General features: G+C 65.0%; 60 protein-coding genes and 1 tRNA gene (2 of these 61 cut by a window edge). 33 read left to right on the top strand and 28 right to left on the bottom strand.

The annotated features are described in order from the left end of the window. The 6 genes in view from G6N42_RS17500 to G6N42_RS17475 are tightly spaced (at most 28 nt apart) and all read left to right on the top strand, a layout consistent with a single transcriptional unit that may run on beyond the window. Nucleotides 1-460: the final stretch of an MBL fold metallo-hydrolase gene (locus G6N42_RS17500; RefSeq protein ID WP_163730736.1), read on the top strand. It extends 650 nt beyond the left edge of the window; 460 of the gene's 1,110 nt are visible here — the last part of the coding sequence; the start codon falls outside the window, past its left edge; the stop codon is at nt 458-460. 26 nt (nt 461-486) lie between these two features. Next, a complete protein-coding gene (locus G6N42_RS17495; RefSeq protein WP_163730735.1) occupies nt 487-2,073 on the top strand; it encodes a serine hydrolase in 1,587 nt (528 codons plus the stop codon). Between the two features lie 28 nt (nt 2,074-2,101). Beyond that, the gene (locus tag G6N42_RS17490) at nt 2,102-4,489 is read left to right on the top strand and encodes a cation-translocating P-type ATPase (RefSeq protein WP_163730734.1); all 2,388 of its coding nucleotides are present in this window, start codon (nt 2,102-2,104) and stop codon (nt 4,487-4,489) included. A 10-nt stretch (nt 4,490-4,499) separates the two neighbouring features. Next, nucleotides 4,500-4,781, top strand: coding sequence for an antitoxin (locus tag G6N42_RS17485; RefSeq protein WP_163730733.1), 282 nt, complete (start codon nt 4,500-4,502; stop codon nt 4,779-4,781). Between the two features lie 5 nt (nt 4,782-4,786). Continuing rightward, nucleotides 4,787-5,233 (top strand): type II toxin-antitoxin system Rv0910 family toxin, encoded by a 447-nt coding sequence (locus G6N42_RS17480; RefSeq protein ID WP_163730732.1) that lies wholly within the window; start codon nt 4,787-4,789, stop codon nt 5,231-5,233. A gap of 4 nt (nt 5,234-5,237) precedes the next feature. After that, nucleotides 5,238-5,600, top strand: coding sequence for a glyoxalase superfamily protein (locus G6N42_RS17475; protein ID WP_163730731.1), 363 nt, complete (start codon nt 5,238-5,240; stop codon nt 5,598-5,600). A 76-nt stretch (nt 5,601-5,676) separates the two neighbouring features. Here the strand turns inward: G6N42_RS17475 and G6N42_RS17470 are convergent, their stop codons facing one another. From G6N42_RS17470 to G6N42_RS17410, 14 genes are all read right to left on the bottom strand, one after another. After that, nucleotides 5,677-6,243, bottom strand: a complete 567-nt coding sequence (locus G6N42_RS17470) for an isomerase (RefSeq protein ID WP_163730730.1) — start codon at nt 6,241-6,243, stop codon at nt 5,677-5,679. Beyond that, entirely contained in the window at nt 6,243-7,448 is a 1,206-nt protein-coding gene (locus G6N42_RS17465; protein ID WP_232076177.1) for a cytochrome P450, read from the bottom strand. The genes G6N42_RS17470 and G6N42_RS17465 overlap by 1 nt, the downstream gene beginning before the upstream one ends. Further along, entirely contained in the window at nt 7,445-7,858 is a 414-nt protein-coding gene (locus tag G6N42_RS17460; RefSeq protein WP_163730729.1) for a hypothetical protein, read from the bottom strand. The genes G6N42_RS17465 and G6N42_RS17460 overlap by 4 nt, the downstream gene beginning before the upstream one ends. Beyond that, nucleotides 7,855-8,913: an NAD(P)H-dependent amine dehydrogenase family protein gene (locus G6N42_RS17455; protein ID WP_163730728.1), complete on the bottom strand. Its 1,059-nt coding sequence runs from the start codon at nt 8,911-8,913 to the stop codon at nt 7,855-7,857. The genes G6N42_RS17460 and G6N42_RS17455 overlap by 4 nt, the downstream gene beginning before the upstream one ends. Continuing rightward, a complete protein-coding gene (locus G6N42_RS17450; protein ID WP_163730727.1) occupies nt 8,906-9,955 on the bottom strand; it encodes an NAD(P)H-dependent amine dehydrogenase family protein in 1,050 nt (349 codons plus the stop codon). The genes G6N42_RS17455 and G6N42_RS17450 overlap by 8 nt, the downstream gene beginning before the upstream one ends. Then, complete coding sequence (locus G6N42_RS17445; protein ID WP_163730726.1) at nt 9,952-11,169, bottom strand: cytochrome P450; 1,218 nt, start codon at nt 11,167-11,169, stop codon at nt 9,952-9,954. Before G6N42_RS17445 ends, G6N42_RS17450 begins: the two co-directional genes overlap by 4 nt. Further along, nucleotides 11,166-11,600, bottom strand: coding sequence for a hypothetical protein (locus G6N42_RS17440; RefSeq protein ID WP_163730725.1), 435 nt, complete (start codon nt 11,598-11,600; stop codon nt 11,166-11,168). The genes G6N42_RS17445 and G6N42_RS17440 overlap by 4 nt, the downstream gene beginning before the upstream one ends. A gap of 23 nt (nt 11,601-11,623) precedes the next feature. Next, the gene (locus G6N42_RS17435; RefSeq protein ID WP_163730724.1) at nt 11,624-12,319 is read right to left on the bottom strand and encodes a hypothetical protein; all 696 of its coding nucleotides are present in this window, start codon (nt 12,317-12,319) and stop codon (nt 11,624-11,626) included. After that, nucleotides 12,316-12,444 (bottom strand): hypothetical protein, encoded by a 129-nt coding sequence (locus G6N42_RS31500; protein ID WP_286201645.1) that lies wholly within the window; start codon nt 12,442-12,444, stop codon nt 12,316-12,318. Before G6N42_RS31500 ends, G6N42_RS17435 begins: the two co-directional genes overlap by 4 nt. A gap of 1 nt (nt 12,445) precedes the next feature. Further along, nucleotides 12,446-13,231: a CbbQ/NirQ/NorQ/GpvN family protein gene (locus tag G6N42_RS17430; RefSeq protein ID WP_163737709.1), complete on the bottom strand. Its 786-nt coding sequence runs from the start codon at nt 13,229-13,231 to the stop codon at nt 12,446-12,448. 26 nt (nt 13,232-13,257) lie between these two features. Further along, entirely contained in the window at nt 13,258-14,790 is a 1,533-nt protein-coding gene (locus G6N42_RS17425) for a nitric oxide reductase activation protein NorD (protein WP_163730723.1), read from the bottom strand. Nucleotides 14,791-14,925: 135 nt separating this feature from the next. Then, on the bottom strand, nt 14,926-15,528 hold the full coding sequence (locus G6N42_RS17420) for a TetR/AcrR family transcriptional regulator (protein ID WP_163730722.1): 603 nt from the start codon (nt 15,526-15,528) through the stop codon (nt 14,926-14,928). 57 nt (nt 15,529-15,585) lie between these two features. Beyond that, on the bottom strand, nt 15,586-16,317 hold the full coding sequence (locus G6N42_RS17415) for a hypothetical protein (protein WP_163730721.1): 732 nt from the start codon (nt 16,315-16,317) through the stop codon (nt 15,586-15,588). Between the two features lie 40 nt (nt 16,318-16,357). Beyond that, nucleotides 16,358-16,957 carry a TetR family transcriptional regulator gene (locus G6N42_RS17410; RefSeq protein ID WP_163730720.1) on the bottom strand — a complete coding sequence of 200 codons (600 nt, stop codon included), beginning with the start codon at nt 16,955-16,957 and terminating at the stop codon, nt 16,358-16,360. A 100-nt stretch (nt 16,958-17,057) separates the two neighbouring features. Between G6N42_RS17410 and G6N42_RS17405 the strand changes: the two genes are divergently transcribed. The 3 genes from G6N42_RS17405 to G6N42_RS17395 are packed head-to-tail and all read left to right on the top strand — an operon-like array spanning nt 17,058 to nt 21,190. Next, nucleotides 17,058-17,846: an SDR family NAD(P)-dependent oxidoreductase gene (locus G6N42_RS17405; RefSeq protein WP_163730719.1), complete on the top strand. Its 789-nt coding sequence runs from the start codon at nt 17,058-17,060 to the stop codon at nt 17,844-17,846. A gap of 13 nt (nt 17,847-17,859) precedes the next feature. After that, nucleotides 17,860-18,933: an NAD(P)H-dependent amine dehydrogenase family protein gene (locus tag G6N42_RS17400; RefSeq protein WP_163730718.1), complete on the top strand. Its 1,074-nt coding sequence runs from the start codon at nt 17,860-17,862 to the stop codon at nt 18,931-18,933. A 52-nt stretch (nt 18,934-18,985) separates the two neighbouring features. Continuing rightward, on the top strand, nt 18,986-21,190 hold the full coding sequence (locus G6N42_RS17395; protein WP_163730717.1) for a molybdopterin-containing oxidoreductase family protein: 2,205 nt from the start codon (nt 18,986-18,988) through the stop codon (nt 21,188-21,190). On the opposite strand, the gene G6N42_RS17390 is transcribed toward G6N42_RS17395, so the two are convergent. The 6 genes from G6N42_RS17390 to G6N42_RS17365 form a co-directional block, all read right to left on the bottom strand. Next, nucleotides 21,174-21,833, bottom strand: a complete 660-nt coding sequence (locus G6N42_RS17390) for an SDR family oxidoreductase (protein WP_163730716.1) — start codon at nt 21,831-21,833, stop codon at nt 21,174-21,176. The two genes, G6N42_RS17395 and G6N42_RS17390, sit on opposite strands and share 17 nt — an antisense overlap. Nucleotides 21,834-21,936: 103 nt before the next feature. Then, nucleotides 21,937-23,400 (bottom strand): acyl-CoA synthetase, encoded by a 1,464-nt coding sequence (locus G6N42_RS17385; RefSeq protein ID WP_163730715.1) that lies wholly within the window; start codon nt 23,398-23,400, stop codon nt 21,937-21,939. After that, a complete protein-coding gene (locus G6N42_RS17380; RefSeq protein ID WP_163730714.1) occupies nt 23,397-24,167 on the bottom strand; it encodes an SDR family NAD(P)-dependent oxidoreductase in 771 nt (256 codons plus the stop codon). Before G6N42_RS17380 ends, G6N42_RS17385 begins: the two co-directional genes overlap by 4 nt. Nucleotide 24,168: 1 nt before the next feature. Beyond that, a complete protein-coding gene (locus G6N42_RS17375; RefSeq protein WP_163730713.1) occupies nt 24,169-25,716 on the bottom strand; it encodes an AMP-binding protein in 1,548 nt (515 codons plus the stop codon). Continuing rightward, nucleotides 25,713-26,459, bottom strand: coding sequence for a GntR family transcriptional regulator (locus G6N42_RS17370; RefSeq protein ID WP_163730712.1), 747 nt, complete (start codon nt 26,457-26,459; stop codon nt 25,713-25,715). Before G6N42_RS17370 ends, G6N42_RS17375 begins: the two co-directional genes overlap by 4 nt. Next, nucleotides 26,456-28,060 (bottom strand): SMP-30/gluconolactonase/LRE family protein, encoded by a 1,605-nt coding sequence (locus tag G6N42_RS17365; RefSeq protein ID WP_163730711.1) that lies wholly within the window; start codon nt 28,058-28,060, stop codon nt 26,456-26,458. The genes G6N42_RS17370 and G6N42_RS17365 overlap by 4 nt, the downstream gene beginning before the upstream one ends. Before the next feature lie 138 nt (nt 28,061-28,198). Here G6N42_RS17365 and G6N42_RS17360 point away from each other — a divergent pair, with 138 nt between their 5' ends. The 12 genes from G6N42_RS17360 (at nt 28,199) to G6N42_RS17305 (ending at nt 42,812) form a co-directional block, all read left to right on the top strand. Then, nucleotides 28,199-29,044 carry an SDR family NAD(P)-dependent oxidoreductase gene (locus tag G6N42_RS17360; RefSeq protein WP_163730710.1) on the top strand — a complete coding sequence of 282 codons (846 nt, stop codon included), beginning with the start codon at nt 28,199-28,201 and terminating at the stop codon, nt 29,042-29,044. Nucleotides 29,045-29,056: 12 nt separating this feature from the next. Then, complete coding sequence (locus G6N42_RS17355) at nt 29,057-30,481, top strand: aromatic ring-hydroxylating oxygenase subunit alpha (RefSeq protein WP_163730709.1); 1,425 nt, start codon at nt 29,057-29,059, stop codon at nt 30,479-30,481. A gap of 67 nt (nt 30,482-30,548) precedes the next feature. Next, nucleotides 30,549-32,408 carry a flavin-containing monooxygenase gene (locus G6N42_RS17350; protein ID WP_163730708.1) on the top strand — a complete coding sequence of 620 codons (1,860 nt, stop codon included), beginning with the start codon at nt 30,549-30,551 and terminating at the stop codon, nt 32,406-32,408. After that, nucleotides 32,401-33,315, top strand: coding sequence for an SDR family NAD(P)-dependent oxidoreductase (locus G6N42_RS17345; RefSeq protein ID WP_163730707.1), 915 nt, complete (start codon nt 32,401-32,403; stop codon nt 33,313-33,315). Before G6N42_RS17350 ends, G6N42_RS17345 begins: the two co-directional genes overlap by 8 nt. After that, nucleotides 33,308-34,468 carry a CaiB/BaiF CoA transferase family protein gene (locus G6N42_RS17340; protein WP_163730706.1) on the top strand — a complete coding sequence of 387 codons (1,161 nt, stop codon included), beginning with the start codon at nt 33,308-33,310 and terminating at the stop codon, nt 34,466-34,468. Before G6N42_RS17345 ends, G6N42_RS17340 begins: the two co-directional genes overlap by 8 nt. A gap of 3 nt (nt 34,469-34,471) precedes the next feature. Further along, nucleotides 34,472-35,638, top strand: a complete 1,167-nt coding sequence (locus G6N42_RS17335) for an acyl-CoA dehydrogenase family protein (RefSeq protein ID WP_163730705.1) — start codon at nt 34,472-34,474, stop codon at nt 35,636-35,638. Next, the gene (locus G6N42_RS17330; RefSeq protein ID WP_163730704.1) at nt 35,635-36,552 is read left to right on the top strand and encodes an acyl-CoA dehydrogenase family protein; all 918 of its coding nucleotides are present in this window, start codon (nt 35,635-35,637) and stop codon (nt 36,550-36,552) included. Before G6N42_RS17335 ends, G6N42_RS17330 begins: the two co-directional genes overlap by 4 nt. Beyond that, the gene (locus G6N42_RS17325) at nt 36,549-37,469 is read left to right on the top strand and encodes a Gfo/Idh/MocA family protein (RefSeq protein ID WP_163730703.1); all 921 of its coding nucleotides are present in this window, start codon (nt 36,549-36,551) and stop codon (nt 37,467-37,469) included. Before G6N42_RS17330 ends, G6N42_RS17325 begins: the two co-directional genes overlap by 4 nt. Then, nucleotides 37,466-38,680, top strand: a complete 1,215-nt coding sequence (locus G6N42_RS17320; RefSeq protein ID WP_163730702.1) for an acyl-CoA dehydrogenase family protein — start codon at nt 37,466-37,468, stop codon at nt 38,678-38,680. Before G6N42_RS17325 ends, G6N42_RS17320 begins: the two co-directional genes overlap by 4 nt. Continuing rightward, on the top strand, nt 38,680-39,627 hold the full coding sequence (locus G6N42_RS17315; RefSeq protein ID WP_163730701.1) for an acyl-CoA dehydrogenase family protein: 948 nt from the start codon (nt 38,680-38,682) through the stop codon (nt 39,625-39,627). The genes G6N42_RS17320 and G6N42_RS17315 overlap by 1 nt, the downstream gene beginning before the upstream one ends. Nucleotides 39,628-39,646: 19 nt before the next feature. Further along, complete coding sequence (locus G6N42_RS17310; RefSeq protein ID WP_163730700.1) at nt 39,647-41,359, top strand: thiamine pyrophosphate-binding protein; 1,713 nt, start codon at nt 39,647-39,649, stop codon at nt 41,357-41,359. Nucleotides 41,360-41,387: 28 nt separating this feature from the next. Further along, a complete protein-coding gene (locus G6N42_RS17305; protein WP_163730699.1) occupies nt 41,388-42,812 on the top strand; it encodes an aldehyde dehydrogenase family protein in 1,425 nt (474 codons plus the stop codon). A gap of 4 nt (nt 42,813-42,816) precedes the next feature. On the opposite strand, the gene G6N42_RS17300 is transcribed toward G6N42_RS17305, so the two are convergent. After that, a complete protein-coding gene (locus G6N42_RS17300) occupies nt 42,817-43,137 on the bottom strand; it encodes a DUF1330 domain-containing protein (protein WP_163730698.1) in 321 nt (106 codons plus the stop codon). A gap of 4 nt (nt 43,138-43,141) precedes the next feature. Between G6N42_RS17300 and G6N42_RS17295 the strand changes: the two genes are divergently transcribed. Together G6N42_RS17295 and G6N42_RS17290 are read left to right on the top strand one after the other, a co-directional pair. Continuing rightward, a complete protein-coding gene (locus G6N42_RS17295) occupies nt 43,142-44,041 on the top strand; it encodes an amidohydrolase family protein (RefSeq protein WP_163730697.1) in 900 nt (299 codons plus the stop codon). A 90-nt stretch (nt 44,042-44,131) separates the two neighbouring features. Continuing rightward, nucleotides 44,132-44,896: a VOC family protein gene (locus G6N42_RS17290; RefSeq protein ID WP_163730696.1), complete on the top strand. Its 765-nt coding sequence runs from the start codon at nt 44,132-44,134 to the stop codon at nt 44,894-44,896. Here G6N42_RS17290 and G6N42_RS17285 read toward each other — a convergent pair. Then, the gene (locus G6N42_RS17285) at nt 44,893-45,549 is read right to left on the bottom strand and encodes an SDR family oxidoreductase (protein ID WP_163730695.1); all 657 of its coding nucleotides are present in this window, start codon (nt 45,547-45,549) and stop codon (nt 44,893-44,895) included. The two genes, G6N42_RS17290 and G6N42_RS17285, sit on opposite strands and share 4 nt — an antisense overlap. Before the next feature lie 161 nt (nt 45,550-45,710). Between G6N42_RS17285 and G6N42_RS17280 the strand changes: the two genes are divergently transcribed. Further along, nucleotides 45,711-46,088, top strand: coding sequence for an RNA-binding S4 domain-containing protein (locus G6N42_RS17280; protein ID WP_163730694.1), 378 nt, complete (start codon nt 45,711-45,713; stop codon nt 46,086-46,088). A 36-nt stretch (nt 46,089-46,124) separates the two neighbouring features. After that, nucleotides 46,125-46,898: a 3-keto-5-aminohexanoate cleavage protein gene (locus tag G6N42_RS17275; protein ID WP_163730693.1), complete on the top strand. Its 774-nt coding sequence runs from the start codon at nt 46,125-46,127 to the stop codon at nt 46,896-46,898. Here the strand turns inward: G6N42_RS17275 and G6N42_RS17270 are convergent. Next, nucleotides 46,834-47,280, bottom strand: coding sequence for a cupin domain-containing protein (locus tag G6N42_RS17270; RefSeq protein WP_163730692.1), 447 nt, complete (start codon nt 47,278-47,280; stop codon nt 46,834-46,836). The two genes, G6N42_RS17275 and G6N42_RS17270, sit on opposite strands and share 65 nt — an antisense overlap. A 22-nt stretch (nt 47,281-47,302) precedes the next feature. Between G6N42_RS17270 and G6N42_RS17265 the strand changes: the two genes are divergently transcribed. Both G6N42_RS17265 and G6N42_RS17260 read left to right on the top strand, forming a co-directional pair. Continuing rightward, a complete protein-coding gene (locus G6N42_RS17265; protein WP_163730691.1) occupies nt 47,303-47,740 on the top strand; it encodes a hypothetical protein in 438 nt (145 codons plus the stop codon). After that, nucleotides 47,737-48,333, top strand: coding sequence for a GNAT family N-acetyltransferase (locus G6N42_RS17260; protein WP_163730690.1), 597 nt, complete (start codon nt 47,737-47,739; stop codon nt 48,331-48,333). The genes G6N42_RS17265 and G6N42_RS17260 overlap by 4 nt, the downstream gene beginning before the upstream one ends. 85 nt (nt 48,334-48,418) lie before the next feature. Here G6N42_RS17260 and G6N42_RS17255 read toward each other — a convergent pair whose 3' ends face one another. The 4 genes from G6N42_RS17255 to G6N42_RS17240 form a co-directional block, all read right to left on the bottom strand. Next, nucleotides 48,419-48,868, bottom strand: a complete 450-nt coding sequence (locus G6N42_RS17255) for an Hsp20/alpha crystallin family protein (protein ID WP_163730689.1) — start codon at nt 48,866-48,868, stop codon at nt 48,419-48,421. A 117-nt stretch (nt 48,869-48,985) separates the two neighbouring features. Beyond that, nucleotides 48,986-49,834 carry a winged helix-turn-helix transcriptional regulator gene (locus tag G6N42_RS17250; protein ID WP_163737706.1) on the bottom strand — a complete coding sequence of 283 codons (849 nt, stop codon included), beginning with the start codon at nt 49,832-49,834 and terminating at the stop codon, nt 48,986-48,988. 33 nt (nt 49,835-49,867) lie between these two features. Further along, the gene (locus G6N42_RS17245) at nt 49,868-51,385 is read right to left on the bottom strand and encodes a carotenoid oxygenase family protein (RefSeq protein WP_174262266.1); all 1,518 of its coding nucleotides are present in this window, start codon (nt 51,383-51,385) and stop codon (nt 49,868-49,870) included. Between the two features lie 7 nt (nt 51,386-51,392). Continuing rightward, on the bottom strand, nt 51,393-52,607 hold the full coding sequence (locus G6N42_RS17240) for an acetyl-CoA acetyltransferase (RefSeq protein WP_163730687.1): 1,215 nt from the start codon (nt 52,605-52,607) through the stop codon (nt 51,393-51,395). A 187-nt stretch (nt 52,608-52,794) separates the two neighbouring features. Here G6N42_RS17240 and G6N42_RS17235 point away from each other — a divergent pair, with 187 nt between their 5' ends. The 3 genes from G6N42_RS17235 (at nt 52,795) to G6N42_RS17225 (ending at nt 54,835) form a co-directional block, all read left to right on the top strand. Next, the gene (locus G6N42_RS17235; RefSeq protein ID WP_163730686.1) at nt 52,795-53,502 is read left to right on the top strand and encodes a GAF and ANTAR domain-containing protein; all 708 of its coding nucleotides are present in this window, start codon (nt 52,795-52,797) and stop codon (nt 53,500-53,502) included. Nucleotides 53,503-53,526: 24 nt separating this feature from the next. Next, on the top strand, nt 53,527-54,231 hold the full coding sequence (locus tag G6N42_RS17230; RefSeq protein ID WP_163730685.1) for a Type 1 glutamine amidotransferase-like domain-containing protein: 705 nt from the start codon (nt 53,527-53,529) through the stop codon (nt 54,229-54,231). A 73-nt stretch (nt 54,232-54,304) separates the two neighbouring features. Next, nucleotides 54,305-54,835 (top strand): hypothetical protein, encoded by a 531-nt coding sequence (locus G6N42_RS17225; RefSeq protein ID WP_163730684.1) that lies wholly within the window; start codon nt 54,305-54,307, stop codon nt 54,833-54,835. Nucleotides 54,836-54,920: 85 nt separating this feature from the next. Here G6N42_RS17225 and G6N42_RS17220 read toward each other — a convergent pair. Beyond that, a tRNA-Arg gene (locus G6N42_RS17220) sits at nt 54,921-54,993 on the bottom strand. Between the two features lie 163 nt (nt 54,994-55,156). Between G6N42_RS17220 and G6N42_RS17215 the strand changes: the two genes are divergently transcribed. The 3 genes in view from G6N42_RS17215 to G6N42_RS17205 are tightly spaced (each overlapping or abutting the next) and all read left to right on the top strand, a layout consistent with a single transcriptional unit that may run on beyond the window. Continuing rightward, entirely contained in the window at nt 55,157-55,828 is a 672-nt protein-coding gene (locus G6N42_RS17215; protein WP_163730683.1) for a hypothetical protein, read from the top strand. After that, a complete protein-coding gene (locus tag G6N42_RS17210; RefSeq protein WP_163730682.1) occupies nt 55,825-56,415 on the top strand; it encodes a cytochrome c oxidase subunit 3 in 591 nt (196 codons plus the stop codon). The genes G6N42_RS17215 and G6N42_RS17210 overlap by 4 nt, the downstream gene beginning before the upstream one ends. Continuing rightward, on the top strand, nt 56,415-56,553 hold the 5' end (the start) of the coding sequence (locus G6N42_RS17205; RefSeq protein ID WP_163730681.1) for a cytochrome C oxidase subunit IV family protein. The gene runs 140 nt beyond the window's last position; only the first 139 of its 279 coding nucleotides appear in the window; it begins with the start codon at nt 56,415-56,417; the stop codon falls past the right edge of the window. Before G6N42_RS17210 ends, G6N42_RS17205 begins: the two co-directional genes overlap by 1 nt.

Here is a 56,553-nt window from a genome sequence, read left to right as displayed (position 1 = left end):
CGACGACCTGACCCTGGTGTGCACCCCTGCGCGGCATTTCTCCGGCCGGTTCCTCACTCGCAACACGACGCTGTGGTCGTCATGGGCGTTGATCGGGCCCAGCCACCGCGCGTTCTTCGGCGGTGACACCGGATATTCGAAGAGTTTCGGCGACATCGGCGTCGAGCACGGACCGTTCGACCTGACCCTGATGCCGGTGGGCGCCTATCACCCTGGCTGGCCAGATATCCACATGAACCCCGAGGAAGCGGTTCGCGCGCACCGCGACGTCACCGACGCGGGGTTGCTGGTCCCGATCCACTGGGCGACGTTTCGGCTCGCGCCGCATCCGTGGTCTGAGCCGGTGCAGCGACTGGTCAAGGCGGCCGAAGCCGACAACGCCCTGATCGCGGTGCCGAAGCCGGGGCAGCGGGTCCAGCCCGACGCGGCCTTGGCGAACGACCCGTGGTGGCTCCTCTAGCCATTTCGACGGGATACGGTGCACGCATGAACGCACTGGCCAGGCTGGCCGTCGTGGGGTTGATCGCCCTGCTACCGGGCTGTACCGCGGACAAGCCTGCCGAACCGGCGCCGCCGTCCACGCCGACCCAGGCGGACATACCGCCGCCGCTGGTGCCCGCGATGCCCTTGCCCGAGAACGCCGTCGACAAGGCCATCGCCAAACTCGACGGCATCGCCGAGGAACTGATGCGTAAATCCGGGATTCCCGGCATGGCCGTCGCCGTCGTGTACCGGGGGGAAACCGTGTACGCGAAAGGTTTCGGCGTCAAAGACGTCCGAGCCGGCGATGACGAGAAGAACCGCGTCGACACCGACACGGTGTTTCAACTGGCGTCGCTGTCAAAGCCGCTGTCCTCGACGGTGGTCGCCCACCAGGTCGGTGTGAACGCGATCGGCTGGGACACCCCCGTCGTGTCGAAGCTGCCGTGGTTCGCCCTGTCGGACCCGGTCGTCACGCAGATGGTCACCGTGGGCGACATGCTCTCGCACCGCTCCGGACTGCCCGACCATGCCGGCGACATGCTCGAGGACATCGGCTACGACCGCCGCTACATCATGGACCGGCTGCGCGACCAACCGCTCGATCCGTTCCGAATCTCCTACGCCTACACGAACTACGGCTACACCACGGGCGCCGAGGCGGTCGCGGCGAGTGCCGGCAAGCCGTGGGATGTGCTGGCCGACGACGTGCTGTTCGACCCACTCGGTATGCCGTCGACGAGCTACCGGTTCGCCGACTACGAGTCCCGCGCCGACCGCGCCCTCGGACATATCCACGTCGACGGCCAGTACCAGCCGCTCTATGTCCGTGACGCGGATCCACAGGCGCCCGCGGGCGGTGCGAGTTCCTCCGTCAACGACATGACCCGGTGGCTCGCGATGGTGCTCGCGAACGGAAAGCACGGCGACAAGCAGATCGTCGAGGCCGACGCGCTGTTGCCCGCGCTCACCCCTCAGATCGTGTCGAGCCCCGCGTCGGAACCCGCGATGCGGTCCGGCTTCTATGGATTCGGATTCAATGTGGGGACGACGTCGGCATCGCGGACCGAACTGAGCCACTCGGGTGCGTTCGAACTCGGCGCCGGAACGAATTTCGCGATCCTGCCGTCGGCCGATGTGGCGATCGTCGCGCTGACCAACGCCACGCCCTCGGGCGTACCCGAAACGCTGACAGCCCAATTCGCCGATCTCGTTCAGTTCGGCGAGGTGCGTGAGGACTGGTACGGCCTCTACAGCGGGGTCTTCGCCCAGATGGAGGAACCCGTGGGGTTGCTCGTCGGCAAGCCGCGGCCGTCAAGTCCGGCGCCGGCCGCGCCGCTGGCCACCTACGTTGGCACCTACGCCAACGACTACTGGGGTCCGGCGCGGGTCACCGAGCAGGACGGCCAACTGATGCTGGCGCTCGGCACGAAGCTGAACGTGCCACTGCAACATTGGGACGGCAACGTCTTCACGTTCACGTTCGTCACCGAAAATGCGCCGCCGGGAACAATTTCCAAGGCGACATTCGACGGCGACAAGCTGATGCTGGAGTACTACGACGAGCTCGGCAAGGGGACGTTCGTACGATGAGCGCTCGTGCGAAGGGAATCGAGTACGGATGACCACCGTTCCCATCACAGCCAGCGGGCTCACCGACGCCGAAGTCGCACAGCGTGTTTCCGAAGGCAAGACCAACGACGTGCCGACCCGCGCGGCCCGCAGTGTCTCCGAGATCGTGCGGGCCAATGTGTTCACCCGTATCAACGCGATTCTCGGCGTGCTGCTTGTCATCGTGCTCTCCACCGGTTCGGTGATCAATGGCGCGTTTGGGCTGCTCATCATCGCCAACAGCGCGATCGGGATCATCCAGGAACTGCGGGCCAAGCAGACGCTGGACAAGCTGGCCATCGTCGGCCAGGCAAAACCCTTGGTGCGCAGGCAAACCGGAACGAAAGCGGTACTTCCCGCCGAGGTCGTGCTCGATGACATCATCGAGCTCGGCCCGGGCGACCAGATCGTCGTCGACGGTGAGATCGTCGAGGAGTCCAACCTCGAGGTCGACGAGTCTCTGCTCACCGGTGAGGCCGACCCGATCGCCAAGGACGCCGGCGACCACGTGATGTCGGGCAGCTTCGTCGTCGCGGGCAGCGGCGCATACCGGGCCACCAAGGTCGGGAAGGAAGCCTACGCGGCTAAACTCGCCGAGGAGGCGAGCAAGTTCACGTTGGTGAATTCCGAACTTCGCAGCGGTATCAACAAGATCCTGCAGTTCATCACCTACCTGTTGATCCCCGCGGGCGTGCTGATCATCTACACCCAGCTGTTCACCACCGAGTCGGGTTGGCGGGAGTCGGTGTTGCGGATGGTGGGCGCATTGGTGCCGATGGTGCCCGAGGGTTTGGTGCTGATGACGTCGATCGCGTTCGCCGTCGGCGTCGTCCGACTCGGCCGCAGGCAGTGCCTGGTCAACGAATTGCCCGCAATCGAGGGGTTGGCCCGCGTCGACGTCGTATGTGCCGACAAGACCGGCACTCTGACCGAAAACGGTATGCGGGTCTCGGATCTCAAGGTACTCGACGAATGCGCGGTCGCCGACATCCTGGCGCAGCTCGCCGCCGACGACGCGCGGCCGAACGCCAGCATGGCGGCGATCGCCGAGGCCTACAAGATGCCGCCCGGGTGGCAGGCGTCGGCGACCGCACCGTTCAAGTCCGCCACCAAGTGGAGTGGGGCGTCGTACACCGACCACGGCAACTGGGTGATCGGCGCACCCGACGTGCTGCTCGAACCGGGTTCTGACATCGCCCAGGAAGCCGAGCAGATCGGCGCCAAGGGGTTACGGGTGTTGCTGTTGGGCTCCTGCGAGATGGCCGTCGATGACGCGGAGGCGCCGGGCCGCGTCACGCCGGCCGCGCTGGTGGTCCTCGAACAGCGTGTGCGGCCCGATGCCCGCGAAACCCTGGATTACTTTGCGGAGCAAAAGGTTTCGATCAAGGTCATCTCGGGTGACAACGCGGTGTCGGTCGGGGCGGTCGCCGGCTCGCTTGGCCTCGAAGGCGAGACCATGGACGCCCGCCAGCTGCCCGACGAGCCCGATCAGCTGGCCGACACCCTGGAGGAATACACCACGTTCGGCCGGGTGCGACCCGATCAGAAGCGCGCCATGGTGCACGCGCTGCAGTCCCGCGGGCACACGGTGGCGATGACCGGCGACGGTGTGAACGACGTGCTGGCCCTCAAGGACGCCGACATCGGTGTGGCGATGGGATCGGGTAGCTCGGCCTCACGCGCGGTGGCTCAGATCGTGTTGCTGGACAACAAGTTCGCGACGCTGCCGTACGTGGTCGGCGAGGGCCGCCGGGTGATCGGCAACATCGAACGGGTCTCGAACCTGTTTCTGACCAAAACCGTGTACTCGGTGCTGCTGGCGATACTCGTCGGCCTCGCCGGGTTGTCATCCAAGATCTTCGGTACCGATCCGTTGTTGTTTCCCTTCCAGCCGATTCACGTCACGATCGCGGCGTGGTTCACCATCGGCATCCCGGCGTTCATCCTGTCGCTGGCGCCCAACAACGAACGGGCACACACGGGATTCGTGCGACGGGTCATGACGGCGGCACTCCCGTCGGGCATGGTGGTCGGTATCGCGACGTTCACGTCGTACCTGGTGGCTTATCAGGGGCGTGAAGCGACTGCGGTGGAGCAGACGCAGGCGTCGACGGCCGCCCTGATCACGCTGTTGGTGTCGGGCGTGTGGGTGCTCGCGGTGGTGGCGCGGCCGTATGAGTGGTGGCGGGTCGCGTTGGTCGTGGTGTCCGGGCTGGCGTACGTGGTGATCTTCTCGATACCGCTGGCGCGAAAGGCGTTCATGCTCGACCCGTCGAACATCAAGATCACGACGACGGCGCTGATCATCGGCCTCGTCGGAGCCGCGGCGATCGAGGTCATCTGGTGGGTTCAGGGAGCCGTTTTGGGGGAACGTCGCAGCTTGTGGCGCTCGGAGTAGGGTGGGCCGCATGGCATTCCTCGACAAGCTCAAGACAGTGCTGGCCAAGAACGCCGACAAGGTCGACACCGCGATCGACAAGGCCGGTGACCTCGTAGACAAGAAGACGCAGGGTAAGTACGCCCAACACGTCAACAAGGTGCAGGACGCCGCCAAGAAGGCGGTGGACACCAACGCCAACCAAACCGGCCAGGTGCCTCCGACGCAGCAATCAGGCCAGGTGCCGCCACCTCAGCCGCCGCCCGGGACCCCGCCGCAGCAGCAGCCCCCGACGGCCCCACCCACCTCCTAGCGCGTATGGCCAAACTCTCCGTCTCCGTCGACGTTCCCCTTCCGCCGGAGAAGGCGTGGGAGTGCGCGTCTGATCTGTCCCGTTACAAAGAATGGCTCAGTATTCACCGGGTGTGGCGCAGCAAGTTGCCCGAGACCTTGGAGAAGGGCACTGTCCTCGCGTCGATCGTGGAAGTCAAGGGCATGCCCAACCGGATCGAGTGGACCATCGTGCACTTCAAACCGCCGGAGGCGATGACGCTCAATGGCGACGGCCGCGGTGGCGTGAAGGTCAAACTCCTGGGCAAGGTGCGGCCCTCTGCACAGGATCCGGAGGGGTCGACGGTCACGTTCGACATCCACCTCGGCGGGCCGGCGTTGTTCGGCCCGATCGGTATGGTCGTCGCCAGTTCGCTGAAGAGTGACATTCGAGAGTCGTTGAACCGCTTCAAATCTGTGTTCGCGCCGGGCTGACCGCGTGCGATTCGAACGCGCGGTCCCAGTCCTGCGGGTCTTCGACCAGACCAAGGCCGAGGAGTTCTACCTCGACTATCTGGGCTTCGTCACGGACTGGGAGCATCGGTTCGGGCCGGACTTTCCGCGGTATGCCCAGATCAGTCGGTCCGAGTTGATCATTCATCTCTCCGAGCATCACGGTGACGGAACACCGGGCAGCGTCGTGTTCGTGCCGATACATGGCATCCGGGAGTTTCACGCCGAGATCGCCTCTCGTGATTACCGATTCGCGAAGCCCGGGCTGGAAGAAGAGCCGTGGGGTCTGACTGTTGACATCACCGACCCGTTCGGCAATCAGTTGCGGTTCTGCGAACAATCCCACTGATTCAGTGGCGAGTGGCCACCTATCCGACGCGAATCGGCCGGACCCGTCGGTTAATTGGCCACTCGGCCAAGGACGGTCAGCGGCGGCGCTGGCGGCGCACCAGCTTGGCGAACTCGACTGCCGAGCGGCGCACCGATTCGAACTCCAGTGACACCAGCAGGGTGTCGACCATCGCGAACGGCAGCGTCGTGGCCACCGCTCCGCGGCCGTACTCGATATGCCACGAGCCGGGATGGATGGTCATGCCGCGGGCTTCACCCCTCACCATGTGCGCGTGCTCACCCGGCAACAATGTGTTGGCAGCGAGGTCGTCCGATTCCACGTCGTACCAGTCGATTTGGCCGGCGATCAGGAACTTGTGCACATCGACATGCTTGTAGCGACCCGAAAAGCCTTGGGTGCCAGTCGGTGAGCCGAAGATGACTATGTACTCACGCGGGCTGAAGTAGAGGAACCGGACCTTGCCGAGGATGCCGCCGGCCTTGCTGCCCACCCAGCGTCCCGGCGTGGCATCGATCAGGTCTGGGTATTCGTCGGCGAGTGCCTCGATGGCCCGGGTGATCAACTCACCGCTTTCCAGCGGCAGGCCGACGACCTGCTTGGCCACCGTGCCCAGCACGTCGGGATCGATCCTGTAGGACATCAGGCGAACTCTATCTTCAGGCTGGTCGGTCCGCTGAGACCGAGCAGAGGTTTCCACGGCACCGATTCGGTGCGCCGTGGGGCGGGGATGCGCTTGGTGAGTATCTTCAGCGCCTCCGCGAGTTCCAACCGTGCCAGGTTGGCGCCCAGGCAGTAGTGGACGCCGCCACCGAAGGTCAGGATCGGTGGCGGTTCGTCGCGGGTGATGTCGAAGCGAGCCGGATCGTCATAGATCGCGCTATCGCGGTTGGCGGCATAGGTATTCACGATGATGAAGGTGTCCGCCGGAAAGGTGTAGTCGCCGATGGTGACGTCCTCGGCGACGCTGCGCACCGTGCTGCACATCGACGGTGAATGACGCATCGTCTCCTCGACGGCCCGCATCGCCAGCTCCGGCTGCTCTCTCAGCAGCGACCACTGCTCGGGGTGATCGCAGAACACCTGCATCGACGCGGCGAGCTGGCTGCGCGTGGTATCGGTGCCGGCTACCAGAATGCTGAACGCCAGCATGCGCAACTCCCCGGTGTCCAACCGGTCACCCGCATCCTCGATGCGGATGAGGTCGGACAGCAGATCGTCGGTCAAGTTCTGCCGCCTGTCGGCGACCATGTCGTCGATGTAGTCGTCGAACTCGCCCCACGCCTTGAGGACGACGGGTTCCTCCTCGAGGAGATTGCAGTCGAAGCTGACGATCTTGAAGATGTCGTCGGCCCATCGCGAAAACTGCCGCCAGTCCTCCCGCGGAGCGCCCAGCAGCGCGCAGATGACCGGAATGGGGTAGGGCCGTGCGATATCCGCGACGAACTCGCAACCGCCCGAGTCGGCAACCTGGTCGATGAGCTCGTTCACGACGGCGTGAATGGTGTCGTGCATTCGGGCCGTCGCCCTTGGCGTGAAGGCCCGCGACACCAGGCTCCGCAGTCGACGGTGTTCGTCGCCCTCCATGTTGAGGATGCTGCGGGTCACCCTGTCCCACAACGGTCCTGACGTGATGCCGTGGGCGGACAGGTGGATGCCCTTCGGGACGACGAACCGCGGATCGCGAAGCACGGTGCGGGCCAGCTCATACGAGATCACCTCGGGACCGATCGGCCCTAGCGCGATTGGCGCGAGCTGCTGTGCGGCCCGAAACTGCGGGTAGATCTCCTGCGGCGTGTCGGTGACGTCGTAGGACAGGATCGGGAGGCCGGCGTCGAAAACGCTCACGGAATGTTGGTGTCCAACAATGTCAACGGCAGGCCCAACACCGACAGGTCGATCTCCTCGAGGTGCGTGCCGTCGCCCTCCAGTTTCTGACGAAAGCGGATCGTCGACGCGTACCGCTCGGCGACGGCCTCGGCCTCCGAGGCGCCGGGGACCTGCAGCACGACGGTGTAGATGCCATCACCCTTGCTGTCGAGAAACGCCTGGACCGATGCCGCCACATCCGCCGTCGCGCCCGCAGTGGGGCTGATGAGCTCGATGCCCCGATCCCAGTCCAGGCTGACGGTGACCCCGAGTTCGGCGAGTTCGGCCGGTTGCAGACGGAAGCCGAGGTCGGTGAACATCTGCGCGACGGTCTCGTGGCGCTCTGGCGCGACGGCGAAGACGACGTGATGGAGCCGCGGTGCGGTCATTTGCGAACCAGGCCTCGCGGCCGGATCAGGCCCAGGTCGAAATGGTGCACCCACCCGGGCTGCGCATCGCAGACGTCGGGAATCGCGTTGATGGCACCCATCGCGGTCCAGTCGTAGCCCGGATGATGCATCGTGCCGTCGGGTTGGTCGACGCCCTGGAGGATGAGTTCGGTCGGCGGGTCGCCCTGGATCTCGATGCGGTAGCGCGTTTTCCCGAATTCCCAGGCCGGCTCGAGCTTGTCCGGAGTGGTTGTGGTGTAGAGGGCCTCGAAGACGATGAGCGGACTGCCGCCCACCCAGGCCGTCCACTCGTGGCGTTGGGCCGCGACGGTGCCCCGCGGTATCGCACCCAACGGATGGGGGATGTCCTCGGTGGCCACAGCCGCTGCCACATCCGCGGCGGTCACCTTGTCGATAGACACACCGAGGCCGTCGGCGATCATGTACATCGATTGCGCGAAGAACGGAAGGCCAAGCCCGAGAATCGTTGGCTCAGAGAGGAATTTGTCCCTGTCCTTGCCGAACCCCATCCAGTCGATGTGGTCGAGTGGCGCATCGGTGAGAACGTTGACCACCTCCTCGACGCGGATCTGGTCGATCCTGTTCATCACTCGGGCCAGCGTTACCGGCAGGATGTCGCCCGCGTATCCGGGGTGGATACCGCCGCCGTGAAACGACGTTCCGCCGTCGGCACACGCAGCACGAATCTTCTCGCCGTCCGCGGCGAAGTCGGGTGACGGGTAGAAGAAGCCGCTTGTGGTGACGACGTTCTTGCCGGAACGCAGGAGCCTGCACACGGTGTCGGTGTCCATGATGATCGGCGTGTAAAAGACACAGTCGGCATCCATGGTGATGACCGCCTCGATGTCATCGGTCGCGATGACACCTGTCGGCGGGATGCCTGCGATCTCACCCGCGTCCTTGCCGACCTTTTCCTTGTCGTGCACGAGGACGGCGACGAGGTCGAACGTGGGGTTGTCGGAGAAGTGCCGGACCCCGACCTGCCCGACGTCGCCGGTCATCCATTGAATGACTCGATAGGTCTTCTCAGACATTCACGACACCTCGCGGTAGGAGCAGCGGCAGATCGTTGTAGGTCGCGATGCCGGGGTCCGCCGCGACGACGGCGGGGATCGCGGTGATCGCCGGGACGGCGGTGATGGTGAGTCCGAGCAGGATGTATTCCTCGATGGTCTCGGCCACGAAGTCGGGCGGCGGCTCGAAGGCTAGGGTGGTCTTGATCGTCGGCCGCCCCTCGACCGTGATCTTGTAGCCGAATCCCATCTCCCACACAGGATCCAATGCTTGACCCTTGGTCCACACCGCCCGTGCTTCGACGACGTCCCGGTCACCGACGTAGCCCTTCCAGCTCACGTCGATTCCCGCCACGCAGCCCTTGGCGATGACCCAGTCGCCGGGAAGGCTGACGTCCTCCGTGGCCTGCGCGTATTTGGCCTCGCAACGGATGTCGTCGAGTTCGACCCCCAGGGCGTCGGCGACGAGCATGACCGCTTCACGGAATATCGAAGACCCTTCCTCGGTCACCGCATGCAGATCCGGGTAGTCAAGCGGGTATCCGAATCCCATGATCTTCTCGGTCTCCGGAGAGTTGTAGATCGTGGTGTCGAAGGATTCCTCGATGTACACCCGATCGATCCGATCCGACAGTCCTGCCGAAACGATCGCGAAGAGCTGGATGAAGCCGGGGTTCAGTCCGCTGCCGAAGATCGTCGACTTGCCGGCCTCACATGCCTTCGCAACACGATCACGCCCGTCGCCGAGCCGGTGTCCGGTGATGAACTCCGTCGTAGTGACCACGTTGATCCCCGCCTCGAGAATGCGGACAAGGTGGTCGACGTCGGCGAACATCTGGTTGTAGACAACGCAATCCGGCTTCAGCGCGATCAAGGCGTGGACATCGTCGGTGGCCAGCACACCAAGGGGTTGGATGCCGCATAGTTCACCGACGTCTTTGCCGACCTTGTCCGGTGACCATGCGTAGCACCCGACCAACTCGAGTTGCGAGTTCTCGACGATGGCGTGCACCGACTTCACTCCGATGTTGCCGGTCGTCCACTGGACGATTCGGAACGTCATATCGACTTCTCGCCGGGCGTGAAATTCACTGGGATAGCACGGAAACCTCGGGTAACGGAGTTGCCGTGGAACACCGCATCCCGGTCGGACGCGAGGCGATAGTCAGGCATCCGTGACAGCACCTGCTCGACCCCGATCTGGAATTCCAGGCGAGCCAGATTGGAGCCGAGGCACCGATGGACGCCTGCGCCGAATCCCAGGTGGCGATTCGACTTGCGATCGAGGATGCACCGGTCTGGGTCGGGAAACTGTTCCGCATCGCGATTCGCGGAGGCGTAGTTGACGATGACGGATTCACCGGGGCAGAAGGTGTGGCCACTCAGTTCGACTTCCCGGGTGACGGTGCGCGGGATGCCGTGGATCGACCCTGAGAAGCGAAGGAACTCCTCGATGGCACGCGGCCGCAGCTCGGGGTCCTCGATGAGGCGGTCGCGCTCCTCGGGATGGGTAGCAAGATAGTGGAAGGCGAACGACATCGCGCTTGCCGTGGTTTCGAGACCTGCCTGCACCAAGAGCATTGCGTTGCCGACGATGTCGCCGAACTGCAGCTTTTCGCCGTCGATCTCGGCGTTGAGAAGGACGTCGATCATGTCGTCCTTCGGGGGTTGGGTGGTCCGTGCGGTGATCGCGTCGTGGAGGTGCTGGTACAGCCCGCCCCACGCGGCCCCGCGCGCTTCCTCGGTGTCGCCGTTCAACCCGGCGTCGGTCAGGTCGATACACAGCGGTACGTCGTCGGTGGGCAATCCGAACAGGTACTTGAAGAACACGATCCCAGGCTGGCGCCACGCAACCTGGGCGAGGTCTCCGCGACCCTCGTCGATGAAATCGTCTATCAGATGGTCGGTTTCATCGCGGATCTGGGGTGTGAGCGCCTTCATCCGCGCCGGTGAGAAGTACGGGTTGAGCACCTTGCGGAACTGCTGCTGCCGAGGCGGATCGAGCGTGATCACGAGATCGCCGGCGAGCCGCTCGGAAGCCTCGGGCGTCGGATTGGACGAGAAATGCTCCCAGTCCTGCAGAATCTTGTAGCAGTCCTCGTAGCGGACCGCCACCCACGCGCCGCCGGGCGTCGCGCTCAGAAACGGCGTATCGGTATGCGCAAAGGGTGAGTTGCGACGCATCACTTCGTAGACGTCGTAGAGGAAGTCGTTGTCCTGGAAATCCTCGTGTCGAAGGTCCCAGTTGTCCGCGTGCTCCTCGAGCGATTTGGTCACGGTGCGCCTTGCTGTTCAGCGGCCTGCCGCGCCTCACGCTCTTCATGTATCCGCACCAGTTCGCGGAACCCGATCCGGTTGTACTTCGGGACCGGTTGGATCCCCCACTCGTCCTGTGCGGTGTCCTTGCCTTCGGCTCCCTCCGGCGGACCAAGCGGCGGGTACGGAACCTTGCATTCCAGCGCGTCATCGGAATACCGCACCTTCAGCAGCTCGCTACAAATCTCGGTGAGACTCAGCGTCGGATAGCCGTAGTAGACGGCCATGAACGGTAGCGTGAAGGCGCCCTCGATGACGAGCGCGACGAGGCATACCAGGACCGCTCGCTTGATCCACTTGTGCATCCGCGCGTAGTACGGCGTGGTGCCAGGTGGCAGGTCTTCGGTCTTCTGTTCCGTTTCGGCTTCCGGTGTTTGAGAAGTTGAAGTCACAGCTGTGCTCCCTCGAATCAGGTTCAGTCGGAGAAGATTTCGCGATTGACCGTGTGCAGATACGGGATCGCGAGGAATGGGGTGATGTAGAAGATGTCGTAGAGCCACCAGCCGATGACCGGGAAGACCACACCGGCAAACCGCACGTCGGCGTACATGGTCATGTTGAACACGTAGAGACACCAGATGAGCACGCCCATCCAGCAGGTGACGATCATCCACTGGTGGCCCCAGCGCTTCATCTGCAGGAACCCGATCGCCGCCGCGCACCGCATCGCGAAGACAGTGACGATCATCCCGAACACCATGGACTTCTCGCCCGGTCCGGCCGCGCCCCCGACCCAGGATTCGTTGTAGTGCCAGAAGTATCCGGCGTCGAACATCGCACCCCAGCCGACCATCAGCACGCGGTTGATCAGCGTGTGGTTGGCGACGAGATCCAATGCCCACCCGAGGCTGTTGAGCATGCCGTCGATCAGCACCAGGTATCCGATCAGGGTGACGATCATCGGCCGCATCGACAGACCGGCGCGCGCTGCCTGGCGCTGCAGCCAGACCCCACGCAGGAAGATCGGCAGGCCGAAGATCCCCGGTGCCCACATGCCCATCAGGCCGGCGCCGACGATCATCCATTTGTCGGCCCGGCGTTGCGCCAGCCGCGACGCCTCGTCGTGCTCCTCGAGGCTTACCGTGCCGCCCGACCGGACGTCGAGGCTCACAACTCCCACCACCCCCGGGCGAAGGACATGTACAGCTGGATCCCGAACATCGTCAGCAGGTAGCCGTAGATGACGATCTGCAAGATGATGAGTGCCCTCTTGCGCTTGCGTTCCTTCTGATCCACGTCAGTTGACTCCTTCCATGAGGCTGGCCGCCGCGACTTCGCGTAGACCTTCGGTGATGGCCCCGTCGCTCGAGAGCGGCGCGAGAATGCAGGCCTCGGCCGCCTCCAATTCAGTTGCGCCCGCCGCGATCAGGTGCGCTGCGGTGACGAGCACTCGGGTGGACGGGGGTTCGAAGTGGAATGCTTCGTCCGCGGTCCTGATCGCCGTTGCACATTGCACAAGACGCTGGGCCGACCCCAATGCGATACCGGCCTCGGTGACGATCACCTCGGCCTCGCGATCCGGCGGGAGATAGCGCATCGGGAGGGTGACGAAGCGCTGCCGGAACGACGGCTTGAGTTCCTTCAACGAACTGCGGTACGCGGGGTTGTAGGAGCACACGAGCATGAACGCTTCGGGCGCCTGGACTACCTCGCCCGCCCGGTCCAGGTAAAGAGCCCGACGATGGTCGGTCAGCGAGTGCAGGATCGCGAGCGAATCGTGGCGGGCCTCTACGACCTCGTCGAGATAGCAGATGGCTCCGGCCTTTACGGCTCTGGTGAGCGGACCGTCCGTCCAGACGACGTCACCGCCGGTGACCATGAACCGTCCGACCAGATCCGAGCTCGTCAGGTCGTCGTGGCAGCTGATCGTGACGACGGGCCGCCGTAGGAGCAGCCCCATGTGCTCGACCAGACGTGTCTTACCGCACCCGGTGGGCCCGGTGAGCATCACCGGTAATCGCTGGCGGTACGCCTGTTCGAACAGCTGAACTTCGTTGCCGTTGGAGTAATACTGCTGAGACATGTGCGATCCGCTGTCGCTACTCGCTGTCACGCTGCCACCAACTCTCGATGCACATGGGCCAACACCCTGGGAAGCTCCTCGATCCGCCGGATGCGTTGGGAGCGGCGAGGTCCGAACACCTCGGGCAGCGGATCGACGCGCGTCGGGCCGACGCCGACGTAGTACATGCTCACGCCCGCCTCGCTGGCCTCCTTCACCGCATGCGCGGCATCCGCCCAGGCGTAGCGGCCCTCGTATCCCTCGTCGGAGATCAGGCCGTCGCCGATGACGATCAGCAGTCGCCGTTCCGACGGTTGGGCGAGCAGCCGGCTGGTCAGATGCCGCAGTGGCGCGCCGAGCCGGGTGTATCCGCCCGTGGCCAGGCCGAGGCCACCCGGCGGCACGAACCGGCGGTCCTCGAAATCCTTGAGGCAGGTGACCTCGACGCGGTGGCGGGTGTTGCCGGTGAACACGAATATCCCATGGCGTTCGCGGGCAAGTGTCATGGCCTGCGAAAGCGCGTCGGCACATGCCAATTCGAGTTTGAAAATCGTCCCGCCGTGCACCCCCAGCGAGGAGCTGCCGTCAAGAAGTAGGGCCGTGGTGACATCGCGGCTGCTGGGCAACAGGTCCCGGAAGATGCGTGGCTCGACGGCTTCGCCGGTCGTCAGATCGATGTAATGGCTGACGTACTGCTCGACGTCGAGGTCGGATCCGTCCTCCAGCCTGTTCTTCATGGCGCGATGGGTGTGCTCTGAGAACCACTTTCGCAGATCCGCCGAGGCCATCACCTGATGGCGGTGCTGACTCGTGTGGGTGCGTTCGAGCACCGCAACGTGGTCGGCCAGGAAGCTTTCGGTCCACGCATTCCACTCCGGATACGGGATGCCGGGGCGGTGCTCGGGCGTGATGTCCAGATCGTTGTCCTGCGGACGACTCGGCGGAGGCAGGTTCGGATTGCGCACGCCGCCATCGCCGCCGACGGGAACGGAGTACGGCCGGGGCAGCCGCTTCTGTGTTGTGGTCCAGGGCATCCGGCCGAAGGTGCGACGCAGCTTGTCGGCAATGCCCTGCGGGTCGGTGTACGCCCGGGGCAAGGTGCCCAGCAACGGGTCAACAATGAGCGGCTGCTGCGTACGCGCCAGTGCGACGGCGCGATGGAGCATCTCCTTGGCGTCCATATCGCTGGGCGCGACCGCAAGATCAGGTAGCAGACGGCGCACTTCCGCCAGGAGCCCAGGCCAGTTGTCCGCGATCCAGCCCACGGCGACACCCGCCTCGACGAGGGACAGCGCGCTCAGCTCCCGCGCCGAGAGCTCGTTCAATCGATAGTCGACCACGCGGTCCTTCGACGGTGAACATTGAAGCGCTACACCGCATGTCAGGCTGCGCCTGGTCCAGTCGTGAACCGGTGGGGGATACGGGACATGGACGAAATCGAGGGTGGAGCTCAGACCGAAGTCCCGCCGGTGTCCGCTCACGAGGCGCACACCCTCGCGGCGTTGCCCGCTGAGGGCCACGGCCGTGACGGCGCAGCTGCGTTCCACGGCGAGCGCGTGCGTTTCGGACAGCTCAGACATATCGATTACTCAGAACGTGCCGATGTTCGAGAACATCCAGTACCAGAACCAGATGATCAAACCGGTGCCGCCCCAAGCGGCGACGTATCGCAGGATCTCCCATACCCAATCCACGTCAGGCCTCCTTGCTATAAGTCATCGGATCTCCAGACCTCGGACCGCCGTGTCGACCAATTTGGCGAGCATCGTGTCCCGGATATCGGACTTGACCGTGGTCGTGAACACGCCGTACACGCCGAGCAGGAAGAACGCGGCGCTGTAGAACGCGTCGACGGCGGGATGCACCGCACCGTCGCCGCGCGCCCGTTCGATCTCATCGACCAACAACACGATCATCGGGTGGTCGGTCCATTCGTCCTTGGTCGGCCGGGTCGGCGAGAAGTGCAAGGCGAGTAGCTCTTTGAACAGCAGCGGGCCAAGACGTTCTTCGAGGCCGGTCACCAGCTGGACCGCCTCATCGAGCACCGTCACCAGATCATGTGGGTGACCCACGAAGCGGGCGAAATCGGCAGCCATCCGTGCCTCTTCGCGGCTTTCCAACTCGAGGAGGACGTGCTCCTTGCTCGGGAAGTGGAAGAAGAAGGTGCCGTGGGCGACGCCGGCGGCCGTCGCAATCGCGTTCACGTCGGCGCCGGACATGCCCGCGAGCTTGAACTCGGCGATCGCTGCGCCGAGGATGCGTTCCCGCGTCTGCAACCGGCGCGTTTCCCGCGCCGACTGCTTGACTTGAGGCGTCATGGTCCGCCCTTTGTAACTTAGTTACTGACCAAAGTCAATGAGTTGAGTCATTGACACTCAGTCGGAGAAGATCTCACGATTCACCGAATGCAGGTAGGGGATCGCGAGGAATGGGGTGATGTAGAAGATGTCGTAGAGCCACCAGCCGACGACGGGTAGGACGACGCCCGCGAACCGCACGTCGGCGTACATGGTCATGTTGAACACGTAGAGACACCAGATGAGCACGCCCATCCAGCAGGTGACGATCATCCACTGGTGTCCCCACCGCTTCATCTGCAGGAATCCGATCGCCGCCGCGATGCGCATGGTGAAGACGGTGAGGATCATCCCGACTTCCATGGCCTTCTCGCCGGGCCCGGCGGCACCTCCCAGCCATAGTTCGTTGTAGTGCCAGAAGTAGCCCGCGTCGAACATTGCGCCCCAGCCGTTCAACAGGATTCGGGCCAGGATGGTGTGGTTGGCGACCAGGTCCAAGGCCCATCCGACGGTGTTGATCGCCGCGTCGATGATCACCAGATAGCCGAGCAGCGTCACCAGCATGGGGCGCACTGTCAGACCTTCGCGTTGTGCCTTGCGAAGGAGCCATACCCCTCGCAGAAACAGCGGCAGACCGAAGACGCCGAGCGCCGCGGTACCGATCAGCAGGCTGCCGGATATGAGCCACTTGTCGGCCTGCCGCTGTGCTGCCTGCGACGCGGCCATGTGTTCGTCAAGGCCACTGCCGGAGGGCTTCGCGCTCGTCGAGGCAGCACGTTTACGGCCCAGATTCAGCGTGGGCAGATTCATGCAGACTGACTATAGTCAACCAGCGACGGTAGTCAATCGGCTACTCTGCTTCGATGCTGCGCAGTGTCCGCGTCACGTAGTCGTCGATCATCGCGGCCTGGCCGGGCCAAGCGTGGGTCGTCGTCAACAGCGCATACAGCCCGAGCAGGAAGAACACCGCGCTGTTCATCGGGTTCACATCCGGTGCTACTTCGCCCCGCTTCTGGGCGTGTTCGATCGCCTGTGCGACCTCAACGATAACGGGGTGCTGACGGCTCTCGTCGATGGGTCTCGTCTGTGAAAAGTGGAGTGCGAGAAAGTCTTTGAACAGCACCGCGCCGAGACGGCGTTCCAGTCCCATCACCAGCCGCACCGCTTCCCCCAGCATCGATGCGAGGTCATGTTCGGAGCCCGCGGCCCGTGCGAGTTGTTTGGCGATGCGTTCTTCTTCACGCTGCTCGAGTTCGAGCAGTACGTGTTCCTTCGTCGGAAAATGGAAGAAGAACGTGCCGTGAGCGACGCCTGCTGCCGCGACGATCGCGCCGACGTCCGCTTCGGCCATCCCCGCGCGTTTGAACTCGGCGATGGCCGCTCCCATCAAACGCTCGCGGGTCTGCAGACGCTTCGTCTCACGCGCTGAGGGCCTGTCTACCACTGCCATACGCCGACTCTACCGTCTGACTGCGCGTGCTCGAACGACGCTTATTGACTTCAGTCAATGGAAGTCGTTAGATGAGCAGCACTCAAAGGAGAGGACGCGGATGGCGCTGGAGCAGTTCAACCTCGCCGGGCAGGTGGCCATCGTCACCGGCGCCGGCAAGGGGGTCGGTCAGGGGATCGCGAGGGTGCTTGCCGAAGCCGGCGCGACCGTCGTCGGAACAGCACGTACGGAGTCGGACATCGTCGCGACGATCGACGGCATCGAGAAGGAGGGCGGCAAGGGGCTGGCGCTGGTCGCCGACGCCATGAGCCGACCCGACGGTGAACGCGTCGTGTCGACGGCCATGGAGCAGTTCGGCCGTATCGACATCCTGATCAACAATGTCGGCGGCTCGACATTCGGGTCGTTTCTCGACATCACCGACGAGGACTTCAGGCGCACCTTCGACTGGTGCGTGACTTCGGCGTTCATCATGAGCCAGCTCACTGCTCCGCACATGATCGGGGCCGGACACGGATCCATCGTCAACATCTCCTCGGGTTCAGCACGTTTCGGCATCCGTGCGCTCACTGCGTACTGCGTCGCCAAGGGTGGGCTCGAAGCGCTCACCCGGGCGATGGCCCAGGAGTTGGCGCCGAAGATCCGGGTCAACGCGATCGCACTGGGCTCTTTCGCTACGGAAGGGCTACAGAGCGGCTTGGACATGATGCCGGGGGCGCTGGACACGATGCTCGGGCTCACGCCGCTGCACCGCCTCGGCGACGTCGAGGACCTCGGGCGTCTCTGTGTGTATCTGTCGACCAAAGACTGTTACGCGACCAACGCTATCTTCCATGTGGACGGCGGCATCGACTCGAACAACCTACCGCTGCCCATTCCCGACTACTGATCGAGGAACTCACATGCGACGAGTTGTGCAGTTCTCCACCGGCAACGTCGGCCAGCATTCACTCAAGGCGATCATCGGTCGGCCGGATCTGGAGCTGGTGGGTGTGCACGCGGCCAGTCCGAACAAGGTCGGGCGTGACGCCGCCGAACTGTGCGGATTGACCGAGCCGACGGGCGTCATCGCGACAGACGACATCGATGCGCTGATCGCGCTCAAACCCGACTGCGTCGTCTACACAGCACAGGCCGAGACCCGGCCGATGGAAGCCGTCGAGCAATTGGCGAAGCTCCTTGCCGCCGGCATCAACGTCGTCGGCTCGTCGATGGTGTGGCTGGTGACGCCGCGTCAGGCCGACGACTGGCTGACCGGACCGCTGGAGAAAGCGTGCGAGGAGGGCAACTCGTCGCTGTACGTGAACGGCATCGACCCCGGCTACTCCGGCGACACCGAGGTGCACAGCGCGCTGAGCTTGGTCACCCGCGCGACGTCCGTTCTTGTCCAGGAGATCTTCGACTACGCAAACTATGACGATTACGAGTTCACCGGTAAGTCAATGGGTTTCGGGCTGAAGGCGGATGATGAGCAGCCGATGTTCTTTCTGCCTGGTGTGCTGACGACCATGTGGGGCGGCCCGGTCCGCAATCTCGCCGACCAGCTCGACATCGAACTCGACGATGTGCGGCAGCGGATCGAACCCTGGTACACCGACCAGAGGATCGAGTGCAAGCTGTGCACCGTCGAGCCCGGTGGCATGGCCGCGGTCAAGTTCGCGGTCGAGGGGGTGCGTGACGGGGTTCCGGTGATCACGATGGAGCACATCACCCGACTGACGGAGGTGGCCGCGCCGGAGTGGGAGTTCCCGCCCGTCGGCAAGCCCGGTGTGCACCGCGTGGTGGTCGAGGGTGAGCCGCGGGTGGAGCTGAACACGCACGTCTCGGATCCGCTGCTCGATGTCACCGAGGCCGGATGTGTCTCCACCGCGGCCCGGGTGGTCAACGTGATCGATTGGGTGTGCGACGCCCCCAAAGGACTGATCGCGGTCGAGGACATTCCGCAGGCAGCGGTTATCCGCGGGCTGTTCTGGTGACGTCATCCGCGATTGCACTCCGGATTGCTGAGCAGTCGCCTAGCATCGGGTGATGTCGCAGACCACCACCCAGCCGGGAATCTGCCGGATCTGCTCGGCGCACTGCGGGGTGCTGGCAACCGTCACCGACGGTCGGCTCACGAAGGTGACGGGGGATTCCGACAATCCCATGTTCAAGGGGTACACCTGCGCCAAGGGTCGGGCACTGCCGGAAATCCACAACAACCCAATGCGGCTCCTGCGCAGCCAGAAACGACAGGCGGACGGTACCTACGCGCCGATCGAGTCCGAGCGCGCGATGGACGAGATCGCGGCGAAACTGCAGGACTTGATCTCCACCCACGGCCCACGCTCGATCGCGATGTACCTGGGAACCAACGGTTTGCCGTATCCGGCGTCGGCGTTGATGGGCAACGCGTTTCTCAGAGCGATCGAGTCGCCGATGTTCTTCACCGCCAACACCATCGACCAACCCGGCAAGCAGATCGCGCTTGCTGCACACGGTCACTGGCTCGGCGGGGATGTCGACTTCCACCAGGCCGACAGCTGGCTGCTGGTGGGAACGAACCCGCTGGTCTCCAAGGCCATCGGCATCCCCGGGCAGAACCCGGCGCAGAACCTGCGGGCAGCGATCAGCCGTGGGATGAAACTCATCGTGATCGATCCGCGCCGGTCCCAGACGGCGGCACGCGCAGCGATTCACCTGCAGCCCCGCCCTGGTGAAGATGTGACGATTCTCGCTGGGATGATCAACTTCGTCATCCGGGAAGGTCTGTGCGACACCGCGTTCATCGAGGAGAACGTGGCAGGCTTTGATGACCTGGCGGCAGCCGTGGCCGGTTTCACCCCGGCCTACGTCGCCGAGCGCGCCGACGTTCCGGAGGGCCAGTTCATCTCCGCTGCAAGGCTTTTCGCCACGTACGGCGAGCGGCGCGGAATGGTGAATGCGGGAACCGGCGCCAACTTCGCGATGCGCGGCAGCTTGCTCGAATATCTGTGTCTCGCGCTGACGACGATCTGCGGCCGCTGGCAGCGTGCCGGCGAAAAAATGCTGCGGCCCAACACATTGATGCCTGCGTTCACAGCCAAGGCGCAGCCGCATCCGCCCTACGAGGGATGGGGATACGGCGAGAAGTTGAGGATGCGCGATCTCACCGACACCGTGGCCGGTATGCCGACTGCGGCGCTCGCCGATGAGATCCTGCTCGAGGGCGATGGTCAGGTGAAGGCGTTGATCTGTATCGGTGGCAATCCGATGGCCGCGTGGCCCGATCAGCGCAAGACGCTGCGCGCTCTGGAGAGCCTCGACCTGCTGGTCACCCTGGATACGGAGATGTCGCTGACGTCGCGGCTCGCTGACTATGTCATCGCCCCGATGATGCAGATGGAGACACCCGCGATGACGATGGGCAGCGAGCTCATCAAGTACTACACCAGCGGCACAGGCATCCCCGCTGCATACGCGCAATATGTGCCCCGACTCCTCGATCCGCCGGCCGGTTCCGATCTCACCGAGGAGTGGCAGTTCTTTCTCGGACTGACCAAACGCATGAACCTGGATCTCTGGTTTGTGAACTTTTTCGGCGGCGGTGGGGGCAGATTCATGGAATCACCACCGGTGGTGCTCAACATGAATCGCGACACCGACCTCACTACCGAAGAACTGTTCGCGCAAATGTGTTCGACTTCGCGTGTCCCTTTCGACGAGGTGCGCAGCCATCCGCACGGCAAGATCTTCGACGTCGATGCCGTGGTCGAGCCACGGGATCCCGATTGCACAGCCCGGCTCGACGTCGGCAACACATACCTCCTTGGTGAGCTGGCAGAGGTGCTGACTGAGGACTTCGCCACTGCTCGAAGCGATTCCGCCTTCCCGTTCCGCCTGATCCCGCGACGCAGTCAGAACTTCATGAATTCCTCTGGCACCAATCTTGCCGCGCTGCATAGGGGAAAGCCGTACAACCCCGCGTACATGCATCCCGATGCGATCGACGCGCTTGGCCTGCGGTCCGGGGATTCGGTGCGAATCGAATCCCCCCACGACCGCGTTCCGGCGGTGCTGGAAGCCGACGACAGCCTGCGGCCCGACGTGATAGCGATGCACCACGCGTTCGGTGGATTGCCCGAGGAAGACGCCGAGTTTCGGGACAGGGGCTCGAACGTCGGCCGCCTCGTCCCCACCGACGTCGACTACGACCGCATCACCGGCCTACCGCGTCAGGGCAACATTCCCGTCGTTGTCACCGCGCTTGGTTGACCGCCTGGGCGATCGGCGTTTCCCCGCCGATCAGCTCGAACGTGCGCCCGGCGGTCTCGGGAGTGTCGAGCATCCCGAGCAGAACCTTGGCGACATCCTCGCGCGGGATGTCACCATGCCCGGTCTGGTCGGATATCTCGACCCGACCCGTGCCCGCGTCGTTCGTGAGATGGCCGGGGCGTATGACGGTGACCTCGAGTGCATCACGCGCGCGGATCACGTCGTCCGCATGGCCTTTCGCGCGCAGATACGCGACGAACACCGGATCGCCGATGTCATCGGGTGCCTCGACATCGGCACCGATCGCCGAAACCATCACGTAGCGCCGCACTCCCGCGATCTCGGCCGCGTCGGCGAGCAGAATGGCCGCATCACAGTCGACGGTCTGCTTGCGTGCCGCGCCACTGCCGGGGCCTGCCCCCGCCGCGAACACGACGGCGTCGGCGCCCTGCAGGTGCGTTGCGACGTCGGCGGCGGTGACGGCTTCGAGGTCGATGACGACTGCCTGGGCACCTGTCGCTTCCACGTCGGCGACGTGGTCGGGGTTTCTGATCAGGCCGACCGCCGTGTCTCCGCGCTCGGAGAGCAGGCGTTCGAGGATGAGGGCGATCTTGCCGTGCCCACCGGCGATGACGACGCGCATGCTGCCATGCTACGGCTACTGTTCTCCGCCGAACGTGGGTTACCCGCACGCATACTCGGCTCTTGGCGTAACAAAACCCCACACCCGCGTGTTCTGGATCTCGCTAAGCCAAGCGCTCGCGCAAGGCCCGCTTGAGCACCTTGCCGTAGCTGTTCTTCGGCAGCTCGTCGATGTACTCGTACCGCTTGGGCCTTTTGAACCGCGCGATGCGCTCGAGCAGATGAGCGTCCAGGTCCGCGGGCGACGCCGAGCCGACGATGAACGCAACGACGACCTCGCCCCACTCCTCGTCAGGCGCCCCCACGACACCCGCCTCGTCGACGCCCGGATGCTCGAGCAGGATCTCCTCGACCTCGCGCGGATAGATGTTGCTTCCTCCGCTGATCACCACATCCTTGGAGCGGTCCCGCAACGTGAGGAAGCCGCGCTCGTCGAACGACCCCATGTCGCCGGTGCGCAACCACCCTTCCTGCAGGGTCTTCGCGGTGGCCTCGGGATTGTTCCAGTAGCCGGCCATGACAACGTCTCCGCGACAGACGATCTCACCGATCTCACCCGCCGACGCCGGTGTGCCGTCGTCGCGCAGCACCGCGACGTCCACACCTGACCGGGCGTACCCGACGGAACCCAGAACCGCGTCATCGGCGTCGATGTGGTCGGCCCTGCGCAGCCCGGTGATGGTCATCGGTGCCTCGCCTTGACCGTAGAGCTGGACGAATATCGGGCCGAACGCCGCCACCGCCTTCTTCAGGCTGTCGACGTACATCGGGCCGCCGCCGTACACGATCGTGCGCAGGTTCTGTGGGCGTGCGCGTCCGGTCTGGACGAGGCGCTGAACCATCGTGGGCGCGAGGAACGCGCTGCAGCCGGGATGACGCTCACAAAGGTCGAGAAACTCGCCCGGCTCAAACGCCGCGGAGGCCGGAATCACCTGCCGCGCAGCACGTAACACGTAGGGCGGGATGTACAGGCCGGAGCCGTGCGACATCGGTGCGCCGTGCACCAGGCTGCAGGTGTGGTCCGGCGAGTCGAAATCCGCCAGGTGCGACACCGTCATCGCCATCAGGTTGCGGTGCGAGAGCATGGCCCCCTTCGAGCGGCCGGTGGTCCCGCTGGTGTAGAAGAGCCAGGCCAGGGTCGCCGGGTCGGTGCTGCGCGGCCGTTCCACCGGGGTGCTCGTTGTGCGCGCCGAATAGGCCTCTGAGTCAACGGTTTCGACGGGCACGTCGGTGGCCGACGACAGCTCCGCGCCGATCTTGGGCGACGCGAACACCTGCGAGACCCCTGCGTCGTCGATGATCTGGACCATTTCGCGCGGATGAAGCTTGTAGTTGATCGGCACGACCGCACACTCGGCCGCCCATGTCGCGAACATCAGCTCGACGATCTCAGGGCGGTTCTCGCTGGCGATGGCGATACGGGTGCCGGGCGCCCCAAGGGTGGACGCGATTCGCATCGCCCGTTCACGCAACTCGGACCACGTGTGCAACTGGCTCTCACCACGGAACACCGCGCCACGATCGCCGAACCGCTCTGCGGCCTGGTCCAGAAGGCCGAACAGGTTCACTGCCGCTCGACCCAATCGGCGTTCAGCGCGAAGTCCGAGAGGTACTTGGTCGACGTCCAGCCGCCGTCGACGGCGATCTCCTGCCCGTTGATGAAGGCTGCTCCGTCGCTACACAGGAACGCGACGGTGCTCGCGATGTCCTCGACCTCGCCCAGGCGTGGGTACGGCGTCATCTCGGTGTTGATCTTGCGGAATCGTGGGTCTTCTAAGCGGCTCGCCACCATCGGAGTGAGGGTGACACCCGGGGCAACGGCATTGCAGCGAATGCCTTGTGGCCCGTACTGGCAGGCGATGTGCCTTGTCAGGGATGTCAGGCCACCCTTGGCCGCCGAGTAGGCGCCGCCCCGCAGACCGCCCACGATGGCGAATGTCGACGTGATGTTGATGATCGCCGAACCGGGCTGCATGTGCACGACCGCTTCACGGGCCAACCGGAACGGCGCGCGCAGCATCAAACCCAGGAAATAGTCCAGTGATTCGTCGTCTGTCTCGTGTAATGGCTTGGGGCTGCCCACTCCGGCGTTGTTGATCAGGAAGTCGATGCGGCCCCACCGTTCGATGGCGGTGTCCACGATCCGGCGCGGCGCATCGTCCGCGGTGAGATCAACGGCGAGGGTCTCAATGTGCCCCGGGTCGTGGCTCTTGAGTTCCGCGAGCCTGGCGTCGTCGCGGCCGGTGCCCAGCACGGCCATTCCCTGGGAGGCGAGTTTGGTCGCGCATCCGAACCCGATGCCGCTACTCGCGCCTGTCACGATCGCAACCTGCATATCACTCCACCTTCTCAAGTGTCGCCCGGATCTGATGCTTGAGCACCTTGCCCGCGTCGTTCTTCGGCAGCGCATCCCAAATGACGATCTGCTCAGGGATTTTGAACTTGGCCAGACCTGCACCGATCAACAGTTCCCGCAGGTCGTCGATGTCGGGTCCGCGTTCTCCGGTGGCGACGACCACCGCGCACGCGCGTTCTCCCGTCCGGTCGTCGGGCACGCCGACGATCGCGATCTCGGCGATCGCCGGGTGCGCGATGAGCAGGTCCTCTACTTCCTTGGGCGAAATGTTCTCGCCGTTGCGGATGATGATGTCCTTGGCCCGGCCAGTGACCACCAGGTAGTCCTCATCGACCCAGCGGGCGAGATCGCCGGTGCGGAAATAGCCCTCGCTGTCGAAGGATTCCGTCTCGTCGTCGGAGTGCAGATAGCCGACCAGCATCTGCGGGCCGCGCGCACATATCTCCCCGCCGGTCAGTTTGACATCTGCGATACCAGCGCGACCGTCGGTATCGGCCGCATGGCCGACGTCATCGAGAGATCCCACGGTTGTCACCGGTACCTCGGTCGATCCGTACACCCGGGACACCGCGGCCTTCTCGAAATAGTCTGTCGCCCTGCGGATCAGCGACGGTGGAACCGAAGCGCCGCCGCAGATGAACACCTTCAGGTCTGGCAGCCGGCTGTCCGCCCGCTCAGCGGCCGCCAACAGACCGTCGAGAAACGGTGTGGCACCCGCCATGTGAGTGCAGTGTTCCGCCAGCATCAGCGCCACCGCGGCATCCGGATCCCAGCGTTCCATCAGCACCGCGGTGGTGCCGAGCAGCAGGGGGCACTCGAACGCGTAGATCGACCCGCCGATGTGTGCGATGGGCGACGGAACGAGGAACCGGTCGCCGTCGGCGACCCGCCAGTGCTCGCCGATCTGGCGGATCAGCGCGTGGATCGAATTATGTGTGTGCAGAACGCCCTTGGGCCGTCCGGTCGTGCCGGAGGTGTAGAGGATCATGCGCACGGTGTCGGGATTCAGAACCGGCAACACCGCGGTCGTCTCGGTCGCGAACATCGAGGCGTACGGCGTATGGCTGTCACCGCGGACGACCACGACGGCCGGTGGTGCGGCCATCGATGCGGTCACCCGTTCCAGCATTGCGGCGTAGTCATGGCCACCGAAGTTCGACGGTATGAAGATTGCGCGGCTGTCGGCGTCGCACAGGATGAACGCGAGTTCGCGGTCGCGAAGCGAGGGCAGGATGGGGTTCACCACCATGCCGGCCAACGTCGCGCCCAGATAGATGACGGCGGCCTCATGCCAGTTCGGCAGCATGAACGACACCACGCTGCCCGCGGGCATCAACCCCATCAGGGTTTGAGCCAGTGCGGTGGCCTTGTCGTGTAAACCCCTGCAGTCGAGCCGGATTGCGCCGTCCAACAACACCGTGCGCTCGGGCGTGGCCCTGGCCGCGTCGCGCAGCGAGTCGGCGAGCGTCTCGCTCACCCACAGCCCACGCCGGTACGCGTCGGCCGCGCGCTGCTCGTCGACCCTCACTGGCCGGCCTGCTCCTTGACCCGGCGCATCGTCATGGAATGCCGGTAGCGTGACGAGGGATGGGTGTTGACGGTGACCTGCGCGACCTCACCGTCGGACGTCTTGTAGGTGCGCTGCATCTCCAGCGCCGCGCTGCCCACCTCGACCTGGAGCACCGCGGCCAGCTCGGACGTGACGGGCACCGCGGCGATCTCCTGTCGCACCTCGACGATGCTGACCCCGAACAGGTCCTCGATCAGCGGGAAGATGGGCCCCGAATGCCGTTGCAGCAGGCGGCCGACCGCCGCGAACGCCCGGTTGATGTAGTACTCCGTCGCGCATACCGGAGCTGAGGTGCCGTCCGCGCGGTAGCCGCGGACGGCCAGCCATTCCGTTCCCACGCTGAGGCCGGTCCGCTCGCCTAGGTGCTCGTCGATGACCACCATCGCATTGCTTTCGATCGTGAGCTGTGCACCAGAGGCGAACGCGAGCAGGTCGTTGATCGACATCACGTCTTGGGCATAACTGTTCGTCTCCGGCCGCGGCACCACCAGTGTGCCGGCGCGAGGGCGGGACGCGACGAGATTGTCGTCGCGCAGCCGTCGCAGCGCCTCGCGCACGGTGTAACGGCTGACCTCGAAACGTTCGCACAGCTGTTGTTCGGTAGGCAGTTGAGAACCGACGGGATACACCCCGTCCACGATCTCCTTCCGGAGAGTGCGCGCCACCTGGAGGTACCGGTGATCGGCCGGCGTGACTGTCATGTGCGCCGCAACGCCAGAACGCTGCCGTCGCCGTCCGCCGAGAAATACAGGGAGCCGTCAGGTCCCGAGGTGATGCCGGCGAACGGTCCTTGTGGCCCGGAGAACGGCGGCATTCCCTTGAGTGGCTTGGGATCAACCCCCGGCGGCGGCCCGATGGGCAGGCCGGAGGCGATGGTATTCCGTTCACCGCTCGCGAGATCGACCGCGACGACCTCCTTGGCTCCCGCGTCGACGATGTACAACTGACCGTCACTGACGTGGATTCCTTGCGGTCGTTGCAATCCGTCGACCACGGTCTCGGTCGAACCCGCAACCCGTACGACTCGGCCGGCACCCGACTCGGCGACCATCGGCACACCGTCGGGCCCGAAGGTCACACCGACCGGGTCCTGCAGGCCGGAGGCGAGCAACTCGACGTGGCCCGACCGCAATGCGTGCACGCTGCCGGTACCGAGTTCGGCGAACACGATGCTGTCGCCCGGTCCGATCGCGACGCCGTACAGTTGATCGAATCCGTCTGCGAGGTAATCGGTTTCGCCGTCGCCCGGCCGGTAGCGCGCAATCTGCCCACCCGATGTCGCCACCACGAAGACGCCGGGACCCGCTGGAGCCAACCCGCGCAGAAAGCCCGGATACCCCGGAGTGAATAGCATCCCGACGGTTTCCAGCACGCCGTCGGTGCCGACGGCGTAGAAGTACGTGCCGTCGGCGACGTAGAGCTGGCCGTCGACGCCGACGACCAGGTCCAGCGGCCAATTCAGCCCGCCGGGCAGCGCGGTGCGTGTTTCACCGCCGGCCAGGATCTCGGTGATCTCACCGGTGAAGTTGGACACGAACAGCCGGTCGCCTACGAAGGTCAGGTTGTCCAGGCCGGGGTTCAGTTGCGCCAGCAGCATCTTGTCGCCGCTGCGCGGGTCGATGCGCAGCACCTGCCCGCTGGCCACCTGCGTGGACACCAGGAAGCCCTTCGAATCGAACTTGACCGCATCGGGCACGCCGAGATCACCGGTGACACGATGCGGCTCGCCGCCATCGGGATGAATGCGCCAGATCTCGTTGGCCGTCATCAGCGGGTAATACAGCATGCCGTCGGGGCCGACTTCCATCGCGTTCGGCGAGGACAGGTCCTCCAACAGAATTCGCGATGCGCCGGTGGCCCTGTCCAGCTCCATCAGCCTGCCGCCGTCTCGACATTCATTGATGAACAACCGGTCCTGATACACGGTGATGCCGTTGGCGCACGGAAGATCGTCGCGCAGCACCCGCGCTGCACCGGCGGCGTCACGCACGCTCACCCGGCCGTCCATCACCTCGGTCGCGTACAGGTTGCCGCTCGAATCGAAGGCGACATCATCGGGCGCGATGATGTCGCCTCCCTTGGGGCTGATGGCCTCGACGTCGCCCGCGAGGTCAAGGGCGCTGATCTGGCTGCCGGTCACCTGCGCGACATAGACCCGTCCGTCGGGACCGGTGCGCAGGCCGTTCGCCCCGAACAGCCGACTCGGTGGCGTGAGCCTCTCGAGCCGCCAGCCGTTGGCCGTCCTCGGGTCGGTCGCGATGTACCGGGAGGGCGGGCGCGAGGCCGTCGCGGGAACAGTCATGAACCCGGACGCTACCAAGCCCTGCTAGTCCAGACAATAGCCCGAATTGCCAGGTGCCTCGCCCTTGACGGGGTCATTACCGCTGCGGAATAGTGTTCTGCAATATGCAGAGCAACATATGTTGTCCGGACAAATGTCATGCCTGACCTGCTGGGGCTGGCTGGGCGCATGGTCGTGGTGTCCGGTGCGGGCGGTGGCGGCATCGGTACCACGGTCACGCGCATGGCCGCGGAGGCGGGCGCCACCGTGATCGCAGTGAGCCGGTCGAAAGAAAATCTCGACGAACACGTCGCGCCCCTGGCCGAGCAGGGTTTGTCGGTGGTGCCGGTCTCCGCGGACGCGTCCACCGACGAGGGAATCGCCACAGTGATGGATCACGTGCGGCGTATCGACGGCCTGCTGTACGGGTTGGTGAACATCGCGGGCGGTGCGGCGCCGTCGACGTGGATGCCTGCCACCCGGGTCACGCGCGAGGACTGGCGGGCGCTGTTCGCCGCGAATCTGGAGACCGCGTTCTTCATGAGCCAAGCGGTCGCCGCCGAGATCCGGGCACAGCAGACGCCGGGATCGATCGTCTCGGTGTCCTCGATCAGCGGAATGAACACCGCGCCCTTCCACATCGCCTACGGCACCGCGAAGGCGGCGATCGTGGCGATGACCCGCACCATGGCCGCCGAACTGGCACTGGACAACATCCGCGTCAACGCTGTCGCCCCCGGGGTGACGGCGACAGCCGCGTCGCGCACCTACGTCGACGACGACCCGGATCGTGACCGCACCGCCATCGCGATGGGCCGTCGCGGCACTCCCGAGGAGCAGGCGGGTGCGATCCTCTTTCTGCTGTCGGGCATGTCGAGCTACATCACCGGCCAGACGCTGCTGGTCGACGGCGGCCTCAACCTCAAATGGACGCACCTCGGCGCCGACAACACGTCGCTTTTCCTCGCCGACGAATCCTTCCGCGAAGCCATCAGTCGGCCCTGAAAGGTAGACGAAGTGACCCACACCGAATCCGATCTGGACGCCGCGATCGAAATCGATGGAGACCCGGACGACTCGACGGGGCAGATCGCCGAAGACCTGTCGTCGCCGATGACCATCGGCGTCGACGCCTACATCTCCGAGGATTATGCCCGTGCCGAGCGGGATCGGTTGTGGCGCAAGGTATGGCAACAGGTCGGCCGGGTGGAGGAGATACCTGAGGTCGGCAGTTACCTGACCTACGACATCCTCGACGACTCGATCATCATCGTACGAACGGGCACCGGATCCGGGCCCGACTCCTTCAAGGCGCATCACAACGTGTGCATGCATCGCGGCCGCAAACTGGTCGACAATCCCGAAGGCGCCAAGAACGCCGTCGGGCGGGCCCGCAAGTCCTTCGTCTGCGGATTTCACGGCTGGACATACGGTTTGGACGGAGCCTGCACCCACATCCGCGAACAGGACGACTGGAAGGGTGCGCTGACCCCGGACAACACCCACCTCGTGCCCGTCCAGGTCGACACCTGGGGCGGCTGGCTGTTCATCAACATGGACCCGGATTGCGAACCGCTGGTCGACTACCTGTTTCCCGCGGCGAAGATCCTCGACCCGTTCGGTCTGGAGAACATGCGCTACAAGTGGCGCAAGTGGCTCTACTTCGACTGCAACTGGAAGGTCGCGATGGAGGCCTTCAACGAGACCTACCACGTGTTCACCACTCACCCGGAGTTCAACAGGTTCGGCGAATTCAAGGGCTGGGCCAAGGCGCAGGGCAAGCACAGCAACATCGGGTATGACGCTCCCAAAGGGATGGACGAAACCAAGTCCAAAATCCGTTTGGGAACCGGCGATCCGCGTATATCGACCGCTGAGATGCAGGTCTACACCATGGAGGAGACCAACGCGACCACCACCAACACGCTGGTGAACGCAGCTAAGCGGCTGGTCGACGAACTGCCCGAGGGCACTCCCGCCGACCAGGTGCTGCAGCATTGGCTCGCGTCAGCCCGCCGTGACGACGAAGCGCGTGGGGTGATCTGGCCGACGATCCCGGCCGACATTCTCGGTCAGAGCGGGACCGCCTGGCAGATCTTCCCGAACTTCCAGGTCGGCCAGGGCTTGACGAGCGCGCTCTGCTACTCGGCCCGTCCTGATCCGAGCTACAACCCCAACAAGTGCATCTTCGAGGTCGCGGTGTTCGAGCTCTATCCCAAAGATGAAGAGCCGCAAACGGAATGGCAGTACACACCAAAGGACTCGCCGAACTGGCTGTCTGTGCTGCCGCAGGATTTCTCGAATATGGCGGCAGTACAGCAGGGCATGAAGTCGGCCGGCTTCCCCGGTACGAGGCCCAACCCGTACCGCGAGCGCAGCACCGTCAACCTTCATTACCAGCTGTCCAAATACATGGGCACCGGCGAACCACAGGAGCTTTGAGCGATTTCGGTGTAGTTGGTCGCGTTGAGCGCGACCAGCTACACCGAAATCACGAGTTAGGAGATACATGACGACCACCGAGAACACGTGCGGGCCGACCGACACCCCGTCCGACATCGACATCCCCGCGATCCGGGAGAAGTACGCCGCTGAACGGGCCAAACGTCTACGACCCGAGGGTGGTTCGCAGTATTTGGAACTCGAAGGGGAGTTCGCGGAGTTCTCCGAGGTCGACCCCTACACGACGGTGGTCGAGCGCGACCCGATCGCCGAAGACGTCGACGTCGTCATTCTCGGCGGCGGCTTCTCCGGCCTGCTGGCCGGCGCCTATCTCAAGAAGGCCGGCGTCGACGGCATCCGCGTCATCGAGATGGCGGGCGACTTCGGCGGGGTGTGGTACTGGAACCGGTTCCCTGGAATTCAATGTGACAACGACGCTTACTGCTACATCCCGCTGCTCGAAGAGCTGGACTTCATGCCGTCGAAGAAGTTCGCCGACGGCGCCGAGATCTTCCAGCACTGCCGCAACATCGGCAAGCACTTCGGCCTCTACGACGGCGCGCTGTTCTCCACCCAGGTCCGCGAATTGATCTGGGACGACGCCACCGCGCGCTGGCGTATCAGCACCGACCGCGGAGACGACATCCGCGCTCGCTTCGTCGTGATGGCTCAGGGCTCGTACAACCGCCCGAAACTTCCCGGAATCCCCGGCATCAAGGAATACCAGGCTGCCGGTGGGCACGTGTTCCACTCCGCGCGTTGGGACTACGACTACACCGGCGGAGACGCCGACGGCGGCCTGACCAAGCTGGCGGACAAGCGCGTCGCACTCGTCGGCACCGGTGCCACGGGCATCCAATTGGTACCGCACCTCGGTCGCGACGCCAAGCAACTGTTCGTATTCCAGCGGACGCCGTCGTCGGTCGATACGCGCACCAACCCCGCCACCGACCCCGACTGGGCTGCCTCGCTGCAGCCGGGTTGGCAGGAGGAGCGCAAGCGCAACTTCCACAACTGGTCGCCGTTTGTGGGCGTCGTGTTCGGTGAGCCGGACCTGGTGTGCGACTTCTGGACTGAGCTCGGCCGCAACCTAACCGCGCGCATCGCGGGAAGCGACGATCCGGCTGCGGTGACCATCGAGCAGATCATGGCCTTCCGGGAAGAGGAAGACTACAAGATCATGGAGCGGTTACGTCGCCTCGTCGATGAGATCGTCGACGATCCGGACACCGCCGAGACGCTGAAGCCGTACTACCGCTTCATGTGCAAGCGGCCAACGTCCAGCGAGCAATATCTCGCCACCTTCAACCGACCCAACGTGACGCTGGTCGACGTGTCCGCGTCCAAGGGTGTGGAACGGCTGACCGAAAAGGGAATCGTCGCCGACGGCGTCGAATATGAGGTCGACTGCGTCGTGTTCGCCAGTGGTTTCGAGATCTCGACCGAGATCAGCCGACGCTATGCGATCGATCGAATCGTCGGCCGCGACGGGCTCTCGCTGTTCGACTATTGGCAAGACGACTACAAGACCCTGCACGGGATGACGAGTCGGGGTTTCCCCAACCAGTTCTTCATGGGATTCATCCAGGGCGGCGTTTCGGCCAACACGACGGCGATGTTCGAGCAGCAGGCCAACCACATCGCTTACCTCATCGCCGAGGCGCAGAACCGCGGCGCCACGACGATCGAGCCCAGTCAGGAGGGCCAGGACTCCTGGGTGCAGACCGTCCGTGAACTCGCCATCGACAACTCGGCATTCGAACTGTCGTGCACGCCCGGCTACTACAACAACGAAGGCCAGGGCGGTGCCGTGAAGAACGGCGCATTCCTCGGTGGCTTCTATTCGCCCGGCTTCTACGCCTTCGACGAGTTGATCGCGCAGTGGCGGGCCACGGGCGACCTCGACGGGCTTGAACTCCGTGCCTGACCTGAGGTTCGACGGCCGGGTCGCGGTCATCACCGGCGGCGGCAGGGGACTGGGCCGCTCGTACGCCCTGTTGCTGGCGGCGCAGGGTGCGAGGGTCGTGGTGAACGACGCCGGCGGAAGTCTCATCGGTGACGGTTCAGATGCCGAGCCTGCCGATGACGTGGTGCGCGAAATCATCGCCGCGGGTGGAGAAGCGGTCGCCAACACCGATTCGGTCGCGACTCCTGAGGGCGGTCAGGCGATCATCGGGACGGCGCTGGACCGGTTCGGTCGCATCGACATCCTCATCCACAACGCCGGAAATGTGCGACGGTCCCCGCTGCGCGAGATGTCCTACGAGGACTTCGAGGCCGTCGTCGACGTACATCTGCGCGGAGCGTTCCACGTTGTGCGCCCGGCTTTTCCGGTGATGTGTGATGCGGACTATGGCCGCATTGTGCTGACATCGTCGATCGGCGGGCTGTACGGCAACCACGGCGTCGCGAACTATGCGGTCGCCAAGGCGGGCGTGATCGGGCTGTCCAACGTCGCCGCGATGGAAGGTGTCGACTACGGCATCAGGAGCAATGTGATCGTGCCCGCCGCCGTCACACGCATGGCCGAGGGCATCGACACCTCGGCGTATCCTCCGATGGGACCAGAGCTGGTGGCGCCCGCCGTCGGATGGCTGGCACACGAGACATGTTCGATCACGGGGGAAATACTCGTCGCGCTCGCGGGCCGGGTGGCGACGGCAAAGGTAGCGGAGACTCCGGGTGTATACCGGCCGTCGTGGACGATCGCCGACGTCGGTGAGAACATGACGGCGATCCGCGACGACACCGAACCGCTGGTTTTCCCCGTGGTGCCCGACGGCCACGGCGACCACATCCGGTACAGCTTCGCGATGGCAGCGCAGAATGCCTAGCGGTCCGCTGGCGGGCGTCCGCGTCGTCGACCTCACCGCTGTGGTGATGGGCCCGTACTGCACCCAGATCATGGCGGACATGGGCGCCGACGTCGTGAAAGTAGAACCACCCGAAGGCGACATCGTGCGCTATGTCGCCGAGGGGCCGGCGCCCGGTATGAACGGCGTCTTCATGAACGTCAATCGCGGTAAGCGCAGCGTGGTCCTCGATCTGACGTCCGACGAGGGCGTCGTGGCGCTTCGCGCTCTTGTCGAATCAGCCGACGTCTTCATACATTCCATGCGAGCGAAAGCGATCGCCAAGCTCGGATTCGACTACACCGCTGTTGCGGCTATCAATCCGAAGATCATCTACACCAACTGCTACGGCTACAGCAGGCGTGGTCCGGATGCCGACCGCCCGGCCTACGACGACACCATCCAGGCCGAGTGCGGACTACCTGCCGTCCAGAAGGAACTCACAGGAGACGCCACGTACGTGGCAACGATCATGGCGGACAAGGTGACCGGGCTGACGGCGCTGTACGCCACCATGATGGCGCTGTTCCATCGGGAGCGCACCGGGGAGGGGCAGGAAGTCGAAGTCAGCATGTTCGAGACCATGGCCTCCTTCATGTTGGTCGAACATGCCAACGGTGCAATATTCGACCCTCCACTAGGTCCGGCAATCTACCCGCGTACCGTTGCACCAAACCGGCGTCCGTACCGCACGAGTGACGGTCATGTCGCCGCGTTGATCTACAACGACAAGCACTGGAATGCCTTCATCGCGTCGGTGCAACCGGCGTGGAACTGCGATGAGTTTGCGACGCTGGCCCTGCGCGCCAAGCAGATTGACAGGGTCTACGGTTTGCTGGCGCAGACCATGTTGCAGCGCACCACAGCCGAGTGGCTCAAGCTCTTCGCTGAACTCGAGATTCCCGCCACGCCGATCAACACCCTCGACTCTCTGTTCGACTCCCCGCAACTCAATGCGGCCGGTCTGTTCGAAACCGTCGAAACTCCCCAAGGCCCAGTGCGGTTTCCCGGTGTTCCGACATGGTTCTCGCGGACTCCCGGTCGGGTCGCCGGTCCGGCTCCTCGGCTTGGTGAAGACACCGACGAGGTGCTCGGCGAGCTTGGGCTGGCATCGGACCTGAAGAGATCGGGGTAGGGCATGGACTTCACGATGGGCCAGAAGGCCGACGAGCTGCGCGCAGAGTTACGCGAGCTGGTGAACGCCAATGTGCCCGAACACTTTCTGGGTGCCTTCACCGACGATCCCGCCGACCTGGAGACCGCGCAGGCCTTCTGTCGCTTACTCGCCGAGCGCAACCTGCTGTGCCTGTCCTGGCCCGAGGAGTTCGGCGGCGGCGGCGCGTCGGTGTGGGAGCAGACAGTGGTGCGCGAGGAGATGTGGGCGCACCATGAACCGCGCGGAGCCCAGTACATGGGGGTGAACTGGGTCGGGCCGATCATCATGCGACACGGCACCTCCGAACAGCAGCAGACACATCTGCCGCCCATCGCGCGCGGCGAGGTCATCTGGTGCCAGGGATTCTCCGAACCCGAAGCAGGTTCGGATCTCGCGTCACTGCGCACCGCTGCACGACGCGACGGCGACGGTTGGCTGGTCAGCGGTCAGAAGATCTGGACCTCCTACGCGACCATGGCGCAATGGTGCTTCCTGCTGGCGAGGACGTCGAAGGTCGGAGTAGGCGCAACCCAGAAGAAACAACAGGGTCTGACGATCTTCCTCGTGTCGATGGACGATCCGGCGATTCAGGTGCGACCGATCCGCTGCATGATGGGCCCGCACCACCTCAACGAGGTGTTCTTCGACGACCTGCGGGTCACCGAGGCCGACGTGCTCGGCACCGTCGACGCGGGCTGGTCGATCGTGCAGGACGTGATGTCCTTCGAGCGGGTGGGCATCGCCCGGTATGCTCGATGCGAGCGGCTACTGGCTTCTGCCCCAACGGTTCTCGGGGGCCGCTGGGATGACCTGTCCGCCGAACTGCGCGGACGCTGGGTGCGGATGCTGACCCACTGCCGCCGCGCGCGCCTGATGGCGTACCGGGTGGTCTCGCTGCAGAGCAGCGGACGTATCCAGCCCGGTGACGCGGCGGCCTACCGTATCGCCGTCACCAAGCTGGACCAGGACAGCGCCGAGGTACTGATGGACATCGCCGCCGAGGTGTCGCACGACGATCCGCGCGCGGCATGGTTTCTCGGCGAGGTCGAGGACCACTGGAAGTACTCGCAGGCCTCCACCGTGTCATCCGGCAGCATCGAGATGCAGCGCATCCTGCTGTCGCGCAGCCTGCTGGCGGCCACGAGATGATTCTCGATCTCAGCGAGGACGCCAAAGAATATGGCCGTCAGGCTCTTCGCGCGTTCGAGGCGGCGGGCGGCGACCAACTCGTACAACAGGCCGAGGCCAAACCCGCCATCCGCGAGTCGCTGGCGGGGCCAGTGCTCGCCGGACTCGGCGCGTGGGAACTCGATCCCCGCAACGACACCGACGGCCTTGAAGCCGCCGCGGCGCTGTGCCGAAGCGCCGGTTACTGGGCGGTGCCCTACCCGGTCGCCGAACGGCTGGCGGCGCCGACCGACCTCGATGCCGACGGTCTGATCGTGGTCGCGGGCACTCGTCCGTCCGGTGCGCTCGCCGGGCTCGAATCACGTTGGGCTGCCGTCACGCTGGACGGGGCCCGGTCGACGGTGTCAGGCATCGGCGGCACAGGGACGGGTTTCGTCACCGAGGTGACACTGTCTGCGATCGACGACGGCGGTGCGGACGATGTGGCGCTGGGACTCGTGCTGCCGTGTTGGACACTGCTCGGCATGCTCGATCGTGCGATCGAACTGACCGTCTCGCACGTCAGCCTGCGCAAGCAGTTCGGGCAGACGCTGTCGTCCTTCCAGGGTGTGCAGTTCCAACTGACCGACGCCGAGGTCGAGCGCAGTGGGCTGGACATCCTCGCCAAGTACGCGCTGTGGAGTATCGGGACCCGCCAGTCGGATGCGCTCAATGACGCGTTGGCGCTGCGGATGTCGGCGATTGAGGCGGCGGAGGTGATCTTCCGGGTGTGCCACCAGCTGCACGGTGCGGTCGGGTTCTGCGACGAGACCACGCTGTCGTGGCTGTCGCGCTACAGCCAACCGCTACGCCGGTTGCCCCTGGGCCTTTCGGCCACGCGCGACGAGCTGACCCGCCGCGTCGGTGGATCCGGATTGACGGGCCTGTTCGCATGAAGGTCGCCGTGATCGGAACCGGCTTCGGTAAGCACGCCGCCGCACCCGTGTATGAAAGTCTCGGGCTCGACGTCGAGGTCATCAGCCCTCGCGACGAGGTGGCGGTGAAGACCGCAATCGCCTCCGACGTCGCCCTCATCTCGGTGCACTCTCCGCCCTTCATGCACGTCAAGCATGTGACGGCCGCAGTCGATCACGGACACGCAGTGCTGTGCGACAAGCCGTTCGGCCGCAACGCCGAGGAGGCGGAGTCGATGCGCGAACACGCCCGCGCCGCCGGGGTATTGAACTTCCTGAACTTCGAATTCCGCTACAACGAGTCGTGGGCGAAGATCAAACAGCTGGCCGACGATGGAATCATCGGCACACCCCTCCATTTGAACTGGACGTTCTACGGCAGCGGCATGCGCGGTCGAAAGTACGGCTGGATCAACGACCGTGAGCTCGGCGGCGGATGGATCGGGGCGTACGGCTCCCATCTGATCGACTTCACGCGCTGGCTGTTCAACAGCGAGGTCGCCGATTGTGGAGGCGTGACCCGGATCGACGGGTCGCCGCCCGGGGCCACTGCCGAAGACGCGTATTCGGCATGGTTCACGATGGCGAACGGCTGCACCGCCGCGCACGACACCGGCTTCGCCGGGTCGGTCCCCCTCGCGCCACGCGCGACACTGCTGGGCAGCGACGGCTCGCTCGAGCTGGCCGGGGACACCAGACTGGTCGTGCATCGGCCAGGCGCGGAACCCCAGACGTTCGAATTCCCACCGGCGCCGCGGAGGTCGCCACCGCCGGCGCTGTCGGCGTTCCTGAGTGACGTCGTCGGTGCGGTACGAACCGGCACACAGATCGCCCCGTCGTTCGACGACGGTGTGGCGGTAGCCCACGCGATGGACAAGCTCCGGGTGAACGCATCATGAGCCTGGACGACTTCCGCGACACTGTGCGCGCGTGGTGCGTCGAGCACATCCCGCCGGACTGGCGTCAGGCCCAAACTGGCGCCACCGACGAGGAATTCGTCGCCTTCCAGAAGTCGTGGTTCGCGACGCTGCACAGCGCCGGCTACGCCGTCCCGCACTGGCCGCGCGAGTGGGGCGGCGGTCTCTCGGTCGCCGAGCAGGTCGTGCTGTACCAGGAGTTGGCCGCCCACGACGCACCACGACTGGTGCTCGCCTTCGTCGGAATCCACCACGCCGCGTCGACCCTGCTCGTTGCGGGCACCGACGAACAGCGCCGTCAACACCTACCCGCGATCCTCGACGGCGAGATCTGGGTGCAGGGCTTCTCCGAACCCGAGGCCGGGTCCGACCTGGCGAGCCTGCGCACCACAGCACGACGCGCGGGCGACACCTTCGTCGTCAACGGCCAGAAGTTGTGGGCCAGCGGCGGCATGCACGCCGACTGGTGCCTGCTGTTGGCCCGCACCGACCCCGAAGCCCCCAAGCGCCCTGGTGCCCGAAAGAGCGCTGGCATTTCGTACTTCCTGCTGGACATGACGACACCCGGCGTGGAGGTGCGGCCGATCCGCAACGCGATCGGCGATTCACATTTCTGCGAGGTGTTCCTCAACGATGTGCGAATCCCCGCCGCCAACCTCATCGGCGACGAGAACCAAGGCTGGCAGGTCGCCCAGGCGACGTTGGGTGCCGAGCGGGGCATGACGATGCTCGAGCTCGCCGAACGTCTCGGCAACGCCGGCTTCCGCTGGCTGCTGCAGAGCAGCCCGGTCGACGACCCGATCGTGGCCGACCGCCTGGCGCAGTTCGAAACCGAGATCGCGGGTCTGCGCGGTATGTGCCGAAAGGTGGTCGAGGATAACGAGAGTGGGAGCGCAGGCCCCGCCGACGCATCCATCGTCAAACTGTTCTACAGCGAGCTGCTGCAGCGGATGACGGATTTCGGCGCGGAGGTCGGGGGACTGGCCGCGCATACCGAGTTGACGAAGCCCATGTCGAGCGGCTGGGAGTCCGGCGCCTGGATGCTCGACTTCATCGGGTCGTGGGAGTGGACGATCCCCGGTGGAGCGAGCGAGATCCAGCGCACCATCATCGGTGAGCGCGGGCTCGGGCTGCCGCGAGAACCGAGTTCCGAGCGGGGCCTTGTGAGACCGCGAGAATCGGGCAGAGTGTGATGACCGACTATTCGGAGTTCCACGACGAGCTGCGCTCGGTCGCCGGTGATCTGCTGGCCAAGGATCGCGCGGTGGACTGGCCGGTGCTCGTCGACGCGGGCTGGGTGGGCCTCGAAGTTCCCGAGCAGTTCGGCGGAGCGGGTGCGACGTTCGCCGAGACCGCGGTGATCTGCGAGGAGATCGGCCGAGCCGCCAGCGCCAACAGCTACCTGGGTAGCGCTGTACTGGCCGTCGGTACCTTGAAAGCGCTGCAGCCCAGTGATACTCGAGATCAGCTACTCACCGACCAGGCATCCGGGGCGGTCAGGCTGGCCGTCGCGATCGAATCGGACTTCGTGCCCGACGCCGAGGGCGCCGACAGGATCCTCATCATCACCGACGACGGCGTCGCCGTCTGCGCGCCGAGCGTCACCGCGCAGCCGGTGCTCGACGACACACGCAGACTGGCCACGGTCACGGCTATCGACAGCGCCGAGGTGCTGCGGTTCGAGGGGGACCCCGCCGCTGCAATGAGGCGCCTACGTGATCGCGCCGCGGTCGCCGTCGCCTGCGACAGCCTGGGCATCTCGGAAGCGATGCTGGACGCGACGGTGGGTTATGCGAAGGTGCGCGAGCAGTTCGGCAGGCCCATCGGCTCGTTCCAGGCCGTCAAGCACGCGTGCGCCGACATGCTCGTCACCGTCTCGGTCGCGCGCCAGCTCGTCGGCGCCGCGGTGCACGCCATTGCCGACGACCGACCCGACGCCGATGTTGCCGCTGCGATGGCCAAGTCGTACGCGTGCGGATCCGCCGTCGACATCGCCGGCAAGGCCATGCAGCTGCACGGCGGCATCGGTTACACGTGGGAGAGCGGCATCCACGTGTACCTCAAACGCGCCGCTCTCAACCGTTCTCTGTTCGGCTCGCCGGCAGCTCACCGCAAGCACATAGCGCAACGCTATCTATAAGGGAATCAAGGAGTTTCACATGGGTGTACCCGTCTACAAACGCATTCTCGACCTGTTCGAGGCCGAGGGCGTCAACACGCTGTTCGGCATCCCGGACCCCAACTTCGTGCACATGTTCTCCGAGGCCGACGCCCGCGGATGGTCGGTGGTGGCACCGCACCACGAGTTGAGCGCCGGCTTCATGGCGGAGGCGGCGTCGCGGATGACCGGCAAGCCCGGCCTGTGTATCGGCACGCTCGGTCCGGGTATGGCGAACATCGCGGGCGCCATCCAGTGCGCCTTGGTGGAGAACTCGCCGGTGATCTTCCTCGGCGGCCAGCGCGCCCGCGTCACCGAACGTCGCGTGCGCCGCGGCCGTATCCAATTCGTGCAGCAGGAACCGCTTTTCGCGAACTCCGTCAAGTACAGCAGCTCGATCGAGTACGCCGACCAGACCGACGAAATCATCCGCGAGGCCATCCGTCGCTCGATGTCCGGAACGCCCGGGCCGTCGTACATCGAGTTCCCGTCGCACGTCATCCTCGAAGAGCTCGACGTCCCGGAACCCCTGCCGCCCAACCGGTATCGCCTCGTCAACCAGGGTGCGGGTGCACCCGAGATCGCAGCGGCTGCCAAGCTGATCCGCGAGGCGAAGAACCCGATCCTGTTGGTGGGCCACGGCGTGCACACGTCGCGCACCCAGCAGGAGGTCAAAGAGCTGGCCGAGCTGATGAACTGTCCCGTCATCCAGACCTCCGGTGGCACGTCGTACATCCCGGGACTGCAGGACCGGACGTTCCCCTACTTGTTCTCCCCGGCCGCCAACGAGGCCGTGGAGGAATCCGACCTGTGTGTCGCGCTGGGGACCGAACTGGGTGAGCCCATGCACTACGGCCGGACCCAGCACTGGGCCGGCAACGACGCCAATCGCAAATGGGTTTATGTCGAACAGGATCCGGCCGCCATCGGCGTCAACCGTCAGTTCGATGTGCCGCTGGTCGGCGATCTGCGCGGTGTTGTGCCGCAGCTCGTCGAGGCGCTGAAGGACACCCCGCGCGCCCCGTCGGCCAACCTCGACAAGCTCGTCAAGGCCGACTCCGAAGAGTTGGCGGAACTCGCCGCATCCGCACCATCGGGACGCGCGCCGATTCACCCGGCGCGCTACGTCGTCGAGGCCACCAAGGCGTTCAAGGAACTCGAGGACGGCATCATGGTCCGCGACGGCGGCGCGACGGTGATCTTCCAGTGGACGTACTCGCAGTCCAAGCCGCGCGACGTGATCTGGAATCAGAACTTCGGCCATCTCGGCACGGGACTGCCGTACGCGGTGGGGGCGTCGGTGGCCGAGGGACGCAAGCGGCCGGTGATGCTGCTGACGAGCGATTCCGCGTTCCTCTTCCACATCGCCGAACTCGAGACCGCCGCGCGAGAGGGCGTGCCCCTGGTCTGCGTCGTGGGCGTCGATCATCAGTGGGGCTTGGAGGTCGGCGTGTACAAGCGCACGTTCTCCCAGCCGTCTCCGCAGCCCGGCGTGCACTGGAGCAAGGACGTCCGGATGGACAAGATCGCCGAGGGATTCGGTTGTCACGGCGAGTACGTGGAGAAGGAAGACGAGATCGGTCCGGCCATCGCCCGCGCCTACGCCAGCGGCAAAGTCGGTGTGGTGCACGTGTGTATCGATCCGAAGGCCAACTCCGAGGAGATGCCGAAGTACGACCGATTCCGCACCTGGTATGCAGAAGGCACCCAGTAACAGCCTGCGTTAGGGAAGAGTGCAAGACATGCGCGAATATCTGAAGTTCTACATCGACGGCAAGTGGGTCGACCCGGTCGAGCCGAAGACGCTCGACGTCGACAACCCGACCACCGAGCAGGTGTCGGGCAAGATCGCGATCGGCGGGGCCGCCGACGTCGACAATGCGGTGAAAGCCGCGAGAAAAGCGTTTGCCACCTGGTCGGTGAGCAGTCGTGAAGAGCGCCTCGATCTGTTGCAGGCGATCCTGGCCGAGTATCAGAAGCGTTCCGCGGATCTCGGTGAGGCGGTGTCCGAGGAGATGGGCGCGCCGCCGTCGCTGGGCTCGGGCACGCAGGTCTACCTCGGCCTCGGACACCTCAACGGTGCCATCGACGCGCTGAAGAATTTCGAGTTCGAAGTGCCCCGCGGCGCGGCGATGATCTTCAAGGAGCCGATCGGGGTCTGCGGTCTGATCACGCCGTGGAACTGGCCCATCAACCAGATCGCATGCAAGGTGTTCCCGGCGCTGGCCACCGGCTGCACGATGGTGCTCAAGCCGTCGGAGGTCGCCCCGTACTCCGGGCAGATATTCACCGAGATCATGGACGCGGCCGGCACGCCTGCAGGCGTGTACAACATGGTGTTCGGCGAGGGCGCAGGAGTCGGCGCCGCTCTGTCCAGCCACCCGGACATCGACATGGTGTCCTTCACCGGCTCGACGCGGGCCGGCATCGACGTCGCCCGCAACGCTGCGGCGACGGTGAAGCGGGTGACCCAGGAACTCGGCGGCAAGAGCCCGAACATCGTGCTCGACGATGAGAATTTGGTTCAGAACGTCACCCTCGGAGTGCGGGCGATGATGCCGAACTCGGGTCAGAGCTGTAACGCCCCGTCCCGCATGTTGGTGCCCAAGTCCCGCAAGGATGAAGCCATCGCCGCGGCTAAGGCCGCCGCCGAACAGGTCAAGGTCGGCGACCCCGAGGATGGGTCGGCCATCGGGCCGGTCGCATCGAAGGCGCAGTTCGACAAGATCCAGGGCCTGATCCAGAAAGGCATCGAGGAGGGCGCGACGGTCGTCGCCGGTGGCCCCGGCCGGCCTGAGGGCCTGGAGACCGGCTATTACGTCCGGCCGACGGTGTTCGCCGACGTCACCAACGACATGACGATCGCGCGCGAGGAGATCTTCGGGCCGGTGTTGTGCATCCTCGAATACGACGACATCGATCAGGCGATCGAGATCGCCAACGACACCGAGTACGGGTTGGCGGGTTACGTCTCGGCTGCGGACATCGAGGCGGCGCGTGCGGTGGCTCGCCGGATCCGCGCCGGCCAGGTCGCCATCAACCACGCGTTCGACCTGAACACGCCGTTCGGTGGCTACAAGCGCAGCGGCAACGGCCGTGAATGGAGCGAGTTCGGCTTCGACGAGTACCTCGAGATCAAGGGCGCCCTGGGCTACTCACCGGCCTAGATCGCTACGCCTTGAGCAGCGGCCGAAGATCGTCGAGGCGGTCGAAGAGGTGCCAGATGTAGGACGACGACCCGTACTCCCGGTGTGCGTGCAGATCGGCGAGTTCAGGGTCGTCGCAGTAACTGTCGAACGCGGAACGTGAGTCCCACTCGACGAGGATCAGCACCTTGCGCGGTTCGATGTCGCCGAGGATCGCGTCGTTGAACTGCCCGAGCGCGACGACGCGGCCGCCGTGCTTGGCGACCTCTTGGGGCGAGCGTTTCGAGTACGCGAGGTACTCCTCGCGATCGGCGATATCGAAGAGGTTCAGCGCGTATATCGTCACGTGGGTGACGGTACAGGGCGAAAAGTACGAATATGCGATCGATTTCGACAAGGTCGCGGCCATCGACATTCACACTCACGTCGAGGTCGACGCGCACGGCCACAAGGCGTACGACGACGAGCTGGTCGACGCGGTCGGCAAGTACTTCAAACGAGGACCCGGCGCGCTGTCGAGCGTCGACGCGTTGGCCGACGAGTACCGGCGGCACAACACGGCGGCGGTCGTCTTCACCGTCGACGCGCGCACTGGCATGCGGCATACGCCGAACTCGATCGAAGACCTCATCGCGGGCGCGGTGCGCAACAACGACGTGCTGATCCCGTTCGGCAGCGTCGACCCGTGGCATGAGCGCCGCGCGGTCCATCGCGTCCACGAACTCGTGCGCGACTACGGGGTGAAGGGCTTCAAATTCCACCCGAGCATGCAGGCCTTCGAGCCGAACAACCGAAAGTTCTACCCCATCTACGAGGCGATCGCCGAGGCCGGCGTGCCCGCGCTGTTTCACACCGGGCAGACGGGAATGGGCGCGGGTCTGCCCGGCGGGCACCGCATCAAACTGCGGTACTCGGATCCGATGCTGCTGGACGACGTCGCCGCCGATTTCCCGGAGATGACGATCGTGATGGCGCACCCGGCGGTGCCCTGGGTCGACTCGCAGATCGCGATCGCCACGCACAAGACCAATGTCTACATCGATCTGTCGGGCTGGTCGCCGAAGTACTTTCCGCCGCAACTGGTGCGCGCCGCGAGCCGACAACTGCGGACCAAGGTGCTGTTCGGAACCGACTACCCGTACATCCAGCTGGACCGCTGGCGTCGGGACTTCGACGAGCTCGATGTCGATCCGGCGGTGGTGCCGCTGATCTACAAAGAAAACGCACTACGAGTACTGGGCATCCGATGAGTTTCTGACGGGGCGGTGGTCTGCATCGGTGACTGGATGTCGCCGCCGGGGCGGCTCCGGGACCGACCCACCATCTCGAAGGAGACCATCGTGCCCGTCCGCACTTCCGCCCCCGTGGGGGCACCGATCTGGATCGACCTGGCGTCGTCGGATGTCAACCGCTCCAAGGAGTTCTACGCCGGGGTGTTCGGCTGGACCTTCGAGTCGAGCGGACCCGAGTTCGGCGGCTACACCAATGCGTTCTGCAACGGGAAACCCGTTGCCGGGCTGAACTTCAACGATCCGCAGTGGAACGTCCCCGACGCGTGGGCGACGTACCTGCACACGACCGACGCCAAGGCCACGCTCGAGAAGGCGGTTGCGGCGGGCGGCGTTGCCTGCGCGGAGGGTCCACCCGAGCCCATGCAGATCGGCGATCGGGGATGGATGGGGATGCTGAGCGATCCGACGGGCGCGTTCGTCGGACTGTGGCAGCCGGCGGGCCACCGAGGCTTCGAAGTCGTCAACGGGAACGGCGCGCCAACGTACTTCCAGCTGACCACCCGCGAGTACGGCAAGGCGCTCGACTTCTATCGCGAGGTCTTCGACTGGAACATCGAGACCGTGTCGGACACCGACGAATTCCGCTACAGCACAGCCAACTTCGACGGCGAGGCGTTGCTCGGTGTCATGGCAATGGACGTCGAACCCAGCTGGTTCTTCTTCCTCGGTGCCGACGACGTCGACAAGACCGTGCAGTTGGTCCTCGACAACGGCGGCAGCGTCATCCGCGACGCCGAGGACACCCCATACGGCCGGTTGGCCTCGGTCGCAGACTCCACGGGAGCAGGCTTCAACCTGTCGTCGCTGGACTAGGCGATCTTCAGCGAGTCAGCGCCGCCGACGTACACGATCCCGGACGGGTTCGGGGTGGTGGCGGCGTTGACGATCGCGCCTGCGAACGTCGCATCTCCCGCATCGCTGGATACCACCGTGAAGTGCACTCCCGCCCGGCGGAACACCGACCGCAGTGCATACAGCGCGGTTTCGCCGGCCCACTTGCTCGCGGCAACGGCCGTCTGACCCTTCGGCACCGCCCGGTGCGGGAAGAAATGGGCCGCGTGGCTGGTGACGAACACGATGCGGCCGCCGGCCGGCATCAGCGGCACGGTCTTCAGTGCAATGCGGCGCTGGGCGTCACGGTTGAGGCGCTTTGCGTTTCCGAGATCGGTGCCGGCCCCGGGGCTGACGGATGCATTCAGAATGGCCGCGTCCAGACGGCCGAAACGATGCGAGATGGTGTCGATCATCGCCGCGCACTCGGCCTCGTCGGCGATGTCGGCGCGCAACGTCGAGGCATGTCCACCTGCATCGCGGATGGACTGGGCGATAGATTCGGCTCGCTCGGCATGCTCGCGGAAGTTCACGACGACATGGGTGTCGGGGCTGGCGAGTCTCTGCGCGATCTCCGCGCCGATACCCCTCGACCCGCCGGTGACCAGGACAATCCGTAAAGGTGCTTGATGCATGTCGGCTTCCTTTCGTCGCTGCAGTGCGTGCGCCTTGGGTCTCACCGTACACCTATTCTTAAGAAAAATAAGGCTTACATAAGGTCACAATAAGGCTGCGGTCGCGGTGTGTTCTCGTAACACGAATCGGCGGGCTGGGTAGTTCACGTTGCGGAAAGTCCATGATGGAAGGCGTGGAGTCGACCCGCGTGGACAGATGGCTGTGGTCGGTCCGGCTCGTCAAGACGCGGCCCGACGCCGCCGACGCCTGCCGGGGCGGACACGTGCAGGTGAACGGCCGGCCCGCGAAACCCGCCACCATGGTGTCACCGGGCGACGAGGTACGCGCATTGGTGGGCCAGACCATGCGGGTGGTCGAGGTGGTGCGGGTGATCCAGAAGCGGGTGGGGGCGGCCGATGCCGCGACGTGCTTTCTCGACCGAACACCCACACCTGAGCCCACCGAGACGATGGCGATCGCTGTGCGCGACCGGGGTGCCGGCCGGCCGACCAAGCGAGACCGCCGACGGCTGGACAAGCTGCGCGCAGGCCGACTCTGAGCAGCTTCAGCCTGTCATCGCTGGAAGGATGAGCTGATGCCCGAGACCTACGTGAAAGCGTGCATCAACGGAGCTCGCACCCCTGACGAGCACCCGGACTTGCCGGTCACCCCCGATCAGCTGGCGGCCTCGGCGCTCGCCGCGCACCAGGCCGGCGCCAAGGCCGTCCATATGCACCCGAAGACCGCCGACGGAGTCGACTCGCTGGAGGCATCTGTCGTCGACGCCGCGGTTGCGGCGGTGCGCCATGTAACGCCCGGGCTGCCCCTGGGCGTGACGACGGGTTTCTGGGCGCTGCCCGATGTGGGGGCCCGGCTGCGGGCTGTCGGCAAATGGAGTGAACTGCCCGACTTCGCCTCGGTGAACTGGCATGAGCCCGGCTCCGAGGAGCTTGCCGAACGGCTGCTCGATCGAGGAGTCGGAGTCGAGGCCGGCATCTTCCACGCCGAGGCGGCCGCGTCCTGGGCGGCCTCTGAACTGGCACCGCACTGTATGCGGGTGATGGTCGAGTTGGCGGGCGACGGCGATGTGGTGACCGCGGACGAACTGCTCAGTCAAGTGAAGGCCGCAGGCTCGCCCGCGCCGGTGTTGTTGCACGGTCTGGACGAAAGCTGTTGGCCGTTACTGGAACATGCCGGGGTGTGTGGCGTCCAGACTCGCATTGGTCTGGAAGACACGCTTCGGTTGCCGGACGGCTCGCGCGCGCCGGGAAACGCCGAACTGGTCTCCGCCGCTGTGCAGTTGCTCAGTCGGCTGGTGCCCCGAGGGCGAAGTCGGCGAAGTCGAACCCCGGGACCACGACACAGCTGACGAGGCAGGGCTGATCGTCACGCGGGCGGGCGCGCTGCCAGTGCCCGGGCGGCACGACGATCTGCGGGCTCTCGCCACCCATGATGTCCGAGCCGAGTAGATGTGTTGTGGCGGTGCCCTGTTCGGGACCGATCTCGAGGAGCAGCGGCCCCCCGGAGTGATACAGCCACAGCTCGGCACTGCGCACGGTGTGCCATGCCGACTGCTGGCCGGGCATCAGTAGGAACAGGATGGCCGTCCCGGCGTTGCGCGGGCCGTTGTAATCCTGGGGAAGTGCCGATTGGGGCACCGTCAACTCGCTGCGCCAGGTCTCCTTGAAATAGCCGCCCTCGGGGTGAGGAGCCATGCCGACGTGGCGCGCCCAGTCGGGTAGTTCGGTCATCGTCATACCGTAGTCTCGACGCATGTCGCGCCTGCGTCCCGGATGGCTGGTCGCACTGTGCGCGACGGTCCTTGTGGTCAATGCGTGGATGCCCTGGCTGACGGCTGACGGTGCTCGCGCCAGCGCGGTCGGCGGCGTGGTCGGCGATATGGATGAGTTGCGGAATCGGTTATCCGGCTTCGGCGTCGGTCAACTCATCGTCCTGCTGTCGGCGACGTTGATCGTGGCGGGAGCGATGGCGGCGCGGGGGTTGTCGGCCCGGGTGGCATCCTCGGCAGCACTGGCCATTTCGGTGCTGCTGGTGGTTCTCACGGTGTTCTACTACCGGCTGTATGTGTACACGCCGGTGTCGGCTGGATTCGGCTTCTATATCGGCGTCGCGGCGGCGATCACGGCGGCGGTGCTGTCGGTGATGACGATGGTCGCTGCGTGGTCGGCGGCCACCGTGCGAACGCCATGAGCGGGTACGTCGAACCGATCTCGCTGACCGGAGACCGCTGGGTAAAGCTGGAACCTCTTGGCTCAGAACATGTTCCGGAGATCAAAGCCGCCGCTGCCGATGGCGAACTCGGGCGCCTGTGGTTCACCGCGGCGCCGGCCCCAGAGGCGGTCGAGCGATGGGTCGACGCTCGGCTGGCCGTACAGACGCCGGACACCGGACTGACGATGGTCGTGCGTCGGCTGGACGGCACGTTCGTCGGCTCGTCGAGCTTCATGAACGTGGACCCGGCCAACCGGCGACTCGAGATCGGCAACACGTGGTACGTGGAGTCGGCGCGGCGCAGCGGGGTCAACAGCGAGACGAAGCTGCTGATGCTCGGCCATGCTTTCGATCAGTTGGATTGTGTCGCAGTTGAATTCCGTACGCACTTCTTCAATTTCACCAGCCGAAAGGCGATCGAGAGCCTGGGCGCCAAGCTCGACGGCGTGTTGCGCAGTAACCAGCTGCTGGCCGACGGATCGCGGCGCGACACCGTCGTGTACTCGATTCTGGACATCGAGTGGCCGTCGGTGCGCAACAACCTGCGGTACCGGCTGGGCCGTCACGCGTGAACGGATGCCTCTTGGGCGCGCGAGACTGCGGACAGATCGCGTTTTCGAGCTGAATCGCGATCTGCCCGCAGTCTCGACTGAGTGGTTACTCCGAGTCGGCGGTGGTTGGCTCGATCGACTGTTGTCTGCCGCTGTGGGCGACCTCGATCTTGCGCGGCTTCGCGCGCTCGGCGACCGGGATCGTCACGGTCAGGACGCCGTTCTCGTAGGTCGCCGAAATCGCCGTTGCATCAATCCCTTCCCCAAGGGAAAGCTGCCTGCGGTAGGTGCCGAAGAACCGCTCGTTCGCCAGCCACTGGACGGAGTCCTCGGAGCGGGCAGTGCGGTGCGCGGAGATCGTGAGGGTGCCGCTGTCGACGTCGACATCCACCGATCCGGGATCGATACCGGGCAGGTCCGCTGTCAGGACGTAATGGTCATCGATCTTGCAGAGGTCCATCGGCATGAACCGAGGGGTGCGAGTCGATCCGGTCTGGCTGGTCAGCAAGCCACGGGTCAAGGCGTCAAGGTCACTGAACGGATCAAAACGAAGCACAGCAATTCACCTCCTACGTAACTCAGAGCCCGCCACCCTGGCGGGCGACCAAATCACTGTGCACCTGCGAGATTAGCACTCTCGGGCAGAGAGTGCCAGTGACTTTCGGCCCTAATTTCACACCGCGGCGACATGCGCGCCACGCAGTGGTTCGGAGCACTGATCGCATGTCAGGACGGGTACGAACCGGCGGCCGCACGCCGTGTGGGCGAGGGCTACCGCCGGTCCCTCGGGTGACTGGTACCAACGCTGCGCCCACTGCAGGGCGGTCACTAGGACCGGATACAGCGCCCGGCCCTTCTCGGTCAGGCGGTATCGGTTGTCGGACATCTCGAACACCCCATTGGCCGTGAAGATCGCCACCCGGTCGGCGATCGAGCCCGGGGGCGCGCCCAGCTGTGTCTGAAAATCGGTGAAGCGACTCATCCCCACAAACGCGGCGACCAACAGCGCGAATCCCCATCGGTTGCCCATGACGCTCATCGTCTGAGGGAACAACCCTGCCGACTGATCGGACGCCGACCGTCGTCGCGTCGCCGCCACCGGAATCGACCGTGACCACGAGCCGCTCGGACCCCACTGTGCGACGACGTCTTTCTCGCTCGCCGCCTCTTTACATGAGCCGCAGGCGACGATCGGTGCGAAGTCGCCGCCGCACGATGTGTGACGCATGCCGGGCAGCGGATCGTCGTGGTCGGGCACCCAGTGGCGTTCCCACTCCCAGATCGACAGCAGCACCGGCCACAGCGATCGGGAGCGTTCGGTGATGACGTACTCCGAACGTGGTGGATTGGATTGGTACGAGCGGCTTTCGAGCAGCGCTTCACCGGTCAGCAATCGCAGCCGCGCCGTCAGCACGGAGTTCGAAATGGGTAGCCGGGCGCGGAAGTCGCCGTACCGCGTCGCGCCGAGGAGCGCCTGCTGGACGACGAGCAGAGTCCACTCGTCGCCCAGGAGCCCCAACATGCGCGCGACGGCGTTGGGGCCCGGCTCGGTCACCTACAGGCCGATCGCGCCGGCCGCGGTGTCGGCGTCTCGCCAGCGCCGCAGCTCCGAACCACGCGCCCATGTCGAGTGGGTGCCGCTGGAAATGCGCTCCGGCAGTGCGAGTTTGCACACCGGTCCGTCGGCGACCCTGGCCGCGTCGAACACCAGGCAGTACGAGGCGTCGGCGTTCATGTCGGTGGTCAGCGTCACGAGGTAACCGTCGTCCTCGGCGCTGCTCCCCACCCGCGGCGCCATTGCGGTCTCGCTGCCGTACACGCCGTCGTCGAATGTGAAACGTTCCTCGGCGCCCGTGGCAACGTCGTGCTTCACCAAACCGTCGAACAGGAACCATCCTGGCTTACCCGTTGCGGCATACGTGTAGCGGTACTGGCCGCCCGCGTATCCACCGTTGATCATGCCGAACTCGGTCGTGGAGTCCGAAAGGCGTTCTTCGCGCGTCTCGCCGGTGACCAGGTTGAAGCGCCAACGGTGGAGGTTGGTCTGCAATCCGTCGAGGGCGAGATACCGGAACGCCTTCTTGTACTTGTCTCCGGTGAGGGTGTCGACCGGCGCGGGATCACCTTCGAAGAAGCCGTCGAGGACGATCTCGTCGCCGTCCTCGTAGGCGTTGACCCAATGCAGGACGAAGGTTGGATCGGCCTCGAACCACCGGATCTCCTCCGGGCCACCGCGGCGGGGGATCACCGCGAACCGGGACGGCATATCTCGGTGAAATCCAGGGAGGTGGACGCCGGCCTGCAGCAGCTTCGGATCCCAGAACAGCGGAAAGTCGTTGAGGATCGCATAGTTTTCGGTGAACGCCATGTCGTGGGGGAGGCGCGGTCCGGGAAGCGGGATATCGGTGAAATGCACCAGATCATTGGCGGCATCGACGACGCCGTAGCGCATGTACGGCGCTTCCTTGCTGTAGGTGAAGAACAGCAACTCCCCGGTGCGGTCGTCGACCTTCGGGTGCGCCGAAACCCCCCAGTCGAACGGGAAGCCGCCGTTGAAGTCCTCTTTACCCAAGGTGTTCCCGGTGAAGGGATCGATGCGGTACATGTCGCCGCACTGGTAGTGGCTCGTCAACGCCGTGCCGCGGTGCACGATCACGTCGGTACTCGACGCGTCCTTCATCAGCGTCCGTGCGCCCCAACCGTAGTCGCGCTTCGCGAGCTGGATCGGTTCGGCGAGGCCGGGCCACAATGGGCCGCCCTCCTCGTTCTCCGCGTCGAAACCGTCGGTGCGCACGAACCTGTTGCGGTAGAACGCCTTTCCGTCACGGAATCCAACGACGTGGACCATGCCGTCGCCGTCGAACGGATGGTAGAACTTCAGCGCGGGGTGCAGAGGGTTCTCGGTGTTGCGCAGGTACACGCCATCGAGGTCGTGCGGAATCTCGCCCTCGACCGCCTGCAGATCGTCGGCATCCCATTCGGTGGTCTGTGGGCGCCACGGTCCGGTGCGGTAGGGGTGGTCGTCGTCCTCCGGCAGCGTCGACAGAAACTTCCCGACGACCTCCACGTTCACACTCATCTCACACTCCACTCACGACGAAACTGACGGTGGTGGCGGTGCTTCCGCCGAAGTTCAAGGTGCCGAACGTCTTTGCGCCCTCGACCTGGTAATCGCCCGCACCGCCGCTGACTTGCTTGGCGGCGTCCAGGAGCATGCGCACACCGGACGCGCCGACGGGATGCCCGCCGCCGATGAGGCCTCCGCTGGGGTTGATCGGCAGCAGCCCACCCATCTCGATCTCACCGTTCTCGATGGCCTTCCACGATTCGCCGGGTCCGGTGAGCCCGATGTGGTCGATCGCGAGATATTCGCTGGGCGTGAAGCAGTCGTGCACCTCGAAGCCGTCGACGTCATCGAGGGTGACGCGCGCCCGGTCGAACGCGTCGAGCACCGCGGTGCGCACGTGGGGCAGCACATAGGGGTTGTCGGCCGAATGGTCGAGTTTCTGCTGCAGGCCGAGGCCGACGGTGCGGTGGCCCCAGCCGTCGATTCGTCCGATCGGACGCGCGGTGGGGTGATCGCGCAGCCAATCGTCGGTGACGAGGACGATGCCCGCGGCCCCGTCGGTCATCTGGCTGCAGTCGAAGCGACGGATGCGCCCATCGATGACGGGGTTTGCGTCGTCGTCCGCGGTGATCGGGTCCGGAACCGCCCACCCCCGCGTCTGCGCATTGGGATTGTTGCGCGCGTTGGCGAAGTTGACTTGGGCGATGGCGCGCAGGTGGGAGTCATCGATGCCGTAGCGGCGGTCGTACTCGGCAGCCACTTTGTCGAACATGTGTGGCCACATGAATTTGGCGTCGGCTCCCTCGTGGTCGGTCCACGCGGCCGCGCCGAGGTACTGGGCGGCGGTGTCGCCGTGCACCGTCTTCTCCAGCTCGACGCCCAGCACCAGCGCGGTCCGGTATGTGCCCGAACGAAGATCCGCGATGGCTGACAGCGTGGCGACACTGCCCGAGGCGCAGGCGGCCTCGTGCCTCGAGGCGGGTGTGTCCCACAAACCGCTGTTGACGGTGGCGGGCATGGCGCCGAGGTGGCCCTGCCGGGCGAACATCTCGCCGAAAGCGTTGCCCAGGTGTACGACGTCGATGTCGGACGCGTCGACCTTCGAGGCGGTGAGGGTCGAATCCACGACTTCGCAGGTCAGGTCGGCGAAATCTAGGCCCTCCCGGGTGAGGTTGCGGGCGAAATCGCTCTGATAGCCACCGAGGATCCAGACATTGGGTGCGCCCACGATGGTGACGTTACTACAATTAAGAGAGTGACCCTAGGGTTCGGCTCCGTCGGCACTCAGGTCTGAACCGACGGAACCTTGGCTGTGCGTAGAGGTCGACCACCACGCGAGCCTCTATTGGGACTGCCCGTTGTGTGAGATGGCAAACGTTCGTGTATCGGACACCCGGATTGGGAAGACTGTAGCGATGACTGAGGTACGGAACCACGACCTAGCTCGCCGGATGGCCGAGTTGGCGCGTGCTGCCGCGTCGCCTCGCAGTGTCGGTGAAGTTCTGTCCGACGTCACCGAGACGGCGAAGGAACTCATTCCGGGTGTCGACACAGCGGGGGTACTGCTTGTCGGCAAGAACGGCAAGTACGAATCGTTGGCCGGTACCTCTGACTTGCCTCACACCCTCGACGACCTACAGATGACTTTCGGCGAGGGTCCGTGCGTGCAGGCCGCGATGGACGATCTGATTGTGCGGACCGACGATTTCCGGTCCGAAGAACGCTGGCCCAAGTATTCGCCTGCAGTCGTCGAACTCGGCGTGCTCAGTGGACTGTCGGTCAAGCTGTACACCGCCGATCGGACCGCCGGCGCCCTGAACATGTTCAGTTTCGAGGCGAACTCGTTCGACGGCGAGGATGAGACGATCGCGACTGTCCTTGCTGCGCACGCCGCGGCCGCGATCCTGGCCAGTCGGCAGGGCGAGCAGTTGCAGTCGGCGTTGACGACAAGGGATCGCATCGGCCAGGCCAAGGGCATCATCATGGAGCGCTACGACATCGACGATGTGGCGGCTTTCGAGATGCTGAGGCGGCTTTCGCAGGACAGCAACGTCCGTCTGACCGATATCGCACAGCGAGTCATCGAGACGCGGGGCGGTAACGACAATCGCGGCGCCGAGTAGGCGATCCGCACCGCGAGAAAGCGCTTGACTGAGACGGCGCCGACACTGCAGCCGCTCTATCTGTTCGCCGACAGTCAGCTGCTGTTCTGGAGGCGCAATGGCCGACTGGTTCTGGACGCGGCCCTCAACGGTTTCGCGCGGAACACTGCAATCCGCGCAGCTTACGTAGGTGCCTCCAACGGCGACAGGATGGATTTCTACGAAGTCTTCGAAGCGGCGATGGATGCGATCGGAATCGCCGATCGACGCATGATCGTTTCCTCGTTTGGTCCGGCCGACCGCGCATTTCTGGAGTGTGCACAGTTGATCGTGCTGGCGGGGGGCGATGTGCAGCGTGGCTGGGCCACGATCGAAGCAACCGGCATGAAGGACGTGATCTTGGACCGACACGCTAAAGGCGCTGTGCTGGTGGGTATTTCAGCCGGTGCGGTGCAGCTGGGGTGGTATGGCGTCGGCGAGACGTGGGCATCGGCGCCGGCGGCGCCGTTCGAGGTGTTCGGGCTCGTCCACATGGTCGTCGACACACATGACGAGCACGCCGGATGGGCGCGGCTGGCGCGCACGATTCATCTGCTCGACGGAACAGTCGCCGGGCTCGGGATCCCCTCTGGTGGCGGAGTCATCGTGCACCCGGACGCCACCATCGAGTCGCTGCGTCGGCCCGCACTCGAATTCCGTTCAGAGCGTGGAAGGATCGCGCATTCACTGCTCCACCCGAAAATCGATTAGTTCCACCGATCCGGCGCAATGCCCTCATAACGTGTCACAATGATGTGGCCGACCTTCAGTGAAGGAATCGATCGTGGAGTTTTCGAGAGTGGCCCTTAGTTGGCCGGATCGCCGGCTGTGGGCTGCGCGGGTGTTCGCATTGCGAGCGACCATCCTCGGATTGATTGATCAGTATCCGTGGGCCGCGGGGATGATCGCGGTGCCGCTGACGATCATCGGGCTGGCTGGTGTGGTCACGCTCCCTCTGCTTTTTGTGCCACTGCTGGTACTGACCGGCGTCGTGTTGGTCGTGATCGAGTATTACGCGGATCAGCAGAAGCCGGGTGTGTACCAGGAGCAGGCTGCCGGCGGCGGCCCCACGAGATGGAACCTCCGGTCGCGCATGGGCCAATTCAGGCTGCACGGCTCATCCAAGTGGCCGCAGATGATCAGGGAAGCGCGTGCTCGGGCGGAAGCCGTGGCAGCCGAGTCGCTGGCCTCCGCAGCCCGAGCCCTGGCCGCTGACGCCAGGAAGCAGGCAGACGTCGCGGAGGCGCGGACGCGGGCAAACCAGCTGCATGTCGAAACACAAACCGAGACCAAACCGACCTTGCCTGCGGATTAGACGCTCTTCTACTGCGCCGCCATATGCCTGCGGACAGCCCGGTACGGCGACCGCAACATGCAGCCATTATTAGATAGTCGCGCTGTGCCCCCGGCAGGATTCGAACCTGCGACACCGGCTTTAGGAGAGCCGTGCTCTATCCCCTGAGCTACGGGGGCGGACCGCAGGAAGCTTACCGGTCGGGACCGCCACCTCTTGGGCAGCCTAGATCTCGGTTTTGGCAAATTTGACAAAACTTCTTCCGAATTGGCCCGCCGCACCGTAGCGTCTTCAGCCGTGGAGCTGAAGTTGCAGCGCGTCGGCGCATGGTGTGGGACCGCGATGATCGTCCTCTACAGCGTGTGCTTTTCCGGTATCGCAAAACTCTTTCCGCCGATGTCCCCATCGGACACGGCCGAGCAGACCGACGCCTTCCTGACCACCGAAAACCTCTGGGTCCGTTTCGGGCTTGCCGGCGCACTGCTCGCAGCCGCGCTCGCCATTCCGTTCCACGCGGTGATCGTGCTGCGTCTGCGGCGAGCCGAGGGGCAATGGGGCATGCTCACCCTGACCCAGATCCTGGCCGCCGCGATCTTCACCCCGGCGATGATGTTCTCGCTGATGGCGTTGGCGGCGGCCGCATTTCGGGCCGGGCAGCGCGATCCGGAGATCACCCAGGCGTTCAGCGACTTCTTCTGGCTGTGGTTCATCGGCATCGTCGGCACCATCGTCATGCAGAACCTCACGCTGGCGATCGCCTCGTTCACCGACAAGGGCAACCCCCCGACCTTCCCGCGCTGGTACGGCTTCCTCAACCTGTGGGTGGCCATGCTGTCGCTCCCCGGCTGCGTCGTGATCGCCATGAACACGGGGCCGCTTGCATGGGATGGCGTGTTCTCCTACTACCTGCCGGGTCTCGCCCTGATCGTCTGGATGATCGGCACCACCGTCGTGCTGCTGAAGTCCATCAAGGCGGAGGAAGCCGCCGAAAGCCGGCTGGCCGCAACGCCGTGACGGCGGCTGCGACGGGGCCGGGCGATCCATCCGCCCGGCGGATCCCCGCCGAGTCCGGCACATGGGTGTTCCTGTTCGGCGACATGCTCGTGTTCGGCGTCTTCTTCGTCACCTTCATGGTGGAGCGGGCCAAGGCGCCCGAGCTGTTCGACGTCGCCCGCACGTCGCTGCACATCGGCGTCGGCGTCACGAACACCCTGGTCCTGCTCACCAGCTCGCTGTGCATCGTCGTGGCGCTCGGCGCGATCCGCGCAGGCGCGAAGTCGATTGCCGCCAAAGCTGTTTCGGCGGCGATCGCGTTCGGCCTGCTCTTTATCTGCCTCAAGGTCTATGAGTATGTGTCGCTGGCAACCAGCGGCCACGGCCCCGGTGCGAACGACTTCTTCCTCTACTACTTCATCCTGACCGGACTGCATCTCTTCCACGTGTGCGTCGGCATCGGCGTGCTGGGGTTCCTGCTGACGCAAACCCGCCGCGACGACATCAGCTCCACCCGGATGGCGGCCATCGAGGGTGGCGCGTGCTTCTGGCACCTCGTCGACCTGCTGTGGATCTTCCTGTTCGCGCTGCTGTACCTGGTGAGCTGATGCGGGGGCCTTCGGTGTTCCAGCTGGTGCGCAGCCGCGCGGGCCTCTCATGGCTGATCCTCGTCGCGGCGACGCTCGTCTCGTGGGCAGTCGGCGCCGATCACGGCACCGGCTCGATGGTGGCGATCGTCGTCCTGG

This window comes from Mycobacterium gallinarum (assembly GCF_010726765.1).
GTDB lineage: Bacteria > Actinomycetota > Actinomycetes > Mycobacteriales > Mycobacteriaceae > Mycobacterium > Mycobacterium gallinarum.
The sequence above is the reverse complement of the archived record's forward strand: the minus strand, read 5'-3'. Positions and strand labels throughout refer to the sequence as shown.

Coding starts and splice junctions, on each gene's coding strand:
- G6N42_RS17365 (WP_163730711.1), bottom strand. CDS start 28,060: ATGACTGTTCCCGCGACGGCCTCGCGCCCGCCCTCCCGGTACATCGCG.
- G6N42_RS17460 (WP_163730729.1), bottom strand. CDS start 7,858: ATGACCGCACCGCGGCTCCATCACGTCGTCTTCGCCGTCGCGCCAGAG.
- G6N42_RS17330 (WP_163730704.1), top strand. CDS start 35,635: ATGATTCTCGATCTCAGCGAGGACGCCAAAGAATATGGCCGTCAGGCT.
- G6N42_RS17420 (WP_163730722.1), bottom strand. CDS start 15,528: ATGACGCCTCAAGTCAAGCAGTCGGCGCGGGAAACGCGCCGGTTGCAG.
- G6N42_RS17470 (WP_163730730.1), bottom strand. CDS start 6,243: ATGTCCTACAGGATCGATCCCGACGTGCTGGGCACGGTGGCCAAGCAG.
- G6N42_RS17430 (WP_163737709.1), bottom strand. CDS start 13,231: ATGTCTCAGCAGTATTACTCCAACGGCAACGAAGTTCAGCTGTTCGAA.
- G6N42_RS17325 (WP_163730703.1), top strand. CDS start 36,549: ATGAAGGTCGCCGTGATCGGAACCGGCTTCGGTAAGCACGCCGCCGCA.
- G6N42_RS17495 (WP_163730735.1), top strand. CDS start 487: ATGAACGCACTGGCCAGGCTGGCCGTCGTGGGGTTGATCGCCCTGCTA.
- G6N42_RS17260 (WP_163730690.1), top strand. CDS start 47,737: ATGAGCGGGTACGTCGAACCGATCTCGCTGACCGGAGACCGCTGGGTA.
- G6N42_RS17285 (WP_163730695.1), bottom strand. CDS start 45,549: ATGCATCAAGCACCTTTACGGATTGTCCTGGTCACCGGCGGGTCGAGG.
- G6N42_RS17235 (WP_163730686.1), top strand. CDS start 52,795: ATGACTGAGGTACGGAACCACGACCTAGCTCGCCGGATGGCCGAGTTG.
- G6N42_RS17405 (WP_163730719.1), top strand. CDS start 17,058: ATGGCGCTGGAGCAGTTCAACCTCGCCGGGCAGGTGGCCATCGTCACC.
- G6N42_RS17485 (WP_163730733.1), top strand. CDS start 4,500: ATGGCATTCCTCGACAAGCTCAAGACAGTGCTGGCCAAGAACGCCGAC.
- G6N42_RS17335 (WP_163730705.1), top strand. CDS start 34,472: ATGGACTTCACGATGGGCCAGAAGGCCGACGAGCTGCGCGCAGAGTTA.
- G6N42_RS17415 (WP_163730721.1), bottom strand. CDS start 16,317: ATGAATCTGCCCACGCTGAATCTGGGCCGTAAACGTGCTGCCTCGACG.
- G6N42_RS17425 (WP_163730723.1), bottom strand. CDS start 14,790: ATGTCTGAGCTGTCCGAAACGCACGCGCTCGCCGTGGAACGCAGCTGC.
- G6N42_RS17390 (WP_163730716.1), bottom strand. CDS start 21,833: ATGCGCGTCGTCATCGCCGGTGGGCACGGCAAGATCGCCCTCATCCTC.
- G6N42_RS17320 (WP_163730702.1), top strand. CDS start 37,466: ATGAGCCTGGACGACTTCCGCGACACTGTGCGCGCGTGGTGCGTCGAG.
- G6N42_RS17360 (WP_163730710.1), top strand. CDS start 28,199: ATGCCTGACCTGCTGGGGCTGGCTGGGCGCATGGTCGTGGTGTCCGGT.
- G6N42_RS17400 (WP_163730718.1), top strand. CDS start 17,860: ATGCGACGAGTTGTGCAGTTCTCCACCGGCAACGTCGGCCAGCATTCA.
- G6N42_RS17410 (WP_163730720.1), bottom strand. CDS start 16,957: ATGGCAGTGGTAGACAGGCCCTCAGCGCGTGAGACGAAGCGTCTGCAG.
- G6N42_RS17450 (WP_163730727.1), bottom strand. CDS start 9,955: ATGACGTTCCGAATCGTCCAGTGGACGACCGGCAACATCGGAGTGAAG.
- G6N42_RS17380 (WP_163730714.1), bottom strand. CDS start 24,167: ATGCAGGTTGCGATCGTGACAGGCGCGAGTAGCGGCATCGGGTTCGGA.
- G6N42_RS17340 (WP_163730706.1), top strand. CDS start 33,308: ATGCCTAGCGGTCCGCTGGCGGGCGTCCGCGTCGTCGACCTCACCGCT.
- G6N42_RS17280 (WP_163730694.1), top strand. CDS start 45,711: ATGATGGAAGGCGTGGAGTCGACCCGCGTGGACAGATGGCTGTGGTCG.
- G6N42_RS17270 (WP_163730692.1), bottom strand. CDS start 47,280: ATGACCGAACTACCCGACTGGGCGCGCCACGTCGGCATGGCTCCTCAC.
- G6N42_RS17315 (WP_163730701.1), top strand. CDS start 38,680: ATGACCGACTATTCGGAGTTCCACGACGAGCTGCGCTCGGTCGCCGGT.
- G6N42_RS17350 (WP_163730708.1), top strand. CDS start 30,549: ATGACGACCACCGAGAACACGTGCGGGCCGACCGACACCCCGTCCGAC.
- G6N42_RS17305 (WP_163730699.1), top strand. CDS start 41,388: ATGCGCGAATATCTGAAGTTCTACATCGACGGCAAGTGGGTCGACCCG.
- G6N42_RS17490 (WP_163730734.1), top strand. CDS start 2,102: ATGACCACCGTTCCCATCACAGCCAGCGGGCTCACCGACGCCGAAGTC.
- G6N42_RS17480 (WP_163730732.1), top strand. CDS start 4,787: ATGGCCAAACTCTCCGTCTCCGTCGACGTTCCCCTTCCGCCGGAGAAG.
- G6N42_RS17265 (WP_163730691.1), top strand. CDS start 47,303: ATGTCGCGCCTGCGTCCCGGATGGCTGGTCGCACTGTGCGCGACGGTC.
- G6N42_RS17395 (WP_163730717.1), top strand. CDS start 18,986: ATGTCGCAGACCACCACCCAGCCGGGAATCTGCCGGATCTGCTCGGCG.
- G6N42_RS17455 (WP_163730728.1), bottom strand. CDS start 8,913: ATGTCTGAGAAGACCTATCGAGTCATTCAATGGATGACCGGCGACGTC.
- G6N42_RS17275 (WP_163730693.1), top strand. CDS start 46,125: ATGCCCGAGACCTACGTGAAAGCGTGCATCAACGGAGCTCGCACCCCT.
- G6N42_RS17215 (WP_163730683.1), top strand. CDS start 55,157: ATGATCGTCCTCTACAGCGTGTGCTTTTCCGGTATCGCAAAACTCTTT.
- G6N42_RS17310 (WP_163730700.1), top strand. CDS start 39,647: ATGGGTGTACCCGTCTACAAACGCATTCTCGACCTGTTCGAGGCCGAG.
- G6N42_RS17370 (WP_163730712.1), bottom strand. CDS start 26,459: ATGACAGTCACGCCGGCCGATCACCGGTACCTCCAGGTGGCGCGCACT.
- G6N42_RS17250 (WP_163737706.1), bottom strand. CDS start 49,834: ATGTTGGGGCTCCTGGGCGACGAGTGGACTCTGCTCGTCGTCCAGCAG.